This window comes from Aeromonas sp. QDB54 (assembly GCF_027707385.1).
GTDB lineage: Bacteria > Pseudomonadota > Gammaproteobacteria > Enterobacterales > Aeromonadaceae > Aeromonas > Aeromonas hydrophila.
In genome coordinates this window covers 1-57,671 of the sequence record NZ_JAPCIT010000006.1, presented here as the reverse complement: position 1 = coordinate 57,671, position 57,671 = coordinate 1, and the positions used below count along the sequence as shown (strand labels likewise).

Genomic DNA, 57,671 nt, shown 5'->3' with positions numbered 1-57,671 from the left:
CAGGTGCGGCGGCACCTCGAAATCCGGCAGATTCTTGGCATCGTGAAGCGCCGCCTTCCAGGCGGTGTAAACCGCATTGCTCTTGGGCGCGCAGGCGAGGTAGACGATCGCCTGGGCGATGGCCCGCTCCCCTTCCGCCGGTCCGATGCGGTGGAAACAGTCCCAGGCCGACAGGGCGACCTGCATGGCACGGGGGTCGGCATTGCCCACATCTTCGGAGGCAATCGCCAGCAGCCGGCGGGCAATATAGAGTGGATCGCAACCGGCGCTCACCATGCGGGCATACCAGTAGAGCGCCGCATCCGGCGCCGAGCCGCGAATGGATTTGTGCACCGCCGAGATGAGGTCGTAGAAGTGATCGCCCCCCTTGTCGAAGCGCGCCACGTGCTCCCCCACCACGGCGGCCAGCAGGGTACTGTCAATAAGCTTGTGGCCGCTGCCATCGGGCTCGGCCATGTCGGCCAGCAGCTCCAGGTAGTTGAGGGACTTGCGCCCGTCCCCATCCACCGCCTTGGCCAGCGCCTCCTTCACCCCGGGGGCGAAGGTCAGCGCCGGATCATTGAGCCCGCGAGCATCCTGCATCGCCTGATCGATCAGGGTGAGGATGTCCTCCTCCTCCAGCCGTTTGAGCAGATAGACCCGGGCCCGGGAGAGCAGCGCGTTGTTGAGTTCAAACGAGGGGTTTTCGGTGGTGGCACCGATGAAGGTGATGGTGCCGTCTTCTATGTGAGGCAGGAACACATCCTGCTGGCTCTTGTTGAAACGGTGCACCTCGTCCACGAACAGGATGGTGCGCACTCCGCGCCAGCTGTTCTCCTTGGCCTTGTCGATGGCGGCGCGGATCTCCTTGATGCCGGAGGTGACCGCCGAGAGCCGCTCGACCTCGGCCTGGCAGTAATGCGCCATCAGTTCAGCCAGCGTGGTCTTGCCGGTACCGGGAGGCCCCCACAGGATCATGGAGTGGCAGTGGCCGGCCAGGATCGCTTTGCGCAGGGGCTTGTCAGGCCCCAGAATATGTTGCTGACCTATGTACTGCTCGAGGGTTTGCGGCCGCATCCGGGCCGCCAACGGACGAAAGTCCGACGAGAAATCCAGCGACAAGTTGCTCATCTGTATTGACCGTTCAGTATCACGCATACCGCCATGGAAAAACGGGTCGACGAGACATCCAACAAGAGGTTACTCATCGGTATTGACCCCCAGCGTCACGCCCGTCGCCATTGGCAGACGGGCCGACCAGAAATCCAGCGACCGTCTGCTCATCAGCGCTGATCGTCCAGCGCGACCCCCTTGGGGATCTTGAAGACAAATTCGTTGCCCTTGAGCACCGGCTTGCGATTGAAGTTGCTCAGGGTGAACTCGCTCCACTGGCCCTGGGCCTCTTTCACGTCGAAGCGGCTGATGTTGTTCTGCCTGTCGAAGGTGATGCGGAAGGAGGCGATCAGCTCGTCCTGATTGCGACTGGTGACGGTATAGACATCCCCTTCCTGGGTCACGTCATAGTTCTTCCAGAGGCTGTTGTCGTTGCCAGCGATCAGCACGAAGGGGGTGTTGAGCACGGCATCCTTCATCTTGAGAGCGGTCACCTGCTCGACGAAGGGATCATAGACCCAGACATCCTTGCCATCGGCCACGATCAGGCTTTCGTCCGGCGAGGTGGTGTGCCAGTTGAAGCGATTAGGGCGCTGCACCAGCAGATCGCCACCGGCGCGCTGCAGCTCCTTGCCCTTGCTGTCATAGACGGTCTGGGCAAACTTGGCGGAGAAGAGGCTCACCCCCGCCAGCTTCTGCTTGAGATCGCTGGCCGCGTCGGCCCACACCTGGCTGCTGGCAACCAGCAGCACAGTGCCCATCAACAGTTGTTTTTTCATCACGCTTTTCATAACGGCTATCTCGATAAAAGGCCACGCCGCAGGGGCATGGCCAGGATGATAGAGGGGTGAGGCTTAGTCCCGTACCGGTGGCGGGGCCAGCACGTCGCGCTGACCATTGCCGCCCGGGGCGCTGACGATGCCCTGGTTTTCCATCTGCTCGATGAGACGGGCCGCCCGGTTGTAACCAATCTTGAACTTGCGCTGCACGCTGGAGGTCGAGCCGCGGCGCGACTCCACCACGAAGGCCACCGCCTCGTCGAACAGGGGGTCGAGCTCTTCGTCGTCACCACCACCGTATTCGCCGCTGCCGCCCTCGCCGCCGGATTCACCGGAGAGGATCTCCTCGATGTAGTTCGGCTCGCCGCGCAGTTTCCAGTCCGCCACCACCTTGTGCACCTCGTGGTCGTCGACAAAGGCGCCGTGCACCCGGGTCGGGTTGGAGGTACCGGCCGGCATGTAGAGCATGTCGCCCATGCCGAGCAGGGATTCGGCACCGCCCTGATCGATGATGGTACGGGAGTCGATCTTGCTCGACACCTGGAACGAGATACGGGTCGGGATGTTGGCCTTGATGAGACCGGTAATGACATCCACCGACGGACGCTGGGTCGCGAGGATCAGGTGAATACCGGCCGCCCGCGCCTTCTGGGCGATACGGGCGATCAGCTCCTCCACCTTCTTGCCGACGATCATCATCATGTCGGCAAACTCGTCCACCACCACGACTATATGGGGCAGTTTTTCCAGCTCAGGCGGCATCTGGTCCATGGAGTCGCCCGGCCGCCACAGCGGATCCAGCAGGGGTTCGCCCTCCTCGATGGCCGCCAGCACCTTGTCGTTGTAGCCCTTGAGGTTGCGCACCCCGACCGCCGACATCAGCTTGTAGCGACGCTCCATCTCGCCCACGCACCAGCGCAGGGCGTTGGCGGCGTCCTTCATGTCGGTCACCACCTCGGTCAGCAGATGGGGGATCCCCTCGTAGACCGACAGCTCCAGCATCTTGGGGTCGATCATGATGAAGCGCAGATCGTCCGGCGTCGACTTGTAGAGCATGGAGATGATCATGGTGTTCACCCCCACCGACTTACCGGAGCCGGTGGTACCGGCCACCAGCAGGTGGGGCATCTTGGCGAGGTTCACCACCACGGGTTCGCCGGCGATGTCCTGACCCAGCCCCATGGTGAGCGGGTTGCGGCTATCGCGGAAGGCGTCGCAATCGAGGGTCTCGCGCAGATAGACGGTCTGACGCACCCGGTTGGGCAGCTCGATCCCGACGAACGTCTTGCCCGGGATCACTTCCACCACCCGCACGCTGCTGGCCGACAGAGAGCGGGCCAGATCGCGGGAGAGGTTGGTGATCTTGCTCGCCTTCATACCAGGCGCCAGATCCAGTTCGAAACGGGTGATGACGGGGCCCGGATAGACGCCCACCACCTTGGCCTGCACGTTGTAGTCGGCCAGTTTCGCCTCCACCAGTCGGCCCATGCGCTCCAGCTCGTCCTTGCTCATCATCTGGGTCTTGGCGGGCGGACGGTCCAGCAGCTCGATGCTGGGCAAGGGGGGCAGCCCAGGTTGCAGGCGGCGCTTGGGCTTGCCGGGCGTGGGAGCCGCCGGCGCAGGCGCCTCTTCATCCCCTTCTGCCCAGGGCAGGTCGAGATCATCGTCCTCGTCATCGGCCGTGACCAAGGCAGGCTGACGACGAGCGCCGTTGGTGGCGGCACGCTTGGCCTTGGCCACCGGGGCCGGCTCGTCATCTTCATCGTCAAACTGCGGGTCGAACTGGAAGGTATCCTCGTCAAGCTCGGGCAGCCACTCATCGGACTTGGCCTTCTGGCTCTTGGCGCTGGCCTTCTCCTTGGGACGACGGGTCCAGCTGGAGTGCGGTTCATCTTCCTCGTCATCGAGTTCGATGGCACCCACGCCCCCTTCCAGCAAGGGATCCGGCCCCTCAACGCGAGGCTGGCGCCAGCCACCGGTCAGCCAGCGGCCGAGGGTGGTGGGAAAATGGTAAACGGCGCTGACCGAACCGGTGCAGGCAGCGCCGATCCGCTCGACGATGGTCAGCCAGGACCAGCCGGTGAACAGGGTGATGCCGGTGGCCACGAAGCAGAGCAGCATCAGGTTGGCACCGACCCCGCCAAATAGCGGCACCACGGCGGAGGAGATCACGTCCCCCACCAGGCCGCCGGCGGAAAAATTCTGCAGATCATTGAAGTTCATGCTGGCGATGGCGGACATGCCGAGCACGGTCAGCACGAAACCGACGATGCGCACCGACAGGGTGAGGTAATCCACATCGAGCAGCCGGCTTGGACGCCAGAACAGGCTCCAGCCCAGCAGCACGACCAAGGGAGGAACCAGATAGGAAAACGCCCCGAAGGTAAACATGGTGATGTCGGCGAGCCAGGCCCCCGCGCTGCCGGCGAGGTTTTTCACCTCCCCTTGCCAGGAGGTCTGGGACCAACCGGGATCGGCGGGGTGGTAGGACAACAGGGCAAGCAAGAGATAGGCAGCCATCAGAGTGATGGCGATCAAGACGGCTTCGAAGATCCGTTGTGTACCTGATAAAGGAGTAAACAGCTTTTTATCGGCCAAACTCCGGCTCCTTTCTGAAAACATGTAATGCAGGGGGATAAGGGGGCCTAGTATCCCTGAAAAGCCCACCGGTTGTCAGCCAGTGCCTGGCGTGGCGGCCATATTCACAACCGACTCGATAAGAAGAAACGAGCGGACCGGCCGCTCGTTTCTGAATGTCGTGACTTGTCGCAAGGCTGGCAAGCCACAGCATAACCCGACTCAACGGGTGCTGATCACCAGACGACTACTCTGTTTGACCTCTTCCATCACCACATAGGTGCGAGTGTCGTTGACACCGGGCAGACGCAGCAGGGTTTCCCCCAGCAGACGGCGATAGGCCGACATGTCGCTGACTCGGGTCTTGAGCAGATAGTCGAAATCGCCGGAGACCAGATGGCACTCCTGGATCTCCTCGAGCACCTGAACAGCCTTGTTGAACTGTTCAAACACATCGGGGGCACCGCGATTGAGGGTAATTTCCACGAATACCAGCAGAGACGCGTCCAGATAATGAGGGTTCAGAATGGCGGCATACCCTTCGATATACCCTTGTCGCTCGAGGCGACGAACCCGTTCCAGACACGGTGTAGGACTCAGGCCAACTCGTTTGGACAACTCAACGTTCGAAATTCTGCCATCCTTTTGCAGCTCATTCAGAATGTTGCGGTCAATCCTGTCCAAATCCTTTAGCCGACTCTTAGCTTCCATCATTTATTCCATCCTTTGGCTATTTTTTGGTAAGAATCACCAGTCATTTTATAATTATGGTCACAAATCCTGTCAATACCTGAATATGCAAGGCGCAAATGTTGCCAAACTAGCTTGCAACATAAACCACCAATCGATAGTCGAGGGATAGCATGATTATCGGTGTACCTAAAGAAATAAAAAACCATGAATACCGCGTAGGCATGGCTGTGGCCAGTGTACGTGAACTGACAGCACGAAACCATACTGTTTTCGCCCAAAGCGGCGCAGGAAGCGGCATTGATTCAGGTGGTGCAGATTATCACGCTGCCACTGTCGCTATTTTGTCCTGCATTGCAGCAATTTTCACCGCGGCCAGCGTATCCATCAGACTCAAAACATAATGACTCCCCCTTCCCTGCGTCTTCGTCGCAACTGCCCGGCAATGATTTGGCATTCGCCCTGCAGGATAACGGGGATTCGCCATCGTGAATGTGCCCATCGGGAGAGCGGCCAACACGCGCTTCCACCTCGTGTCAGTGCGCAGCCTGATAATGTGTGCCCCCCATCCTCATGGGGCGGGCTTGGCCTGAGGCTCTGTGCAGCAAAGCTGCCGACAGCGAGGGCCACTGCGCCAAAACTTGTCAATCGCGCTTATATCGCCGCCACACCAGCGGACAGGATCAGCCGAGCGGATAGCGCCCGCTGGCAAACGCGGCTGCAAGCGCCCTTCCCCACCTTATCAATAGAAATGCGCGCCACGCCCGGTAAGCGCCAGCGGATACCAAGCGCCACCTCTCACATCACCATGGCGAGAGAGCCGTTGTGCTCCTTATCAAGGCGCGCCAAGCCCGGTTGTGGAGCCTTCCGCGACAGGGCATGTTTTCAGACCTTTCTTACCCTGCCCCCCACCCCGCCAGCCGATTGATGCAATCGACTCACTGGCCTTTGACCCCTTATCACGAATTACCTACAATCGCGCAAACTCATCACGTCTCGGAAATCACATCATGAGCCAAGTCACTCATAGCAAACTGCTGATCCTGGGGTCAGGCCCGGCGGGCTACACTGCCGCCGTCTATGCCGCCCGTGCCAACCTCAATCCGCTGCTCATCACCGGCATGCAGCAAGGCGGTCAGCTGACTACCACCACCGAAGTGGAGAACTGGCCCGGTGACCCCGAGGGTCTGACCGGTCCGGCCCTGATGGAGCGCATGAAAGAGCATGCGGAGAAGTTCGATACCCGCATTCTGTTCGATCACATCAATGAAGTGCAGCTGACCCAGCGTCCGTTCCGTCTCAAGGGCGACAACGGCGAATACACCTGTGATGCGCTGATCATCGCCACCGGTGCCTCCGCCAAGTACCTGGGCCTGCCTTCCGAAGAGGCCTTCAAGGGCCGCGGCGTCTCCGCCTGCGCCACCTGTGACGGCTTCTTCTATCGCAATCAGGAAGTAGCCGTGGTCGGCGGCGGCAACACCGCCGTGGAAGAGGCGCTCTATCTGGCCAACATCGCCAAGAAGGTGCACCTCATTCACCGTCGCGATGAGTTCCGCGCCGAGAAGATCCTGATCAAGCGTCTGCACGACAAGGTGGCCAGCGGCAATATCGTACTGCACACCCACCAGACTCTGGACGAAGTGCTGGGCGACGACATGGGGGTGACCGGTGTGCGTCTGCGCAACACCCAGAACGACACCACCACCGACCTGCCACTGATGGGCGTCTTCATTGCCATCGGTCACCAGCCCAACACCCAGATCTTCGCCGACCAGCTGGATATGCAGAACGGCTATCTGAAGGTGCGTGGCGGCCTCGACGGCTTCGCCACCCAGACCAGTATCGAAGGGGTATTTGCCGCCGGTGACGTGGCTGACCACACCTACCGCCAGGCCATCACCTCGGCCGGCACCGGCTGTATGGCCGCCCTCGATGCCGAGCGCTATCTGGACGCGCAATAAGCACAAGGGATATAAAAGGCATGCCGCGAGGCATGCCTTTTTACTTTAAGGAGCCGGATGAAACAGAAAATATTGATAGTCGAGGACAGTCTGACCATTCGACGGATGCTGATCCAGGCCATTGCCCAGCAAACCGGGCTGGAGATCGATGCATTCGATACCCTGGAGGGTGCCCGCCACTGTCGGGGAGAAGAGTACGTGGTGGCACTGGTGGATCTGACCCTGCCGGATGCCCCCAGCGGGGAAGCGGTCAAGGTGTTGCTGGAGCGGGGCTTGCCGGTGGTGATCCTCACTGCCGATATCAGCGAGGAGAAGCGTGCAGCCTGGCTGGAGGCGGGAGTACTGGACTATGTGATGAAGGATTCACGCCACTCCCTGCAATACGCCGTCAGCCTGGTTCATCGCCTCTACCTCAACCAACGCATCGAAGTACTGGTGGTCGATGATTCACGCACCTCCCGCCACCGCACCATGGCCCAGTTGCGCAAGCAGCTGCTGCAGGTGCATGAGGCGAGCCACGCCCGCGAGGCCCTGGCCCAGCTCGAACAGAACCCGGCCATTCGGCTGGTGCTGGTCGACTACTACATGCCAGAAATTGACGGGATCAGCCTGGTGCGCATGCTGCGCGAGCGTTACAGCAAGCAGCAGCTCGCCATCATCGGCATCTCGGTGTCGGACAAGCGCGGCCTCTCTGCCCGCTACCTGAAGCAGGGTGCCAACGACTTCCTCAACCAGCCGTTCGAACCGGAAGAGCTGCAATGCCGGGTCAGCCATAACCTGGAAGCGCTGGAGCAGTTCAACAGCATCCAGGAGTCGGCCAATCGCGACTACCTGACCGGGCTCTACAACCGGCGCTACTGGTTCAATGAAGGACAGAAATGGTTTGAGGAGCACCAGCGTCAGGAGACGCCGCTTGCGCTGTGCGTGCTCGATGTGGATCACTTCAAGCAGGTCAACGATCACTGGGGTCATGCCATCGGCGATCAGCTGCTCTGCCACCTCACCCGGCTGCTCAACCAGTTCTTCCCCGATGCCATGATCGCCCGTTTTGGTGGCGAGGAGTTTGCCCTGATGGTGCCCCACTGCACCGTGCCGGTGCTGCTCAAACGGCTGGAGGGGCTGCGCCAGCAGATGCGCCAGCAACCGCTGTCCAGGGAGACGCCGCTGTTTGTACGCGCCAGTTTCGGCGTGATCAAGGTCGGGCGCGGTTCCATGGACGAGGCACTGAGCGAGGCGGATCGCCTGCTCTATCAGGCAAAGAACACCGGCCGTGACAAGATAGTGTCGCAGGACTCATCGGCCTGACGTTACCTCGCCAGATGTTCTCCGTGTAGTACCCGCCCGACAGCTTGCCCAGCCGGCAGCGTGTCGGGTCACTTCTCCCCCCTTGATGACCGCCTGAGCCAGCGCCTGCTTCAATAGGTCTTGTCCACCCGCACACCATCGTCGAAATAGAGGATGCGCACCTTGTCGCCGTTCATGAACACCATGGCCGGATCGTAATCCTGAATGACGTTCACTAGCCCGTTTTGCTCGTTGCGAATAAGCAGCTCCACCAGCTTGTTCTCCACCACGCTGCCGCCCGATTGATACTGCTGCGCCGCAGCCGCCCCCGCCAATGCGCCGACCGCAGTAGCGATTTCACGGCCATGACCGCCACCAAACTGGTTGCCAAGCAGCCCGCCCAGGACGGCGCCGCCCAGGGTTTTCCAGCCGGAGTGTTCTGACTCCAGAATTTGGCGCTGGGTGATGTTGCGCACCGTCTCGACCTGGCCAAACACCACCTGATTCACGGGCCTTGCCGTATTGCGCTCGTAGACCTGAGCCAAGGCGGGCGCAGTGACAAAGCAAAACAAGCTGGATACTATCAGGATAATGGCCTTCATCTATGAACCTCGTTACCTTATGTCTCGCTATCTTACCCAATTGGATGATGAGCTGTGCTGGTTTCCCGACCCCGAGCATGCCCTGGAGGAACCCAACGGCCTGCTGGCGATCGGCGGGGATCTCTCCCCTGCCCGCTTGCTGGCAGCTTACCACAAGGGGATCTTCCCGTGGAATGAACCCCACCAGCCGCTGCTGTGGTGGTCACCGGATCCCAGAGGCGTCATCCGGCCGGAACAGCTGCACATCGGTCGCACCCTGCGCAAATTTATCCGTGGTACCTCATTCGATATTTCCATCGATCGCGCCTTTAATGAGGTTATAGCGGCCTGCGCCGCGCCCCGTCGCAGTGCCAGTGGAACCTGGATTAGCACACCCATGATCGACGCCTATCGACAATTGCACCGCCTTGGCCATGCCCACTCCATCGAGATCTGGCAGGAGGGCAAGCTGCAAGCCGGCCTCTATGGTCTCTCCCTCGGCCGGGTGTTCTGCGGCGAGTCCATGTTCAGCCGTATCGACAACGGCGCCAAACTGGCCATGGTGGCCCTCTGCCGGCACTTCGCCTGCCATAATGGCGCCTTGATCGATTGCCAGATGCAGAACGATTTTTTGGCCACCCTGGGAATAGAAGAGTGGCCAAGACGCCAATTTTTGACGACGCTGGCACAACTGAGCCGACAACCGCTGGCGGCCAATTGCTGGCAAACGGGGAGCATTTTGCTATGACCGAAGAAGTGATCCTCAAGGTAGGGCTGACCCCGAAGCACCAATGCAGCTATCTGGGTCATGAGCAGGAGCAATTGCTGGTCTTGATGGATCACAGTCTGCTCAATGCCAGCGGCTACGAACGCCTGCTGACGGCCGGCTTTCGGCGCAGCGGCAACGACATTTATCGTCCCCACTGCCCGGCCTGCAATGCCTGCCAGTCCCTGCGCATCCACAGCGAGCGCTTCGTGCCGAGCCGCAGCCAGAAGCGGATCCGCCAGCTCAATCAGGATATCGAGCTGGTACTCAGCTACGACGACAAGCCAGAGTACTACCAGCTCTATGAGCGCTACATTCGCGAACGCCATCATGACGGCAGCATGTATCCCCCCAGCCGTACCCAGTACAAGGGCTTCCTGCACTGTGACTGGATGCCGCCCCTCTATCTGGAAATGCGCAAGGATAACCGGTTGATCGGGGTCGCTACCACGGATCTGCTGCCCCATTCCCTCAGCGCCATGTACACCTTTTTCGACCCGGCCCATGCCGATCGCTCCCTCGGTACCTTCGCCATTCTGAGCCAGTTGGAACTGGCTAGAAGAACCGGTCGTAGCTGGCTATATCTGGGCTATCTGGTGGAGGAGTGCCGCAAGATGAATTACAAGCGCCAGTATCTGCCCCATGAACGGTTGATACAGGGGGAATGGAAAAATATCGACAGCAAGCCCGAGTAAACTTTACACATAGCCTTAAATCCGGCATGATCCAGCGGATTTTTTGTTGTGGCTTATCAAGAGGATTCAATGGCTAAAGAAGACAGTATTGAGATGCAGGGCACTATTCTCGAAACCCTGCCCAATACCATGTTCCGTGTGGAACTGGAGAATGGTCACGTGGTTATCGCTCATATTTCCGGCAAGATGCGCAAAAACTACATCCGTATCCTGACTGGGGACAAAGTAACGGTAGCTCTGACTCCGTACGACCTCTCCAAGGGACGTATTGTTTTCCGCTCTCGCTAAGCCAGGAATTCAGCAAAAAACCCCAACCTTCCGGTTGGGGTTTTTTGTGGTTTTCCAACAGCGTTAAGCTTAGTGGGAAACAGCTTCAACATTGACCTGATAGTCAAAGCTGAGGCTGTCATTTATCAACTCAACCTTCACTACCCCCCCATCGACCAAGGATCCGAACAGGATCTCATTGGCAAGGGGTTTCTTGAGGTGTTCCTGGATGACCCGCCCCATGGGTCTCGCTCCCATGGCCCTGTCATATCCCTTCTCGGCCAACCAGTGGCGGACACCCTCGGACACTTCAAGAGACACGCCCTTGGCATCCAGTTGTACCTGCAACTCGACGATGAACTTGTCGACCACCTGATGTATCACAGTCATATCCAGATGATTGAACCAGATGGTGTGATCGAGCCGGTTGCGAAACTCCGGGCTGAACGTCTTGTTGATCACCGCCATGGCATCGTGGCTCATATCCTGTTGCTGGAAGCCGATGGATTTGCGCTGGGTCTCCTGCACGCCGGCGTTAGTGGTCATCACCAGGATCACGTTGCGAAAATCCGCCTTGCGCCCGTTGTTGTCGGTCAGGGTGCCGTTGTCCATCACCTGCAGCAGCAGGTTGAACACATCCGGGTGCGCTTTTTCGATCTCGTCCAGCAACACCACTGAGTGCGGGTGCTTGAGTACCGAATCGGTCAGGAGTCCCCCCTGCTCAAAGCCCACATAGCCGGGAGGTGCCCCGATCAGGCGGGAGACGGTGTGGCGTTCCATGTACTCCGACATGTCAAAGCGCAGCACCTCGACGCCGAGTGCCTTGCCTAACTGCTGAGTGACCTCGGTCTTGCCCACCCCGGTCGGGCCGGCGAACAGGAAGCAACCCACCGGGCGACGCTCATTACCCAAGCCCGAACGTGACAAGCGAATGGAATCGGTCAGCACCTCGATGGCCTTGTCCTGACCAAATACCACCATCTTGAGATTGCGCTCCAGATTCTTCAGCACCTCCTTGTCGGAAGACGAGACTGATTTCTCCGGGATGCGAGCAATCTTGGCCACAATGGCTTCGATCTCCTGCACATTGATCACTTTCTTACGCTTGCTCGCCGGCAGCAGCCGTTGCCCGGCACCAGCTTCGTCGATCACGTCGATCGCCTTGTCAGGCAGATGGCGATCATTGATGTACTTGGCAGAGAGCTCCACCGCTGCGCGGATGGCCTTGACGGTGTAGCGCACCCCGTGGTGAGCCTCATAGCGGCTCTTGAGCCCCATCAGGATGCGGGTAGTGTCGTCCACACTGGGCTCGACGATATCGATCTTCTGGAAGCGACGCGCCAGAGCACGGTCCTTCTCAAAGATCTGGGAGTATTCCTGATAGGTGGTGGAGCCGACACAACGCAGCAAGCCATTGGAGAGCAGCGGCTTGATGAGGTTGGCCGCATCCAGCTGACCACCGGAGGCAGCCCCTGCCCCTATGATGGTGTGGATCTCGTCGATGAACAGGATCGCCCCTTCCTGGCGCTCGATCTGCTTGAGCAGCACCTTGAGGCGCTTCTCGAAATCACCGCGATATTTGGTCCCCGCCAGCAGCGAGCCCATGTCCAGAGAATAAATAGTGCTGCCCGCAATCACCTCGGGCACATCGCCCTTGACGATACGATAGGCCAGCCCTTCGGCGATGGCCGTCTTGCCCACCCCGGCTTCACCGACCAACAAGGGGTTGTTCTTGCGACGACGGCAGAGCACCTGGATGGTACGGTTGAGCTCCTGATCCCGTCCGATGAGCGGATCGATACGCCCTTCCAGCACCAGCTGATTGAGGTTGGTGGCAAAGCTTTCTATCTGGGCGGCAGACACATCGTCGTCGGACTCGGCATTGTTGCTGCTGTTGTCCGGCTTGCTGTCTTTGCGCACGCCATGGGAGAGGAAATTGACCACGTCCAGCCGGCTGATCTCGGCCTTTTTCAGGAAGTAAGCGGCCTGGGACTCCTGCTCGCTAAAAATGGCAACCAGCACGTTGGCACCACTGACTTCCGTATTGCCCGATGATTGGACATGGAACACGGCGCGTTGCAGCACCCGCTGGAAGCCCAGCGTGGGCTGGGTTTCACGATCTTCATCGTCACGGGGAATAAGCGGGGTTGTTTGACTGATGAATGCGCTGATCTCTTTGCGCATCAGCTCCACGTCAGCACCACAAGAACTCAGCGCCTCATGGGCTGAGCTGTTATCCAGCAGGGCTAACAACAGGTGCTCGACAGTCATGAATTCGTGGCGCTCGTCACGGGCCAGTTTGAAAGCCTCGTTCAGCGTCTTTTCTAGATCTTTATTCAACATAGGCACCTCCCCTAGTACAGCAACAATGTGGTGTCGTCATCGCCATCAAGTCATCAGATTCAAGCCTTTTCCATGGTACACAGCAGTGGATGTTCGTTGTTACGTGCATAGGTGTTGACCTGGACCACTTTGGTTTCGGCAATCTCGGCGGTGAACGTGCCACAGACTCCCTTACCACTATAATGCACGCTCAGCATCACCTGAGTGGCCTTGTCCAAATCCATACCAAAGAACTTTTGCAGCACCTCCACCACGAACTCCATCGGTGTGTAGTCGTCGTTGTTCAGGACGACCTTGTACATGGGTGGCGGTTGCAGCTTGGTTTTCTCTGCTTCTGCAATCTCTTCATTAGCAAAGAGTTCTTTCTGCTTGCTCATAATCGCGCTTTGGTACCTCTAGATTACTACCGCCTAACACAAGATTGTCAATAGACTTGTTAACCAGATCACATCAGTTGTTAACAACTCCTTGACTCGCTCAAAAGTTAGACTAGATTGGTTACTTGCTAATCGGCGCCCGTCTGCTATGGGCTATGTTACTAGTTATAAAGGGCTGGCGCAGGTTACTCAACGACTTCAAGGTAATCAATAAAAGGATGTAGATGTATGGCAACCGGAACAGTCAAGTGGTTTAACAACGCAAAAGGATTTGGGTTTATCTGTCCGGAAGGAGGTGGTGAAGATATCTTCGCCCACTACTCCACGATACAAATGGAAGGCTACAAGACGTTGAAAGCAGGTCAAGCAGTCAACTTTGAACTGCAGCAGGGGCCGAAAGGCAATCACGCCTCTGTCATTGTGCCAAACGAAGCACAGAACATGTAAGAGTCGAACTGGATAAATAAAAAAACCGGCAAGCCGCAAAGTTGCCGGTTTTTTTATTGCTGCAATTTACAGGAGAAGTTCGTTCCCCCGAGCAGACTAGAAAGAGATCATTGCGCGCTGTCGTGATAGTCCTGACAGGCGCTCAGGGTATTTTCCATCAGGCTGGCAACCGTCATGGGACCCACCCCACCCGGCACAGGCGTGATGAAGGAGGCATGATTGCGCGCGGTCTCAAACTCAACGTCACCAACCAGAGAGCCGTCCGCCAACCGGTTGATACCCACGTCGATCACCAGTGCCCCCGGTTTGACCCACTCACCCGGAATGAAGTTGGGTTTCCCAACCGCCACCACCAGCAGGTCGGCACGGCGAACCTGATCTTCCAGATCCTGAGTGAAACGGTGACAGGTGGTGGTAGTACAACCTGCCAGCAGCAGCTCCAGCGTCATCGGCCGACCGACGATGTTGGATGCCCCGACTACCACCGCATGCAGACCGTGCGTTTTTACACCGGTCGCTTCAATCAGCGTCATGATGCCCTTGGGCGTACAGGGGCGCAGTGCCGGAATACGCTGTGCCAGCCGACCCACGTTGTAGGGGTGGAAACCATCCACGTCCTTGTCGGGACGAATACGCTCCAATACCTGAGTCGTATCGCAGTGAGCCGGCAAGGGGAGCTGTACCAGAATACCGTCAACGTCTGCGTCTTCATTCAGCTTATCGATCAGTGCCAGCAACTCTTCCTGGCTTGCCGTCGCGTCCAGATCGTAAGAGCGGGAGATAAAGCCCACCTCTTCACAGGCGCGCCGCTTGCTGCCGACATAGACCTGCGAGGCAGGATCCACCCCGACCAGGATCACCGCCAAGCCCGGCGCCCGTTTTCCTTGTGCCAACCGCTGTTGGACTTGCGCTGCGACCTGATTGCGAATCGTTTGCGCAACCTGTTTTCCATCAATGATTTTGGCAGACATCGTTCTTCACTCACCATGTGTTCAACTGCCGCGCATTGTCGCATTTTTTTGCCACGGGTGTTAGCGGCTCTCGCATGGAGGGCAATAAGTAGGCATTTGAATTCATTGGTGGAAAAATTCGTTGACGCTGGCTTTCCCGCTTGGGTATGATGCCGGCCCGTTGCCCAGTACAGCCGCTGTCGCTATGCTGGAGACGAGATTTTCGGTGATTAGCGCAGCCCGGTAGCGCATCTGGTTTGGGACCAGAGGGTCAAAGGTTCGAATCCTTTATCACCGACCAGGTTTTTCGACATGCCGCCAGGCTTGTCGAGGCAATGCGCCCTTAGCTCAGTCGGATAGAGCAACGGCCTTCTAAGCCGTGGGTCGCAGGTTCGAATCCTGCAGGGCGCGCCATTTAAAATGTGTTTTAAATCATTGAGTTATTGACGAAGAGTGTGATTTATCGTCCATTCGGCAGATTATCTCAAGATGACCTTGGCCAAGCCTTGGCAGACACAAAATGGCGATGATTTCAGTGGTGGCTGTAGCTCAGTTGGTAGAGTCCCGGATTGTGATTCCGGTTGTCGTGGGTTCGAGCCCCATCAGCCACCCCATTATTTCTCTGTTGTTGCTATCTGTTGCGTAAGAAATGAAAGGCTTGAATATGGCCAGCAACTCATCAGCAAGGCAGACTTCGCGCAATTTATGCGCGGCGATAAACCGGCCCCGCGCCGGTTTTTTGTTTTAGCGAATCAATTAACGCCCATGGAGGCGGCCTATGTCTCTTCGTCATCCGGGTCGCAAGCAGCCCGCTCGCCAGCCCTCCCCCGCGACGGGCAACCCCGCCCTCGATCTCTTCCACCGCAACTGGCAAGCGCTCGAAAAGCTACAGGCAAAGATCGACAAGCAAGCCCTCAACGGCCGCGATATCTATCAGCGTTTCACCAGCGAAATAGAACCCCTTGAGCGTCAACAGTGCGAGCTCATCTTTGCCCTCGCCAAGCGCCTGGTCGATTTTACGGCTCGCAAGAGCTTTACCCTGTGGCAGCGGGAGACCTTGCACCACTGGATCCACGATCTCATCAGCTATATCGAGTCCAATCCGTTTCGTGGCGAGATGGATTTGGCTCCCCTCTTTCACCAAATCCAAACCAATACCGCCCTGCACATGGATGACGAACAGCTCGACTATCAGTGTGACGTTCTTACCCAGATGCTGATGGAGACTTGTGGCCACTGCCCCGATGACATCGATACCTTGCGCGAGATGCTCAAAAACCCCGATCGGTTGAACGAGTACATGATGAATGCGGCGCGCCAGCATATGGCCGAAGAGCGCAACACCGTCGATAAAGAAGAGGATGCCCGCTTCGACGATGATGAGTTGTTTGCCGATGAGCCTCTCTTCGGCACTGAGCAGCAAGATGCTTTTGCCCACGCGCGCACCCGTCGTGAGCAAGAGGAAGAGGCGCGCATCGAACAGTTGTTCAGCAAATCCAGCCTCAAGCAGCTCTATCGCAAGCTCGCCCTGGCGCTGCACCCGGATCGGGAACCCGACCCCGTCATGCAGGCGGAAAAGACCCGCATCATGGGCCAACTCAGCCAGGCCTGGGAAAACAAAGAGATGTTCACCCTGTTGCAGCTGGCCCACACCCACCTGCCCGAGTTCGATAACCTGCTCAGTGACGAGAACCTCGCTTACCTCAACCCGATGCTGAAACGCCAGCTACGCGAGCTCGAAGTCAGCTACTACGGCGGGCAAGACGGGCTAATGGGCGCGGTGCTGCACAAATTCAAGCAATCATCCAAGAAAAAGACCGAGCAGGCCTTTGCCGAACATCGGGACTATTTGCTGCGTGATATCGACCACCTGACTGCCCAGCTGGCCGAGATCACCACCCTGCAGACCCTCAAACCCTATCTGGCGGCCCGCTGGGATCAGCAGCAAATGAGGTGGGATGAGGAAGAGGACGATATGGAATGGCTGTTTAGGTAACGGCCAGCGGTGACCGACCATCTCATCAATCAATCAAGGCGCCACTGGCGCCTTGATTGTTTTCACACTGCTGGTTTTTACACTGATCGTGCTATCGGATAGCCAGCCTTAAATCAGGGTCACCTGACGCGCTTTGGCATCAGGCGCCAGCGCCTGTTCCTCATCGCGGATAGTTGTGAAGGGCTCAGGGGAAATGGCGGCCTCCGGCGCGATTTTGCGCTGCTGATACTGGGCCAGACGCAGATCCAGCAGCTCTTGCACCATGCGATGCAGAGGATCGATATCCTCCTCACTCACCGCGAAGCGTGGGCAGAAGCGCTCCTCCCTTACCTCGAACCAGTACTCCCCCTTGGCGCCTGGATTGCCGCCACTACTGAACTTGATCGGATTGCTCTTCCAGTAACTGAGCCAGGCCGCACTGTCGGCGCTCAGGGCTTGCTGCTTGGCCGGCAGATCGAGGCGGGCCAGCTCGGGATGCCGCTCGAACAGGTAACGGGAGTGGCTGGCCAGCGCCGCCAAGGTGGGTGGCTCACGCAAACCGTCGAGTTCGAGCAAGGCCAATAGCAGGATCAGCTTGAAGCTCTTGGTGAGCGCGGTGTTCTCCACCCCCGAACGCAGAAAGTCGCCGTGCCGGTTCAGCACGCGCAGCTCCTCCTCCCCCAGATCGCCCGCTTGGGCGAGCAGCTCAAACCAGCCCCCCTGTTTTTGGGTATCGAAACGCAGTTGCTCACCCAGCCGGACTGCCCAGGTTTGCCGCGCGGTGGGGCGATAGCCGAGGTGCTCTTTGAGGGTCTGATAGGTCTCAATCAAAGTCGGTTGCTGCTGCTTTTTTAACAGCGCCAGCAGCGGAAGCAGCTTGGGATCCAGATTGATAAAACAACCTGCCGCCAGCGGCATCGCCCAGTTTGCGTGCGTTGGTGGGCGGGTCAATTGCGTTTGCAGCAGCTGGGGCTTGTAGAGACACGCCTTGTGATTGCCCACCAGATCGATCACCACCAGGCGTTCTTTGCCTTGATAGAGGCGCAAGCCCCGCCCCAACTGTTGCAGGAACACGATGCGCGACTCGGTGGGGCGCAGCATCAGCACGGTATCGATGGCGGGCAAGTCGGTGCCTTCGTTGAACAAATCTACCGAGAAGATGATATCAAGCTCGGCGGCGGCCAGTTGCTCCAGGGCGGCTTGTCGCCCCTGGCGGGAGCCCGCATAGACGGCTATCGCCCGCACACCGGCTTGCTGGAAGACGCTGGCCATAAAATCGGCATGACGGGTCGAGATGCAAAAGGCCAGCGTGCGCTGCTGGCGTAGACGTCGCCACTGGTTAAGGGCGTGCTGGGCCCGCTTCTGGCTGGCGAAGGCACTCTCCAGCGCATGGGGGTCAAACTGACCGTTGCGCCAAGGCAGCGCGGCATAGTCGACGGTGTCATCCAAAATGCCGTGATAGGTGAGCGGCACCAGCAGCTTCTGCTCGATGGCGAGTGCCAGCCCCCGTTCAAAGACGAGATTGTTGTCGCACAGCGCCAGAATATCGGCCTGATCGGTGCGGTCAGGGGTCGCGGTCAGCCCGAGCAGGAAGCGGGGCTTGAAGTGGTTCAGCAAGCGCCGGTAGGAGGGTGAGGCAGCATGATGAAACTCATCGACCACCACGTAATCGAAGTGATCCGGTGCAAAGCGCAGCAGATGCTGACTCTTACCCAGCGTCTGGATAGAGGCAAACAGCCAGTCGGCCTCATCCTGCTGCTGACCGTGATAGAGGCCCGAATTTGCCTGCGGCGCCATGTGCAAGAAGGTCTGGCGCGCCTGGGTCAGGATCTCTTCCCGGTGAGCGACAAACAGCAGGCGGGCCGCCTGCATCTGGCGCACATCAAAAGCCGCGAGCCAAGTCTTACCAAGGCCGGTCGCCATGACCACCACGCCCCGTTTATGCCCCTGTACCCGCGCGGCTTGCAGCGCCATCAGCGCCTCTTGCTGCACGCTGTTGGGGATGGGGACTTCACGCAGCTGCTCGGCGCTGCTGCGATGATCCCCGGTGAGCACCCGCAACTCCCGCAGCGCGCTCTGCCGATAGCGAGCGAGGTAGCCATCGATCCAGTCGTGGGTAAGGGGCACGACCCGCGCGTCTTGCGCCAGCCGATCGATTTGCGCCGCGAGCTGACGCAGGCTGTGATGCGGCTCGCTGGGGCCGCTCGGCTCAGCCCTGAGCGACCAGTTCCACTCCAGCGACTCGGTGAGGGCGGCGGCAGAGATATTGCTGGAGCCGAGAAACGCCTGGCCACCGAGCACCGCTGGCGCCCCTTCCTGGCCAACTTGCTCGCCTAGATACTGGGCTGCGTGCTGGACAAACAGATAGGACTTGAGGTGAAAGCCGCGATTGCCCTGACTCTGGTAGATCAGCGCGCAAGAGCGAGCGGGATCAAATTTAAGCAACTCGCGCAGCGCCACCGGCTGAGTCACCTCCAGATAGTCCGAGGTGATCACCCGAAGCCGTGCTCCTCGCGCCAACGCCTCGTGCAGGGCACCGCGCAACAGCACCAGCCCGCTTTGGCGAATAAAGGAGACACACAACTCGATGCGGCTACCCTCGCCACAACGGGCGATGGCGTCCAGCAGATGTGGCAACAGGGGATCGTTGAACTCCGGATCCCCCGCCTCTCCCCCGCTGATGAGCACGGGTGCACTCATGACCCGACCTTGCGCACGATGGCGTTAAGCCAACGCTCCTGCTCGCGGCCGGGGCGTCGATCCGCCGTCTGCCAAGTCTCGACCTCGCTCAGCGGCAACGGCGTGATCAGGGCGTGCAGCCCCGCCTCATCCAACTGGGTGAAGGCTCGGCCATCGCGCTCGGTCTCGTCTACCCCATATTTGAACGAGCAATAGAGCAGACCACCGTCGGCGAGTTGCTGGCACAGATGGGCCATTACGGCATCCAATTCGGCGCGGGGAACATGCAGCAGACTGGCACAGGCCCAGATGGCATCGACCGGCACGGGAGCCACAAACTGCTCGAAACGGCACAGTTGCACCGGCTGACCAAGCAGGCGCTCGGCACGCAGGGCCAGCTCCGCGCTGGCATCGAAGGCTGTGACCCGAAAACCTTGCTGATGGAAATACAGGCTGTCCCGCCCAGAGCCGCAGCCCGCATCGACGATATGAGCGCCGGCGGCGAGCAGAGGCAGGAAGCGCTGGTAAAGCGGTTGCATATCGACCGACAGCGTGCCTTCGACGAAGCTATCGGCGTGTTGGTTGTAGTAATCGATAGACATAGTAAGCAGGCACCTAGCAGAAAACGCCCAGATTAACAGAGAGGTAGGGGTAAAAAAATCGAGCCGGCGTCATTTCAGCCAATCCGCAGTACGGGAAGGCCAACTGGCACCTTCTTCGCTATTCATAAATGCTCTATTGACCCTAACGGCGCTCAGTTCATGCTATCAAAAAGAGTGTTATTCTAAGCCTGAGAGCACGGTAGCTCTATGAAGCCAGATCACCAAATCGATCATTTCTACTATTTGGCCAAGATGTACGCTGCGTCAGCGATTCATCATGGCGGTCTAATAGATCAGAACCACAGTCTGGGTTCACTTTGCGCCCAACACTGCTGGCGGTGTGCTCTGCCCATCACATCTAACTTGCCCCAAGGAGTTGGTGCGGCACGTAGTGCCATCGGAGGAGCGCAGATTGCCAAGGCTATCCTTGCTCCAGGTGACCGTCTCGCCGGTGCCGGGATTGCTGACCCGCACATTACCCAGACTGTCTTTGCGGTAGGTAGTGCCCTCGCTGCTACGGACATTGCCAAGGGAGTCTTTGCGCCAGGTGGTGCCACTTTCCGAGTCTCTGACGTGACCGAGACTGTCTTTGCGCAGAGTGCCGCTCTTGCCATCGTCACACTGGTAGCGGGTATTGCCAAGGCTGTCTTTGCGATAGGTACAGTCGGCGGCACCAGCACTCTCGGCCACCAGCAGTAACAGGGCGCAGGCGCACACGCCGAGCAAAGATAACGAGGGTGTCATAAGCGTGCTCCTTGATACGGGTTGGGACTCTCTTCAAGCGGGCTCAGTATATGCCGCCTGTAACCCCACGCCGATACTGGTTACATGAACATGTCGCATTTTGGAGCAGATGCGGGGGCCTGAGCACCGCGCCGACATTCATCGGTTCTTGATGTCTGTTGGATGACGGCGGTAAGTATTTGAAGCCCAGACAATCAAGGCGCCTGGGGCGCCTTGATTGTTTAACGCAAGCTGCAACTTTAACGGGCTATGCCGTCGTCGCCGCTTCCTCTATGGCGATCGTGCCGGGCTCTTCCAGTGCCTCGACGATCAATGACAGCCGATCCTGCTCGAAGTCCATATGCACGGCGTCCAGTTGCGGCAGTGTCTTGCTGGCCTTCGCCGAGAGTTTGTTGAATCTCTCCACTTTGCCATACAGCCCTTGCTTGCCCACCAGCGCCTTGACCGTGCTGTTGTAGTGATTGCTGGCGGTGTTGAGCGTGCCGCCCAAGCTGCTCAGACGTTCGGCAACAAGGCAGACCTGGTTGTAGATGTCGCCGGCTTTTTCACTGATCTCGCGAGCCTCGGTATTGCTGCGTTCGATCATCCACAGATTTGATACCGTGCGCAGGATGGGGATCAGGGTTGTATGCGAAACCAGTACGATGCCCTTGTTGTATCCATACTCGAATAAATCCTTATTGTGCTTCAACGCTTCGATATAGGCGGGTTCAATCGGCATGAACATCAGCACAAAGCTGGGGCTGTGCATGCCAATCAGGTTGATGTAATCCTTCGATGCCAGATCGTCGATATGCTTGCGCACTGCTTTGAGATGCTCTGCCATCGCCAATTGATACGCTTCCGGGCTCTCGGCCGCGACCGCCCGGTCATAAGCCACCAGCGAAACCTTGCTGTCGATGATGATGTGCTTGCCATCCGGCAGTTTGATCAGATAGTCGGTCTGCTTGTGCTTGCCTTCCGCATCCTTGAAGCTGCTCTGCACTTCGTAGTGGGCCTCTTCAATCAGGCCACTCATCTCCAGTGTGCGGCGCAGTTGCGCTTCCCCCCAGGCTCCGCGCTGCTGGGAATCGCCCTTGAGGGCCGACGTGAGGTTGTTGGCCTCCTTGCTCATATTCAGACCAATTTCCAGCACCTTCCGGATCTCGGCATTGAGCTGAGCGCTGCCTTGCACCGAGACATCGTGCACCTCGTTGATCCGTTTCTGGAATCCTTCGATCTGCTCGCGAAATGGCTTGAGCAGGCTATCGATCCCGATCTGGCTGCTCTGAGTGAACGCCTTGCCCTTCTCGTCGAAAATCTTGTTGGCGAGGTTTTCAAACTCCTGTGCCAGTGTCTTCTTGGCATCGGCAAGTTGACCCAGCTGCTCCTGGAAGTGCTCTTCCCGCTTTTGCAGCGTGGTCTTGAGCTCGGTGTGTTCGTTATCGATCTGATGCAACCGCTCCTGCAGGCCGAGAATGGCGTTCTCACGCTCTTTCAGGGTCTGTTTGGCATCCACCAGTTGTTCACGGACTTCGCGCTCCGCGCTCTGCAGGGATTGCGCATGTTTGCCTTCATTGGCCAACTTATCCTTGAGCTGGCTGATCTCATCTTGGGCTGCTCGGCTTTGCCCATCAGCCAGATTCAAGCGTTCACGCAAGTCAGCGATCTGCTCTTTCTGACCACGGTTTTCGGCCTGTGCCGTCTCCAGACGCTTCTCCGCGTCATGTTGCTGCTCCTTGGCCGCGCTCAACTGCTGCTGCAAGGCCTCGCTGGCAGCCTTACGTTCGCTCAATTGCGTCGCCAACTCTTGCAGCTGCTCTTTGGCACCCTCTAGCTGGGTCTGCACCTTGCCGGCCTCCACCTGCTGCCCATGACATTGTTGTTCCGCCGCCTTGAGCTGCTCCTGAGCCTGTGCCAATTGCTGTGTCAGCAAGCCCTGTGCCTGCTGTGCCTGCCCCAGTTGGCTAGTGAGCTGACCGAGCCGGTTGCCGTGGCGCAGCGCCGCCACAAAGTAGCCAATCACGCAGCAAGCGACTGCAATGATGACGCTGATGACAATGATCTCCGTAGTCCACTGGCTGATTTGCATGAATACTCCTTAAGCGTGCTTGAAAGGCAGGTGTAAGTTGTGCGAATAGTGCTTTTGCCCGGCGATAACCACGATAATCGCGTCAATGCCTATGCTGGCCACTACTGTGCAACAGGCTAACACGCCCGATTTCATGGAAACCGATGGTGACTCACACTCCCGCCTGCTGATGCTCAACTGAGCAGAATGTTTATTAAAAATCCCGTTGGATGGCGACGTTCACAGGCTTGTCGGCCGCACCTTTGAGCATGGCGTCGAGCTTGTCGACGGGCTGGGATGGTATGCGGTCCCCGGGGTTGGCTCATCTTCCTATTCGACGTCTTCTTCGTCCGCTCGCGCGTGGCTCATGGCGCGGCCTTGGGCCGCAAACTCATTGCGACGCGCCCAGCTGAAATCCGCCAACACCAGATCCGGGTAATAGGCGCTGTTAGTGCCCATCATGACGCTGACCACAAAGTCCTGTATCACCTTCAAATACTGAATGAGGCCGTCCAGCGTGGGAGATGGCGCATGGATAAAGGCCAGGATCACCTCGGATACCTGAATGCCGACGGCAGCCAGCCCCTCACTGAGCGTGAAGGCGAGATCTTCCCCTGCGTGCCACCCCTCATCCAACTCGAAGTAATGGATGAGGGCCTTGCCAAGTTGCTCCGCCGTGCGCCACGCCTCCAGGCCGTGCACCTCCCCGGTCTGCCCGCTGATCGCACGCGTTACCCGTTTATTTTCCTCCACAACATCGGCAACGCTTCGCGCTGGGATGCCCTCGATATGCGGCGCCACCCCCTTGCAGAGCAGACAATGGAAGAAGGGAAACAGCAATTCATGCACGACGCTGGGCGAGCCGAAATAACCCGCTTGGGACGCCGTTTGCAGCATCTGCGCAAAGCCATCGGCGGGGACTTGCCCGGCGGCATAAAAGGCAATTTCGCTTTCGATGATCGATTTGGCCTCCTCCAAAGACCAGCCGAAATGATCAGGATCCAGCGACAACCGCATTCTCGATGCCAGCCACCAACCTTCACTGTCACGAACAAAGAGCACTTCCGCCGCCTTGCTCCCCGTCCAGCTCCGGTATAGGTGGAGAGTTTCTCCTTCGAAATAGCAGAACCATTTGTACTCCATCGCCGGAGGGATAAATCCCTGTCGGATGTTGGCCATCTGCTCATCGCGAAAGCGCAGGCTCAGCGGAAGGGTGAGTGCATCTCGATGCAATGGTTGTAACCCTTGCCAATCATGCCGTGTCGCCGCCTTCATCCTTTATCTCCCAAGTCATCAGTTAAAACCCAGATGACTATATCGTTCGAGCAAAGCCGCTTCGATACTGGGGTTTTGCACATGTCGTATTTTCAAGCAGATATTTTCAAACTAATAGACAGATAAGAGGCAGGCGAGACGGACGGGGCAGTTCCTCACAACCACACGGCTTCCTGCTCCAGCGCCATCCCGCTGGCTTGCATTGACCGGATCAATTGCTTCACTTCCACGTCGAAATCGGCTGTCGCAGGGTGTGCCAGCATGGCGTTGAATTCGCGCTGGGTATCCTGCCAAAGCGTGGTACAACCGAAACGCTCGAGACGAGATGGCCACTCGGGCATCAACCACAGGGCCACGCTGTGGCCAAGACGGCTGCGAAGCCGGGCAAAGTTGAGCAGACCCACTCCGTCGTAGTCGGGAAAGAAGTGGATCGCAGGCGCCCGCTGGCGCAAGGCGAGCCAATCCAACAATGTGTTGGGCAATTGGCCACTGTAATAAGCAACACTGGCGGGCTGGGCGCAGGGTAGCCAGTCCAGCTGGTCAAACAGCGCCTGATTTTCCACAAGCCATAGCGGATGTTCGGTATACCAGGTGCTGTCGGCGTGCACAGTCAGAGCGGCGACGCCCAGTTGATCGGTGCTCAGTCGCAAGTCCAGCCGGTTGTCTTTATCGTCTCGCCACGCCACCTGACCGGGACCGGCCTTTAACAGCAGATAGCTGAACTCATGCCCATGATCTGCCCCCTTGCTACGGCGAGTGGCGGCGATGTTACGCGCTCGGCGTGGCAGACCATCGACCAATTCGGCTTGCTCTATCGGCACCAGTTGTCGCCACTGGTGTTCCACCACGGCGGGCAGCCTTATCTCAAATACGACTCCCCTGCCCTCGGGCCGCATCTGTATGCTGCCGGTAGCGCGGGCAAAGCTGCTCAGATCACGTCGTTGCCCCTCGCTCAATTGAGAGCTGGCAAGCCCTCCTCCAGGGGCTTGGCGCAATTTGCGCAAGGCGGCGATCAAACTACGGCTCATGGTCGCTCCTTGGGAGCAAGCACCAGCCAGCTCTGCCGATTGATATGGTTCTTGCCGGCATGGTGATGGATAGGTACGCAATAGCGTGCCGTGGTCAACGGAGCTGGCGAGGCGCAGATCAGGGCAAAACCGAATTCTGCCGCCACATCGATCAGATTTTTCTGGTTGCGGGTATCCAGCGCCAGCGCCTCATCCAGATAACAGATGGTGCGGATGCGCTTGTTCTTGTGATGCATCAGGTGGAGCATGGCCAGCCCGGTCACCAGCTTGGCCATCAATACGGTGCCGTTGGAGGCCGCACTGTCTATCTCGGTGAAGGACTCCTCCTGCTGATCCTGCTTACCTATCACAAACTCCAGGCGAAACAGATCGGCGACACGGAGCCCTTGCCGGGCATTGCCCTCATCAAACAAGGTCTGTTTGGCGCGATCCAATCGCACATCATCCAGCACGCTTTGCTGATTAAACAGATCGAAGCTCTCCCCCGTCTCCACCTGAGCGGACTTATCGAGCAGAGTTTCGATGGCTTCCACCAAGTGTGCTTCATCCCTGGGCTCGATTTTGAAAACCCTGAGGTCGGACAGTTGGCGCTGACTCACCAGCCGGTTGAAGCCTCGCATCTGCGCCTTGAAAGCATTCAGCCCCTGTCTGAGCTGTTTAAGGCTGGCGGTGACATTGATCACGGCACTGCGGGCCTTCTTCTCCAATGCCTCGGCTTCTTTTGGCAACATCTGATGGAAATCGAGGATCCGGCTCCACTCCTCGTCCTGATTCGGACAGTGTTCATACTTGGTGAGTCCGCCAGCGTGCAAATCCTGCAAACCGCGCTGCAACGCGCTGTTCAACGCCGACAATTGACGACTATCAGCCTGGAATTCCTGCAAACGGGTATATAGGGTATCCAGCGTGCTGGTGGCGCCCCCGAGCCAGGGATGGTAGGAAAGAGATTCCAGATAACCGAATTCTGGCCCCTGATCCTCGCGCTGGTTACGCATGGTGACGATGCCGTTATGCTCATCATTCAGTCGCATCTGCGCTTGTCGCAAAGCATTGAGTTGATCAACCAAGCTCAATTGCTGCTGGTTAATCGCTGCCAGCTCGGCCTGTAGCCTATCCAGCTCTTGTTTATGGGCTATCAATTGCTCTGCTCGCTGGTCACTCTGGGCCAATAAATGCTGCCAGGTGTCGAAGTCGGCCAGCTCCTGCCGCAGTTGTTGCTGCTCCTGCTCTAATCGTTGCTTGTGTGCCTCGGCCTGATGGCGCTGCTCGGCTGTTTGCCGCTGCTCCTCCAAACTGGCGATATGCCTGTCGGTATCCCTGATCTGCTCCTCCAGCTCGGCTTCACTGAGTTGCTGAAACTGGGGATGCAACCGATGAAGGTTAATGCGCAGGCCAGCCAGCATCAGCGTCTCGCTCGGCGCCTGTGACAACTGTTGTTTCAACCGGGGCATATCAAGTTCGAAATCTGCCGGTCCCAACTGCATCACTCCGGCCTGGAGCACCCGGTTTAGTCGCAGTAACTCCTCTTCACTCAGATGCTCAGCCATGTGTCGATAGAGATTGTCGGCCAAAGTCTCCTGCTGCCGATGCAGGCTCATCGACAACTGCTGTTGCCGACGTAAATCTCGCCTTATGTCCTCTACGCTGCGGCTCTTGACCTGCCCCAGCAGGGTGATCTGAGCCTCCAAATTCTCCTTGACCGCCGCCAGCTGTGTTTCAAGTTGCTCACGTCCCGAAAGCAGGGTAAACCGACGCTCCAGCTCCGCTTGCTGCTGATTGAGCGCCAGCAGCTGAGTATGGGACTGCTGTTTTACGAGCCGTTCGACACTCAGCTCCTGAATACGGCTCCCCGATTGCTTTTGTGCCGTCTCGCATTGCAACACCTTGGCTGCCAATTCCTCTGCTGTGGACTCATAGTAGGAGTGCCACTGCTTGAGGTCTTCTTCTATCTGTGGGCACCAGACGATGAGCTTGCCTCTGAGCGTCAAACGCTCTTGCACTTGTTTGGCCAAGCTCAGGATCCGTGCAGACTGATTGACCGCCGCCTGATACTGAGCCCGTTCACTATTGACCTCGCTAAATGCCTTTTCCCACTCTTGCCGAAAGTCGATGGCCGCATCCGACAAGTCCCGTTTGAAGATTTCCAACAGATAATTTTTGACATCGGCCGAGGTGAGCCTATCCAGCCGTAAGGTACGAGTGAGGACCTGCCGATAGGCAGCAGCATCCGATTGATGCTCCAGATGAAAGAGAGTGAAATCGGGCTCGCTGGCGGCCCGCTTGCGACGACCACCATACAGGGCATCGCGAAAATCATTGGGACTCTTGTAGACAAACACCAGCCGCTGGCGCGTGGCCAGGTGGTTTACCAGTTGGGGCTCCGCCACCAGAGCGCCGCCGTCCAACCGATAATCATCCAGATCCAACGCTCCCTTGTAGGCAAAGTACTGATAGTCATGGCTAACCCCCTTGCCGACACATCCCAGCACCACGGTCCCCGTTTCTGGCAGACAGGCTTCCAGCAGTATGTAGGCGCTGTTGTTGGGGAAGTAGAATCGTTTGGACTTCTCCAGATCGTGGGCGCCAAAGTCCATGCGTCGCTGGTCGATGATCAATAAAAACTGCAGCGCGTTGATGAGGCTGGTTTTACCTGTGTTATTGGGGGCGATGAGTGAGACGGCAGCATCCAGCGGCAACTCGGCTCTCTGATACCCGGCACTGCCCAACAATACCAGACGCTCAAACCCGTACTGGATCATGCTTCCTCCTCCTCATCCAAACCCACCTCTGCCGATTCATCTTCCTCGCCACCCTGCGGCTCATCGAATGAATCGTCTTGGCCAGATGCGCTCAACGATTCGAAGTGTTCCAGATAGCGATAGACCGCCGGCAATAACTGCCAATAACCGTTAAGTGACAACGCAAATCCGAGCTTGACCGCGCTGTCCAGCAACGCGATGAAGCCATCCAGCTCCAACCCCTCGGCCTCAAGGATCTCCTGATGATGCTCGTGAGCCTTGGCCAGCAAGGCCTTGTCTACCCGCCACTCCGTAAAGCGGGACAAGGGTCTGCCCTCATCAGCCTGGGTATCAAACAAGCACATCCATAACAACGCCAGGCGCTTGCTAGTCTTGCTGGCTTGGCTGCCGGACTCCTCGATATGAAACCAGGCATAGCCACGTGGCTCGACTTTAAGCTCAAACCCCAGGGCGGCAAAAATAGCCTGATAGCTTTCCTGACACCGCTCCAGCTCGGCCCACAGGGCAGGCTCCGCCACCCGGTTGAGGTGCTTGCCGCTGTTGAACAGGCGAAACAGCTCACTCAGGGCACCGAGCGACTCCAGATGCGAAATAGAGGTAATCATGATCTCTGGATCCTGTTGGGGTGATAACTGACCAGCACCTCTTGCAAATCCGTTGTGGTGCTATCTGGGTGAAGGCTCGCCAGCCAAAGAGGCTCACGCACCAGTTCGTGGTAGAGTCGCAACAAGGTGGCATCCGGCTGCTCGCCATAATGCTGTAGCAACCAGAGCATCAGGTTCTCCACTGGCAGGCTCTCTTGCAGGTGTTGTTTGAGGGTCTCGTCATCAATGGGCTCTACCAGTGAGGCGTCGAAGGGGACCTCCGTCGGGAAACGGATGAGTTCCGGTATGTACGCCAGGGCGCTGGCCATAAAATCCTTGACCTCGAAGCCTACACTAACGCGTCGCGGTCGCTCCTGCCGCCAGACAGGCAAGGCCCCCTTCGTATTGCGCAACGGCAGAGCTCGCGTGAGGCCACGTTTGCGCACACGCCCCAACAACTGGCTGATGGCGGCAGACAGGCCATTATGCTCGCGCAGCTCTTCACGCAGCGGCAGCAAGGTGGCGGCACATTGCTGGGCTACCAATCTTCCCAACCGCTGCAACTCCTTGGCTTGATAAGAAACCTGACGCAACTGTAACTGGTGGGTATAAAGCCCACCTTGTATGGTGATGGCCTCTACAGCCCGATCCAGAGCCCTCTCCGCCTGCTCCAGAAAGGGATAGAAGTTGCCCGCAAGCCCGGAGTCCATCATCTCGTTCATGGGCTCCACATACTGGTCATAGGCTTCAAGCACTGAGCGATAACGTTGCGCTATTGGCATGGCTGCATCCGCGGATTTAGCCTGTTCGGCCAGCTCCAATATGGCATGGCGATCCTGATCCAATTGCAAACTGATCTGCCGCAACAGGTCTGACATCTTGGCTGAGCCCTGACGCAAATAATCGGGATTGAGTGGTTCAGAACCTTCCAGTATTTGTGCTGTCGCTTGTTTGATGGCCTCGATACGCGCCTTGAGCACGGCAGAAAGCCCTAACTCATGCTCACGTAACAGCCCCCGCGCAAACTCTTGCACCAAGGGGTTGACCTGCAGGGTATCGGTTCGCTCAAGCCACTGCAGGACATCGCTGCTACATAGGCTGCGCAAGATTTCTCCACACTCAGGCTCGCTGTCACTGCCCCGGCTGGACTTGCCAATTAGCCTCAGCACCATCGCCTCATCGAAAGCAGGCCATTCCCGCGAAGCCCGAACCAATGCTTCGATGACGTCCCAATGTTTATGCAGTTGGAATATCAGACTTTTGGGATTTGCCATTCGGTATCCTTGTTCGCTCCCTTGGCCCCAGTCCAAAGAATCATACGATGGACGGCTGGCGTCATTTGACCACAAGAGCATAGAAAGCAACCCAGCTGGCAACAATACTGGATACTTCTACATGTCGTTTTTTCAAGCAGATATCTGACGACTCCGGTCTCCCTTACCGCCATTGCTGCAAATGCTCAAACGCTGAGTGTGGGCCGGACTACCGCCAGGATGTTGGCTTGGATCACGCCTCCAGCAGGCAGATCATGGATGATCGGTATGGAAAATTCTCGACGGTAGTGGTCAGTCAACTACCAACGGAAGAGTGGTACGCGAGCTTGGGGGACAACACTCTGGCAGATGCGATCCTGGACCGGCTGATGCACAACGCTCACCGGCTGTCACTGAAGGGAGAATCGATGAGAAAGAGGAGAAGTGAGTTGACCCAATCTGAACACTCGAGTTAGAAACGAGATGACATGAGCGCGTTAAGGATCAGGGTGTTCACGTTGGCCGGAATCACTGTTCAACTTCACCGGAATACGCAGGGCCAACACTCTGATTTCCACTGATAACTCCTGGGTCAACATGGGCGTGGCTCAAAAGCCACGATCTTGGCCCAGGTGGGTCATCTTTACTCCGGCGTTAGTGGGTCATTTTTACATCGGCGGTGACAGCCAGCATATGGCCGAAGAGTGCAACACCGTCGATAAAGAAGAGGATGCCCGCTTCGACGATGATGAGTTGTTTGCCGATGAGCCTCTCTTCGGCACTGAGCAGCAAGATGCTTTTGCCCACGCGCGCACCCGTCGTGAGCAAGAGGAAGAGGCGCGCATCGAACAGTTGTTCAGCAAATCCAGCCTCAAGCAGCTCTATCGCAAGCTCGCCCTGGCGCTGTACCCGGATCGGGAACCCGACCCCGTCATGCAGACGGACAAGACCCGCAGCGTGATATCGACCACCTGACTGCCCAGCTGGCCGAGATCACCACCCTACAGACCCTCAAACCCTATCTGGCGGCCCGCTGGGATCAGAAGCAAATGAGGTGGGATGAGGAAGAGGACGATATGGAATGGCTGTTTAGGTAACGGCCAGCGGTGACCGACCATCTCATCAAACAATCAAGGCGCCACTGGCGCCTTGATTGTTTTCACACTGCTGGTTTTTACACTGATCGTGCTATCGGATAGCCAGCCTTAAATCAGGGTCACCTGACGCGCTTTGCCATCAGGCGCCAGCGCCTGTTCCTCATCGTGGATAGTTGTGAAGGGCTCAGGGGAAATGGCGGCTGCCGATGCGATTTTGCGCTGCTCAGCAATACCGATAACCTTCCCGCTAAGTTTTCTCTAAAATAATGGCCAGTAACTCTGCTTAGTTACTGGCCATCGTCTAAATTAAGCGTTCACATCTGGCAACAACGAACTCGGCTTGCCGTTTGAACTAACAAACAACCCCTTTATTGCCCGAGTCGCAGCAACGTGGAGCAAAGCGCGTTCATTAAACAAGGCATCCCGTTGTTCAACAGGATCATCCGATGCAATCGCTTTGGGTTCTGGAACGACGCCATCATTGATGCCGGCGAGGAATACATATTGGAACTCAAGCCCTTTGATTCGGTGCATGGTTGCAATACGGACCCCTTCTTGCTGATCGTTATCCGAACTGTCCTGCCCTAAAACAAAGGTTGGAATTCCTTCGCTGTTCAATGCCGTTGCGTAACGCTCATAGGCATGTCTGGTACGCGCCGTGAGACAAATATCCTGAGAGCGAACCCCATCGGCTAGCAAGGCTTTGGCCTGTTTAACAATCGTATCCGCTTCCGCTTTGAAGTCTGCAGAATGGGTGATTATCGGCTTTTCACCGTGCAGTAAGGATAAGTAGTCATTGCTGGCATCCTGCTCACCATCCAGGTTATCCACATTGACTCCAGTCAAGAGCGCAACTGCAAACTGCCGAGTCTCCTCGGTGGTTCGATAGTTTATTTTCAGCTTCTTACTACGGCGACCGCGCACGTTAATACCGCACTGCCCAAGAACCACCTTGTTACGATAAATACGTTGATGACCATCCCCGACGATAAACAGATCATTGGCTGAATCAGGTACCAAGCTACGGATCAGGGTAAATGCTGGGGAGCCAATATCTTGGGCCTCATCCACCACAATGTTGCTATAAGGCAATTGGAGCTGCTTTTCCTTGAACAGCACAATGGCCTCGTGCATGGCATCGCCCATTTCTCGCAACTTCGCACGATCCATCTGGGAGCGAAACTCTTCGAACACTGGCCATATCTTGGCTCGCTGAATACGGGACAGAGCCGTCCCTCGACCTAAGCGACTGACCTTTAGATACTCATCCCGGGTGTAGACTGCATTAGGTTGAACCACTCGCTGCCATTCTTCGGCGTAAAAGCCATCCGGCAAACCTAACTCTGATGGCGCCAGTTGCAGGGCATATTTCCAGCAGCGGCGACGCCCCTCATCACTGTCGTAAACGACTTTAAAGTCGTAACCATGGCGTTTGAGTTGCTCTGTCATCCAGGCATCAATATTGACCACCTCAATGCGGGCCATCTCCTCACGACTGCAAAGACGCTGCAGGTTGGCACGAATATCCGCGGCCAGATTTCGGGTAAAGGTGGTAAAGAGTACCTTCTTGCCCGGCTGATCCGTCAGTCGTTGCGCTAACCAGCGAGCTCGATGCATAGCCACCACCGTCTTACCCGTCCCTGCCCCACCAAGCACTCGTACCGGCCCTGTCGCCGGAGACTCCACCAATTTGCGTTGACTGGGGTGTAAGAAGACGCGCCATTTCTCCAATGGCGCATTGAGCATCTGAATTAGCTCCTGCTCATTTTCCACGACATGGAAGCGGCGTTTGCTGCGAGCGATGGCCTCAGCAAAGTCATTGGTATCAACGGGCTCTTCAGGGTGGTCATTAAACTCCGCCAGCACCTCGGGATAGTCAATGCCTTCGGTCAACCAGTGCAACGGCTCCCACGCCTCTGCTGGCATCACTTTCTGTAGCTGGTTAAAGTCGGCTAGATCGGTGAGTTCCATCACCTGGGCAATAAAGACCGGAGGAACCCCCAGCGCCAATATCTGCTCAGAGGTATAAGCGGAAAATAGCTTTGGTTTTCTAATTTCAGTCGGTGAGACAGGTGCGATTTCAGGTACGGCTCGGATATAGCTGGTATCAACAACCTGAATGGCCCCTGTCAACGGGTGAATGGCGCAATCATGCCGACGAGCCCAGTCATAGGCCTCATCATGTTTGTCGACCCACATCAGCATATAAACTGAACCCTGCTCAGGCTTGAGCACAATCCCACGATAGGTCTGGTCAATACGCACCGAATGCACATTCGGGCTTCGAGCATCATGGATCTTTTCGTAGTTCAGGCCATTACTGGTAGGGTCCTGTCGAAATTTAGAAATGAACTCCTGCACCTTTTTTTGTTGTGCCTTGGGGATCCGAGCAAATGCACCCAAAAAACCATCAGAAAGTGCCACTTTAGGCGACTGGACCGTCATTCCTTACCTCCAGACAAAGACTGTAGTGTTTCCTGGCTGATCGGGCCCACGACGACCGTCCAACCACAGTTAGTAAATGGTGCAGCAGAAGCCTCATCTTCAAAGATGAGCGCACGTTTTTGTTCAGGCCATGCGAGATCTGCTTCGGCAACAATTTCGCCAAACTCGTTTTGCAACGGATAACCCAGGACCGGAACCGGCCAGGCTAATGTTTGCAGCAGGCTGATCTCCTGAGCCGTTAGCAAACTTAACTCGATGATTTCATTCCAATCACCATTATCTGAAATCTCTGGGGCGGGTTCTGTCGGTTCAACCACTATTTGAACTTGCGGATTGTGCACAGCCTTACGGCTGCTGAATGACATATCCGGCAAGAACTGCAGCAAATTCACCAGTCGCCAGAAACCATTGAGTCCGCGCTCATACCCCTCATCCTCGGTATAGCGATCATCAAAGCTCACATGCAGTCGCAATGCGGCACGCATCTGGTCAGCGGTGGTAGCTGGCTTGATATAACGCTGCGGCAACACCGAAGCCAGCTCAATAAACTGTTGGGATGAGCCACAGCTATCCAGCAGACCGCCAAAGACAAATGGCTCATCCGGCAGCAATTGCGCCTGTCGATAACCAGGTGCATTTTCATGCATTTCATAGGCAAACTTGTGCCTTATGCCGGCATCTTGGGATTTTTTCACATCGAGCCATACCCAGGCATGGGCTGCCGCCAGCTTTTGCCAGAGCAGATCTTTCATCGCCGGCTCTGCAATATAGTCGAGCAACAGATCAAAACTGTTGCGTTCACGAACTGCCCCTTCCAGGGTGGCAAATGTCATGTCATGGAAAGGGGAATAGAATTTTGGCTGTTTCATATCCGGGTTGTGACGTAATCCCAGTACATCCTGAATATGCTTGCAGCCAGTTTCATTCAGATCGCGCCAGGTAATAGTCCAAAGCCGATAATTGCCACTCTCTTTGATGGCTTGACGCTTTTGTACATCATCTTCGACGGTCTTCTTATGGAAGACAAAGCCATCGAGGAAAATGGCCACCGGCTTAACCGCCGCTGGTTGCGATACCGGATAAAGAACAAAATCAGGGCGGCATGGAATACCGACACCCTCTTTACTCCCCAGATCGACTTGCGCTTTGAGATGCCAGCTCGTGGAGGGTTCAGCACGAGTATTGATCATCCAGCCAGCCCCAGGATGGGCATAGCTGCGCGTCACTGCGAGCGCCTTGTTCTCCTGCAAGCAGCTGATGAAGCGTTTTTCCAACTCAGAGCCCATCATCACATCCAGCGGGATGGTATTGATGGTTTTCACCGAATGAAGTTTGTCGCTCGCCTCGATGATTTTTGCCAGCAGCTGACGCGCCTGATTGCGTGAAACATACTTCATCCGCCCCCGGTCACGGTAGGCATAGACGCAGCGATAGCAGCCATCCTTGGTGACATCATGGTTACAGCTGCACTCCACCAACGCCTGGTAAGCCAGTTGTAAGAGTTTCAACAGATTGTCAGGCGTACGCATCAGCTCCTTGAGAGAGCCAGTTCCGCCGGGTACTGAGTCATAGATCACCAGATACTGCCGCCAGGACTCCCCTTCGTTTTCCGGCTCGCGATAAACCACGCCCTTGAGGTGATCCACGTTGCCCTTGAAGTAATGTTTCAGCCCGAGCTGAATAGCTGCCCCCAGCGACGCCTCCACGATGCGATCCGCGCTGTAACTAGAGACCGGCAACAGGATGCGCAGCGCCTCGGACTCCAACTGCCGGTAGAGATAGAGATAATCCTCGAACTTCGCGCTTTCCGGCTCAGCCCGATGCTTACAACTCAGATCATGGCGCGCCTCATGATCCCGAGGGCGTTGCACCATGCCGCAGCCCAGACAGACCCGAAAGCCGGTGCGCCGCTTCTTATCACCGGCGATAGTCAACTCGGCCGCATCGTCCATCTGCTTGCCGAAGTTAATATCCCGAAGGGTGACTTTGCTCAAAAACTCGAAACCAAACGGCACTTCCCCTTCGTCAATGGCATAGGCGGCCGCAACGTCGTCTGGTTCGTAGCTCACCAACAGCTGACGCTGGAAAAAAGTCAGTTCGCGGCTATCGCTCTCATCGCCAATCAGACTGTCCCGGGTATTGGCCCGTGCATACACCTGACGCAGTTTCAGCAGTGTCGTCTTCTGGCCCGCATCCGCCCAGCCGGGCGAGCCGCACTTAGGGCAATACTTATGTGGATCGCCGGACTGGTCGATGTTCTCGCTGTAATTACAATGACAACAGATCCGCCAGTTTTCCGGCTCGGAGAGCTTCAGATCGATCTGTTCAATCTCGACTTTATGCCCACCGGCATAGAAATTGTTGAGCGGTGCCAGCTCGGCCAAGGCGGTAGAGGCTGGACGCTCATATTCGTACGTAGTGTTCTGGTACTCCTTGACCTCACTCGTCTCCTTATCCTTACGCCGCCAGAGCACGGAGCGCAGCGTGATCCCGGCTTCCGGGAAGGCATAGTTGGGCAATAGCCCCTCATCGGTGAAAAAGTTTAGCGTCTGCTTGTTGTTGATTTGATTGACCAACGCCATCAGCGCGTGCCGCTCGGAGACCAGGTCGCCCATGTCTTTTTCAAAATTCTGATCATGGGGTGAGCTCTCGAGCTTCTCGATGCTGCGTTTGAGCTTGTCGATACGGGCTCGCAGCGACTTGCGATCCTCAAGCAGCAAGGCCAAAGCCGTATCTACACGCTGAACCAAAGAGCGGGTGCCAGACTCCCCGATCAGGTATTGCTGCAAGTGCAGAAGGGTGTCCAGAGCTAAATCAGGGAAAATCGAGGCAAAACGATTGTGCAGCTCAACCCGATGATCCTCCACGAAGCGCAGGAAGTTATAGGGGAAACCAGTTTTGCGACCAGACTCCACCTCATCGAGCATCTGTTTGACGTTCTTACTGATAGCCGACGCTGGCACACCGGTTTTTACCCAGTTATCCATACAAAAAGCCGCCAACTGACGCTCAAGGATCGCCACGGCATTCAAAAATACCCCTGGAGCCTGCACCTGGCCTTGCATCATCTCCAACGGCTCTTGGAAGAAGAACTGATCGTGCGGGTTACCCTCGGCAACCGTGATATTCAGGGCGTTACCATCCTTACGACCTGCCCGACCGATGCGCTGCAGGTAGTTGGCCTGAGCAGGCGGCACCGAACAGAGCAAGACCGTGGACAAGTCGCCCACATCAATCCCCATCTCCAGGGTTGGTGTGGCCGAGAGCAGATTGATATGCCAAGGCTGATGGCCTTTGTAGAACGACTGCTCGGTGGCCTCGCGCACCTCTCGCGTTAACAGGCCGGTATGCTCGGCCCCGACAACGCGCGCCACATCCAGATGATCCCACTGCCAGCTGACCTGATTAGCCACCGGCTGATAGTGGCCTTCACAACGCAGCGACATGCAAGGTGCACCTTGCCATTGCCAAGCCTGATCGGCGGGAGCATGGATCACTTCCCGACAGCATGAGCAATGGAGGCGAGCCACATCACGACTCACGAGCAGAGCCGAGGGCACCAGCCCCCAGGCCTCACGTCCCGAGGTCTCAAAGCTAGCCAGGATACCGGCACGCTGCAGCCCCTTGAGCAGTGAGCGCAACAGGTTCTCATGAACACTGCTGATGAAGACGTTGTTGCCGTTATCCAGGGTACGATTGAGCCAATGCTGGTACCAGCTAGGGTTGGATTTGGCGCCGATCAGTCGCTGAAAACCATTGATCTTCTCAAAGCTGACATACGCAGGTTTGCGAGTTTTCGGCCCGATAGAGGGCATATAACGCGAAGTGCGTTCCTTCTGCGTCATCATGAAGGTCTTGCCATCACGGCGATAGCTCTCGAACGCAGGGTGCATCACGGCACCGGCTTGACGCATACGCCACAGCACACCGAGCGCCAGATGGGCGACTTGCTCGGCAGAGACTCCGCTCATCAGATCGCCAAACTCCTCGCCCAGCTGCTGATGCAAGGCGGCGATAGCCGGGTTGAAGCGCTGCATATCGATACCAGCACTGGCAAAACCGGTCACCTCCAAGGTGCGACCAATGCCAGCCCGCAAGGTAAACTCGCTATACACCTCCCAATCCAGCCGCAAGCTTACCAGCTCCGGCAGATCCGTTTTTTCTGGTAACTGGCCTTGCTGCTTGAGCTCTTGATAGTCATGGAGCCACAGCATATTGGGCGCAATAAAATTGGCCGCAAAGTGGGCATCATCCATGGAGCGAGCCCGAGTCTGCTCACACACCCGCTTGGCAAAGGCGTCCAGCGGCATGGCCTCATCCGTTGGCAGCAAGCCGCCAATCTGACCGCGCACCATCAACGGCCAGGTGCGAGCGGTGAAGAAGCTGGCGCGGTGTGCAGCATCCTGCACCGAGTCCGAGAAGGTGATGAGTTTCTTATGTTCGTTGAAACGGCTGCCATAGAGCTGATGGATCATCACCGCCGACAGGCTGGCGGCGCGAGACCCGAGGATCGAGATACCCTGCTTGCTGTGGCAGAAGGGACACTCGTTGGCAAATTCCAGCTCATCCTTGCGCTCCTTGAGCATATCCGGGATCAGCACGGGCAACAGCCCATCATGGCCACAGTGGCTGCACTGCGCGTTGCTCTGCTTGTTCAAGGAGAGACAAGCCGGGCAGAGCTTCTGATGCTGACCACTGTCAGGCTTTTCGGGGAACACCAGCACCACAGAGCGGCCATGATCGAAGAACTGGCGATAGATCTCGTCCAGCTCGGTTTCCAGCTTGGCACTCTGACCATGGCGCATGCTGGCCCAACCGGTGGCATGACAATCCCGGCAATGCACTACCGGCAGATAGTGGGTCCGATCCTCAATGCCGAGATCATTAGCAAAATGCAGTGTCGGACTCTTTGCCACACTGGCAACCAGACGGGTCAACTCCCGCAACCAAAGCTGGGAACGCAACTGCACAAAGGGCCGCATCGGTCGAGGCTTACCCTCGGCCAGCCGTTTTTGTTGATCGGCTGGTGCTTCGACAACGTCAAGGCGAGCCTGAGCAAGCAGCGCGACAAAGCTTTGCAACACCAGCGTTGCATGCTCAGGGCTGGAAGCCAGCATCACTTGCAAACTGTCGCAGCACTGCTGCTCGGAGAGAATGCCCTGTTGTTGCAGATCCTGTAGCAGGACATGCAGCATGCTGTGGCCACGCAACAGCTCACCGAGCTCGATGCGCACACGTCGTCCGTCATCACTTTCCAGATCCGCCGGCAAAACCAGATCACTTTCCGGGAACCAGAGCGGGATCTGAGCGTTCAGATACGCCACAGGGTTGGCATAATGTTGAGGCGATAGGAGTGCCATCTCATCGGCTTGAGGAAAGCGCGTATGGCGTAGCTCAACCCCCTGCAGAAACTCAGCGCTGCTGTAGCGATCCTCCCGGATCACCGAGCTGTCATCGAAGGGCTGATCAAAGATGGAGGTGGCATACTCCAGCAGTTGTCCCAGCTCGTCACCTACGGTCGCCGAGGTGCCGACACAGGCAAAGCGACTGCTATCCACGCTGATATGATGTTTCAAGCGACGCACCAGACAGGCCAGATCCGACCCCTGAGCCCCATCAAAGGTATGCAGCTCATCCACCACCAGATAACGCAGGGTGCCGGGCTGATTGTAACGCCACAACGGCTGATCAATCGGCCGCATCAGCAGATAATCCAGCATCTTGTAGTTAGTCAGCAGGATATCGGGGGGGCTCTCCCTGAGCGTGTGCTTACAGGTAATGACCGAGTCTGCCCCCATCCGCTTGCTGGGGAACTCCTCGCTATCACCAACGAACAAGCCGACGGTCAGCTTGCCATGCAGTTGAGGATCGCTGGCAATCGACTTGGTAAAACGGCTGGCCTGATCGGTGGCCAACGCATTCATCGGATAGATAACAATGGCCTTGACCCCACCCCCTGGCGTGCCTGCGCAGTAGTTGAGCAAGGGGTACATAAAACACTCGGTTTTCCCCGAGCCAGTGCCGGTGGCTACCAGCGTCGGCTTTGGCTCGGCTGCCCCTAATCGTTCAAAGGCCCTCGCCTGATGCGCATGGGGAGGAAACGGCAAGCTCAGATGGGCAAAGAAGTCCAGCGCCAGCGTACTCTGCCGAAACGGCAACTGCGCCGAGAGATAGGGCCCTTTGAGCAGCGCATCCGGATCGGCCAGAAACTTTTCCAGCATCTGATGCCCTTCCGGATTGAATTCACTGCCCACCTGCTCGCTAAATAGCGGGCTGTTCATCGGGAAAGCGGCCCGTAAAAACGCGGCAACACTGTCGGCCACCTGCCGACTGACAACGGAAGGTAGCATCAATCACACTCCTGCTGATCGGCAAAAAAATCCCAGGCGACGCGGTAGTCATCTTCGCGGTCGGGTTTGATAAAGGGGGCCTGCCAGGTGATGGTGCGGCGCTGCACGCCACCCGGGCGGGTGTCGTCGTCGAAGGTGACGCTGACGGTGCCGGTAGTCAGGTGCTTGATATCATCCCAGCCGATGGCCAGATCCGGCCCGCTGCCGCCGGTCCACTGCGGGCTATTCACCGCGTAGACGATGCCAGCCTTGAGATCGGCCTTGCGTGCAGTACGTGGCAGGCCGACGCCCACCAGCCCCTTGCTCGGGGTAAAGACGATGCGGCCAACTTGGTCATACCAGGTGTCTGCCTCGTACTGGCGCATCACCGGGAACTGGACGCGATAGATGGTGAGCAGCTCATCGAGCGTCAGTCCCAGCGCCTGGGCGACCAGCACATCGATTTCGACCAGTGCCTGACGGCGGCTATAGTCGGTGCGTAGCGCGCAATCGCGTTGCCAGTGCGGTGTCAGGTTGGCGAAGAAGGTCTGCGGCAATTGCGGTAGATCACGGCTCCAGCGTTGGTGGTTAAATTTTGTTTGGTAACAAGAAGACCAAAGTTCTGAATAATCCGCAGATATACAGTTCAATATCAAAGCTCTTTCTTTGACTAGATCATTATCGAAGTAAACAAACCCGCCGAGTTGAGCACCATAGAGGTCTGACTTACCTGTCGACTTAAGAATAAAGTCATAAACAACAGAGTGGGACAATCCAGCAAAACTCACCAAAACATCCTTCGACAAAAAGGCGGTAGCAACACAGGTGTTAATGTTCGCAAAACCTTTAGGAAGTATTGCTGAAATAAAAGATCGCTCTGACGAAGCACCAAACATCCTTCGATTAACAAACCGATAATACTCCGTCACCTTCTTGGGCCCATCTTCGCCTGGTTCGGTCCAGCTCACCCGCGCGGTGCGGCGGGCATACTCCTCGGCATCACAGGCCGGAATATAGTTGGTGCGCGGCAGGTAGTCGTCCGGCAGGGTCAGTAGATCGAGGCAGTCGTAATCGCTATTTAGTGTGCAGTTGGCGCGGGGTGTTTTATAAAATGGTGTACCAACAAAAAAATGCGGACCGGAAAGAATCCACTGCGTGGCATTATCAGGAAACTGAGTCTGGCGCTCGATTGTGCCGTCTTTTTGCTGATTAGTTTCATGCCACATCTCTAGCGACAGATATTCACCCTGCAGATCCCCCAATCGCTGGGGCTGGTCGGCAAACTTTTCCAATACCATAACCAATTGCTCCGCATGCAAAGCAGGGAGTCGCGCCTGACTAGCAGGCGTACCTTCCGCATCATAAAGGCGGGCAAACAGGCCGAGCTCTCGTTCACTAATTCTTAATAACCTTGAATTATGGCCTGTATTGTTCCATAGAACATTTGAGCCCGCCTCTTCAGAGCTATCATATTTAATGCCGGGAACTTGCTCCGTTTTATCCACATGAGAAAAGGATGAATCAATCGTTGATGGAACAAAAATATTAGCCATAGAGATAAAGCTAATATTGTCACTTTCCGGACCATAAACGTTTATACCGAAACGAGTTTGATCATGGACCTCATTGAATAACAAATAGGCGTTAGCAAATTGAAAATGCGCCCGCAAGCGTGGATAAACTGCAGCCCGCAATAACCCTCCCTTGGGATCATCATAGATCCCTTCGGGATGCAGAAAGCCGGAGACCCCTTGCTCTGCACCCAAGCGCCAGGCCTGCGGCAGGAAACATTTATAGAGGTTGGTCTGAGTCCCCTTGAGCACCGGATAGTTCTGCAAGGCATTGAGGAAATTTTGCGTCCCTTCACAGCCCTCATATTCACTGCGCCAAGCCGCTTCCAGTGCCGGATATTGCGCGAAGGCCTCATCGCGCAGCGTAGTCAGCTTGGTGGCACTGAGCTTGCGCAGCACAAATTCCGGCTCAAAATCGCCGAGCACCCCGGCTTCCTGCCACTCCACCTTGAGCCAGGGCGGGTTCCCCAGCATCAGATCGAAGCCGCCGCGCTCGGCGAACAGATCGCTAAACTCCAGATCCCAGTGGAAGAAGCGCTGGGCGCGGGTGATTTTATCTACCAGCTGCAGGCGGGGCAGCACGGCAAAGAGTTTATTGCGCTGCAGCACACCGCTGCCGCTAAACAGCGACATCTGCTCACCGGCAGCCGGATCGAGACCCAGATCCAGCTGGCCGCTGGCCGCCGGTTCGGATTGGGCTTCGGCGCTGGTCTGCACCACGCCATCGAGCAGGGTCTCCACTTCAAACAACCAGTCGGCACGATCGGGCAGCTCAGCGGCCTGGTCAATCGGCCAGAACCAGAGGGCACACCAGTAGTCCATCACCCAGCGCAGTTTCTGGTAGGCACTGCTCTCCTGCTGACGGCTGCTGAGGGTGGCATCCTTGCTGCTGAGGCTGGCATGCACCTGTGCCGTGCTAGGGTTCGGCCAGACCGGATAGCTGTCGGCGGTCTGACGGCGTTCGGCGTTGAGCTGCTGACGATACGCCTGCCACAGCGCCTCGACCTTGGCGCTGATGCGCTGCAGATCGGTGATCTCGCTCGGGCTCAAGCTGGCGGTAAAGGCCTTGCGCCAGGTATCCAACGCCTTGAACGCCGCGGGATAGCGCGCCTTGACGGTCTTGTCGCTGTAGCTGGCCATACCGGCATCCGGCAGCAGGAAGTGGAACACCTGTTTGTCGGCCCGGGGCGTCTTCATCGCCAGCGGGTGCGGCTCGCTGTTAAGCCAGCTCGGGTCTTTGGCCTTCTTGTAACTGAGCTCACTGACGTTAAATAGCTGGCGGCGGGCACCAATCAGCGAGTTACCGCAATGCAGCTGATAACCGAACCAGGGCACAAAGGCATCGCCACTGATGGCATTGAGCCAGAGCGAGACTTCGGCCAGCTCGACCGCCACCGGGTTCAAGTCGACGCCGAACACGTTGTTATCGGCGATATACATCTTCACCCGTTGCAGCTCGCGGGTGTAGCTATCTTGCGGAATGCGTTTGCCCTCGGCCTGCTGCTTGTGGTGCAGATAGGCTTCGGCCAACTGGTTGATGGCTTCGTTCAAGAAGGCCGCGCTGCCCATCGCCGGCTCACAGACGGTGAGATGCAAGATGGCATCGGCCCGGGCATGAAGGTCATCAATCGGCTCGATCTGCTCCTTGAACAGCTCTTTTAAGGCATATTTGACCAGGGAGCGGGTCAGCACTTCCGGCGTGTAGTAGGAGGCGGATTTTTCGCGGTCACGCCCGGCCATGCGGTAGATAAAGCTGCCCTTGCGATGGATGCGAAGTGTTCCTTTCCGCTTACCAAGGCTGTCTTCTGTCTCAAATACCTTTTCATCATCGTGATATTTGCCAATCTCGGCGGCGGTGACGAAGTAGCCGGTATCCAGCTCGTTGAACTCGCTGTCGGCCTTTTTCACCTCGTACAGATCTTCACTGGCAAAGAAGCCTCGGTAAGAGAGCAGCGCCTCGTACACGGCACCCAACTGGTTGATGCCCAGCTGGCGGTAGGAGATGCGACCACGACGACTGAAGCGCCCCTTGCCTGGACGGCTGAGGGACATGGCGTGGATGACCTGTTGCAGGGTTTCGTTACGAAACACCACGCGGTTGAGATGGCGGGTTTTATCGCTGGCGAACAGGTGGCTTTCCAGTTGCGGAATGAAGAACTGATGATCGTTGATGCTGAGGTGCGCTTCATGCTCCTCGCCGGCCGCGATACCCAAATCGCCCTGAGCCTGGATGCCACCGCCATAGCCTTCACGCACCAGCTTGAACAACATCTCCAGGCTGTCGTGCAGGTAGTGACCATTGCGATCCTCTTCGGTGGTCAAGGGGATCATCTCCAGATCGCGCAGCGTCTCCAGGCTGTAGCCCTGCAGATAGGTCTTGGCGGTCATGGGGGCATAACCCAGCTCCGGGCGCGCCTCGATATAGAAGAGGAACAGCAGACGGTACATGTAGCGCAGGCACTCACGGCTCAGGTCATCTGGACTGACGGCTTTCTGCCCTGTGTAGGTGGCCAGCCCGCGCTCGATGAGGTAGCTCATCGCCTCGTTGCCCAGCAGCTCTATGCTCTCGCGCAGGGCGTATTTGAGATCTTCGGAGACGCCAGAGGCATGCTTATGGGAGTTGTCATCCAGCGAGTCGAGATAAGGCGCACCGCTGCCGGGCAGCAGCGAATCCTTATGCAGCAACGCCGCGACGGCCTTGAGAGTATCGCCCTCGCGACGGCTCAATATCTCTTCAAAATCAAAACGCAACAGGCGGTTCTGCGCCCACTTGGTTCGGTCGAGCAGCAGCAGTTGGCGGTTGCCCAGCAGCAGCACAAAGCGGGGCGGCTCGGCCTGAGTAAAGACGCTGGAGGAAAGCAGATCCTGCCAGCTACGCGGCTCCCCGCGGCTGTTCTTGCACAGATTGTCACGCAGTTTTGGGTCAACATCGGCCGGGAATTGTGCCTTGAGCAGTGGCAGCGAGAGCGGATCGCTACTGCCCTCCTCTGCATCGTGGGCTTCGGCAATCCACAGCCAAGGGCTGCCATCGGCACTGTTGTAACGGGCCACCAGCGGCAGCGGCGCGTTGTCATCCAGCGTCTGGAGCTGTGGAGTCAGCTCATAACCGAGTGCCTGCAACAGCGGCTGCCAGCGGCTGCGCTGATCAGCTAGACGTTGCGCGACCTGGCGCTGCTTTTCATGCTCGGCCAATTGACGGAAAAACACAGAGGCCAGGGTGCTGAGTTGATTCCACGGGGCGCGATACCCGGCGGCAACCTCTTTGCCCTGCTCGCGGGCAGCCCGCTCGATCTCCCGGGCCGCGTTTTCCTGTTCCGTCCAGGGCTCCAGTACATCGCGAATGTCGTTGCTGAAGACCTCGCCCAGGTAGTGGTTGGAGTAGAATTCGTTTTCGTTGTTGATGCCGACCAGTGCCATAAATTAACCCTCCGCCCCGGTAATGACTGCAATGAGCTGGATATACGGCTCTTTTTCTGTGGTCATGGTGTCCTGGATCCACTCCAGATAGCTTTCGAAGTTGTGCTCTATCTCGCGCTGGCGCTGCTCTTTGCGGTTTTGTTTGACCGACTCGAGCTGCTTGTTATCGGCAAAGTCCAGATCCAGCTGCTTGAGCTGACGCCCCTTTAGCACATCGAGCTTCTCCAACTGTTCGGTCAGCCGCTGGTTGATCTGCTCCTCAAAGGCATTGCGCTCATGCACAAAAACCTCTTTGGCGTGGTTGATGGCCGCTTCAAGTAACTGCTGTTGACGCTCATGGTTACGCTGCAGGCCACCGGCATTGGAGAGCTTGCCTGCCAGTTGCGGATGGTCGGCCACAAATTGCGCGAACGGTACACTGCCGGTGAAAGCCTCGCGGTTGAAGCTGACCACCAGCCAGGGGTTGACCATGGGGTGCGATTTGCGGTTCGGGAACAGACCGGAGAGGATGAAGTGATCTTCGTCCGGCGACAGGGTATGCGACAGGCGGATCACCGGTGCCTGATGGCGACCGAATGCGGCCTGCATCTTGTCATCCAGCCACTGCACCATCGGGTTGATCTGCCACAGGTAGTGCACCGATGGCCAGGCATGCTGCTCACCACGTGAACGGGTAATGGCCTCGGTGATAACCTGTTTGTCCTGACTGAGGTAGAGCTCCCAATTCTCCGGGGTGATTTCCGGCGGCAGTTGCGCAAAACGACGGCGCAGCTCCTCTGGTGCCACCAGTGAGAGCGTGCCATCCGGCAAGGTATCGTACTGGATGGTCTGGCCGCTGGTTTTCCCAATGGTCTTGAGAAAGCCCAGCGCCTTCTCGCAGTAGGCCTGCTCGCTGGCAAACAGCGAGGTGTCGCTGGCCGTTGCCGTTGTGCTATCGCTACTCACACCACTCGCCAGAGCCCCAAGTAGATCATGCTCAGGGCTCTGAGTCACATTGCTGTTGAGCAAGGCTTCGAACAGGCTGGCGCCATCATCATCCCGCATCATAAAGTCGGTGACTTGCTGCTCTTCCTCTTCCTGGGTGTATTTGCCGGTGAACTCCGAGCTGTCACCGATGTTTATCTGCGCCTGCTCGTCCTTATTGATCAACACCTCGAGTACGCGCATATCACCGTTGATCTGCGCCTCGGCCGCTTCGGTCAACAGATAACGGATCTGCGGTACCTGTTTCTGGCCGTAACGATCGATACGACCGTTGCGCTGCTGGAAGACCATCAGCGACCAGGGAATATCAAAGTGGATCATCTTGTGGCTGAGGTGGTGCAGGTTGATACCTTCGGAGGCGACATCCGAGCAGATCAGCAAGCGCAGTTGGGACTGCTCTTTACCAAAGGCCTCGACGGTATCCATCAGCACAGTGTCACCCTGATCACCACGCAGCGTAGCCAGTTGATCGTCCTTGAGTTTCAAGTCGGCTTGCAACTGATTGGCAAGAAACTCCAGGGTCTTGATGCTTTCGGTGAAGATCACCAGACGGTCATCGCTCTTATTGGCCTTCCACTGCAAATCGGCGCGGATCGTCTCCAGTAGCAACTGGTACTTGCTGAACTGGCTGGCATCGACATTATTGAGCGCGGCAAGCAGCGACTGCAGTTCGTTGATCTGGCTTTGGCTGTTGATCTCCTTGCGGCTTTCCAACCGTTTGAGCCGATTGGCCACCACGCTGGCACATGCCATCGGGCTGGAGAACAGAGCCTTTTCCAGGGTGACCTTGAACAGCCGCCCCTTGGTCGCGGGAGTATCGTCGTCATCATCATCGCGTAGCTTGCTCTCTACCAGTCGCCGATAAACCTCCTCCTCGGCCGCACTGGCTTTACGCTTGAGGGCACTGATCTGGCGCTCCGGGAACTCACCGACCATCTGATCCTTGACGTCTTTTTTGAAGCGGCGCACCACCAGATTCTTATCCGCAAAATCGCTGTACTCATACTCTTGCGGGTTGGCGATGGCAGTTGGATCCAGCATGTTCATCAGGCTGGCAAAGCTCTCCGGCTTGCCGTCATGGGGCGTGGCCGAGAGCATGATCAGGGTATCGCTGCGCCCTGCCAGCAGCTTGGCCAGTTTGCTGCGCAACGAGCTGGTGCCGCGCTCGGCGACGTTGTGTGCCTCGTCGATGACGATGATGTCCCACCAGGCATTTTCCAGATGATGGCGGTACTCGATGTCCTGCTTGAGGGTATCAATCGAGATGATGGTCTTGTCGAAATAGTGGAACGGGTTGTGATTGGTTGGGATACGATTACGCACCCGTTGCAGTCCGGCAGAGTCCAGACGGGTCAGCGGGATGGCAAAACGACTCCAGAACTCTTTTTGGAACTGGGTCAGCATCGACTTGACCGCCAGTACCAAGATTCGTTTGCCGCGACCACGCCGGATCAACTCCGACACCAATATGCCTGCTTCGAGTGTCTTTCCCAGGCCCACCGCATCGGCAATCAAGATCCGCTGCCGGGGTTGCGCCAGCGCCATGCTGGTCGGGTCAAGCTGGAACGGCATGGAGTCCATCGCCGCCCGGTGGCCGAAGTGCACCAGATTATCGGTCGGTACGCGCTGACGCAGTTGGCTCTCGATATAGAGCTGCGCAGCCTGGTAGTTCGCCGAGTCGTCCTCCACCAGTTTGGTTTTGGCCGGATCGAGGATCTCAATTTTCTGCTCCAGTTTGGTCAGGAACAGCCCTTCTTTACCGCGTACCAGCTCGGAGATGCCATCACAGGTCAGCAGGTGGCCACCATCACCACTGTTGTCCGCACGGCGAATACGCCACTCCGCATCCCGAATCACCACCCGCATACCGGGTGCAAAATTGTGCTCGTTCATTTGTCTTATCTTTCTGTCTGAGCAGTGTGACCAAACGTTCGCCCATCCAATACCGATGGGCGCTAACCACTGGGCACTGCGATAAAAAGGGAACAAAAGAGTACCATGAGGTCAAGCCTGTTGTAATGACAAAGGCCATGATTCATAAGATATTCTTTCGTTTTTCAGCTAGATAAAAAACTCATCGTGAAACAATGAAGGCCTCGTAGACACGAGGCCTTCTTCTCAGCCAGCGATGATGTAACTCTCGAGCCCACTCTCGGGAGAAACCAGCTTCGCAGTATGGGCAGCAATAAGCTCTACCTGACGCGCAACAGGCTGGTCAAAGTCGAAATAGCTCGCCCCCTGACAACGCCAGTAGCCCAATCCCATATCCAACAGCAGATAAGCTTCCGAGCCGTCCTCGAAGGTCACCACCAGTTCCCGACCGTGGCCGGTCGCCGACTTGTCGCCAGAGTTCAGATCTATGCTTCCCTGCCAAGAGGGGCCAACATAGCCCTCCTCAAGCAACATGGTAATAGCCGCCTGGCGATCCGCCTCACTCTGCCAACTGTTGTAAAGGGCATCATGTTGAGGGGTATTGAAATCAAGCTTCTTCACGTTGATCTGTAATGCCGCCTGATCGGCTATGCCCTGTTCCACCAGCTCCGTTAATAGCTCTCCAAGCAATCGCGCTGTAAATGGGCTGTGTAGATAGCGATCACTGTACTGAACACGCACGATCTGCCTCTTTTTGGTAAACGCCTTTTTCCACACCGAGCTATGCCGGGTAATTAAGGTCCAGAAGCGGCTACCGAATCCAGCCAGAGGGCCATCCAACTGATCCGCCAGATTGATGCGCACCGCTCCAGCCGGTATGGCCGGTAACAGTTCATCAGCAGTCATCCGAGTACCTTCATGTCCTGCAGGAATACTCTTGCTTGTTGTCACCACTGGCGTCAGAGCACTGAAGCCCCACTGTTTACCCGGTTCACACACCACATCCTTGCTGGCAGCCCACTGCATGGTTTGCTCACCCACCAGTTGGGCGAGCCAGTAGCCTTGCTGCGATGTGCGCGGCGCTGCCGACAGAGATTGAATAACAATCCGCGCACCCGGCATCGCGGCCAATGCGGCCAGCTGATGCCGAATTCGATCGGGTAATTTACTGCTTGGCACGGTCAGCATGATTTCGACCATTCCACCGACCGAGACAAAGTGCATCAGGTCATTTAGCAACGGCCAACTAGCGAAATCCCAGACTTCAGGATCGCCACCCAATACCAGAGAACAGGAATGGAACACCCCAGATGAGAGACGCTGAGACAGACGCGACATCAGCGGAAAGGTCTCAACACGGCTCTGCGGCCCAAAATGATGGAATTCCGGAGCCAATTTCAGGCGCTGAATACGACCTGGCGTCATTAATGGCAGAGCACTCAATCTATCAAGCTTGCTGACATAGTGCTGGCTGTCATACCCCAGTAAGCAGTGGTGGCAGCACTTGTCGCACTCGCAGTCGAGCAACTTGGCGGCATAATCAAAGACATCCCCCCAGAGGTCAATCAGCTGGACGGCATAGCCTGCACCACCCGCGTTGTTGTCATAAATAAAGATCGAGTAGCCAGTAGCATTATTTGCATCCGTTGTCTGCTGAGTGGTCACACCAAGCTCAGTGTTCTCGATCCCCAGAACATGGGCCAAGCCTTCGCGCAGCGCAACAGCCAGCGAGCGGGCTGCGACCTCGCTGCGGATGAGTAGGCCGTTCTCATCATTCAGTTGCAGCTCGACCATATCGGTACGATTGCTATAACCAAGCCACAGGTCTTTATGAACATGTCCATAACAGAGCTTGTTGGTGTGATTGTTACTGCCACCTCGCAACAATAGATGGGTATTCTCTAGCGCCGGATTGCTAAGACTCTCTGGTGTACGCCCAGCTTCAGTCTGAGAGTCAGTGCGGCCACAAGAGAGACAAATGGCATATCCAGCACCATGCTCTCCATTACTGAAATGGAACAGTTCACCACTGTTACTAAAGCGATAACGACCAAGCGAGGCATCCGGTAGCGCCACCCAGGTGGAGGAAGGCACCAATACACGAGGATCCTGATATGGCAACTGAGCAGGTGAACTCACATCATTGTGCGGCTTATAGCGAATGTCGGTAGCAAAGCCAATCGGTTGCAGATAGCGCACGATTCGTAACTGAGCCGATTCGGCACCGCAATGCGAACAACCCGTCGGATAAGTCGCGCTGGTTGCGCCAGCACCGCAGTGTGTGCAGTGCCAAAACCAAGGGATCTGATGGTCACCAGATATCTCTTGTCCACTTGCCAACACCTTGCCAAGCATGATTCCTGCCGAACGGTAGACCTTACCTCCTAGCACCACATCAGCCCCTGGCGCATATTCCCGTAGCGCAGTAGGCAGATCCCGGCTTGGCAGCTTTTCAATATTGCGGGCGAAATTCTCCTTTCCCTCTTGCTGATCACGTTGACTGGCTCTTAGCGCCTTACGCTTTTCCAGCTCATCCATGGTCAAGTAATTGAAATTCACCACACCTACCGGGAATCCATGCCCGGGCAAGAAGGTTTCACTCATCAACTTGGAAAATAGATAAGCACTGCGGTAGTCCCGCAGTTGGTAGGTGACGGCCTTACCGGCTGGGGTTGATTCCCAATCATTGTTGTCAGCCCTCAAGGATGCAGCGTTTTGCAGCAAGGTGGAAAGCTGGGCGCGCCAGCCATTATCGACCTTCTGCATCATAATACCGGTCTGCTCGAGCAGTTGATCAATACTCAAGGCAGCAAGTGATGTGCCTTTGACCAATCGGGTCAGACTATCAGTCATTTCGCTATGACTATTTTCCAACCAATGCAAAAATCGCTGGCACTGGCTACTGCTGCCATCTTCCTCGAAAAACCATTTGCAACTCAACTTAGTAGCGTCCGGTACCTCAGCACGCAAAAAGCGGCCTAACAACAAGGCATTCACATGTCGCTGGACAATACTAGCGCTCTCGAGCCGCACCTGAGGTGCCTTGGCGCGCACACTGAACGGCCAGAGAGGATTTTTGAATACCTCCATACCGTGCGCCGTACTCTTGCACAAGGTGATCGCAGCTGAAGCAGTCTCACCACGTCGTCCGGCGCGGCCTGCACGCTGTAGATAATTGGCGGGTGCCGGTGGCACGTTATTCATTGCGACCAGGCTCATACCTCCAATATCCACCCCCATCTCCATGGTGGTTGAACAGTTGAGAACATTAACCTTGCCATCCTTGAATAACTTTTCGTTGTACTGGTTCTGTGCCGGCGTGCGCTGCGCAGAATGCTCTTCCAGTCGATACCAGCCATCCTTGAGGGCCAAGCGGTCACTGCGAGTTGACCAAAGCCCCTCCGCTCTTGCTTGCTTAACCTGCGGTTCGGTTTCCAGCCAGTTCAATCGCTCCTCACGCGCCATGTCACTACCGCCCGGCAAATGCCAGTGGCGCAGAGGCAGGGTTGGCATTTCCACCTTCTGAGCGAGCTCCGGAGCGATTTCGTTGCTACCGGGCAAATAGGGAGAATATCCCATTAAGGTCACATCCAGAGCCCTGCGGGTATAGGGGCAACGCCACACCGTCTTCGGGCTGTAAAAATGAGCCTGTTGCTTGACATCAAATTGATAGCCCGACTCGAACTGCCGGAAATATGGTCGTAACACATCCCACACATCCTTCATCAAGTTATTAACCAGGTCACGCCAATAGGTTTGTTCAGGTTGAATCGCTGGAAACACAGCCACCAGCAGTTTTATCACCCGATTGAAGTAACGATCATGAATTCGTGGCCACAACAGCTCACGATTTAAACTTTTTTGTTTTTTATCTGGGCCTTGTAACCACTTAACCGGAAATCGCGTCCCCATCCAGCGTGGATATTCTTCATTTTCATAAAAAACGGCACTGCGTTCGCGAACAAAAAAGTCCAATGTAATCTTAAGAAGGTTACGCCATTCGGGTAACTGTCTGGCTGGATCCGAGAGCAAAATACGCCAGTCTGCGGGACAACGAGTAACATCTTCAAGGAAGGGATAATGGATTGAAACCAGCCCGAGACTTTCCAGGGTCCAGCTATTTTTGGGGCGGCGGCCAAACTCGCTATAAAGACAGAAATCAGCAAATTGCTGCTTGGTGAGATCGAGGTCAGTCAAGTCTTTGAAGGCGCTACGCATCCTGTCAGCCAAATCGACACTACCGGCCAGCTGTTCAGCCAGCATCTGCCAGGAAACTGGCTTAATTTGTTGACCTGCACAACCGGAAAACAGCACATCAACCGCCTGGGCATGAGTGTCACTACTCGAGATGATCATACGACGAACCGGATCAACCGTCTGCAACTCATCTGCACTCAGCGTTTCCCCCGCCATCGCCTTGCGCAGCACGGCGATTGGAGCATCGAACATCATCGGCACCAAAGCAATCTGCGCAATAAACTGTTCCAGTAATGTGTGTTGTTCGACGCTTAAACCCTGCTGCTGCGTCACAATATTAGCCAGCTCGTGGTAGCACAAAGTTCGCAACGCAGCTTTGTCGGCATCCTGTTGCAAACGCGCCGAGATGCGTGCAGTGCCCTGACGGGAATCAGTAAATGTCAGCAAGCGGCGACCATTGAACGGCCCTCGAAGTTCCTCTTGTCTTTGCGGGAGTGGTGAGAAATCCAACAGGGTAGGAATCATATCGCTCAGGAAAAACGGGGCTCCCAATCGCAAGGAACGGAACAGGGGGTTATTACGCTGCTGAGTGTCGCCACAACAAATGCAACTGAAAACCCGCTGCTTTCTCTCACCACTTTGTTTAGGCGAAAGCAGATGAACACTGAAATGCTGATTACCCTGCGGGTCGATGCGCCCCACGCTCTCTTTTTCTGATGAGATAAGTGTTAACTCTCCTTGGCTGGCCAGCAAACGATCAAGGTAGCTGCTGCTTTCATCCTCTGCAGTCTCGTCGTCATCAGCATAAATGTCGTTTTCCAACGCAAAATCGTCGTCATCCTCAACGGCCGGTTGTGGACTTAACCAAACCGAGTTGTCCGACTTAATTTCTTCTTTTGCTGATAAATAGGCAGTCCCGCATCCATCGCAGCGCAAGACCTCAAATACTGGGGCACCACAGTCACACTGCATCCGCAAATCAAAATAAACTTGTCCAAATACCCAATCCGCCCCCTCTAACGCCAGGTCTTTACAAGCGCATTGCGAATTTGAACACGCCCACAAACCGGGAAGAGTGCGAATAAATCCATGCATACGCAGCGGCGTAAATGCGACAGCATTATCTCCTTCCTCCGAGCGAGACTTGGCCATGAGGTCTAGCAGCCTGAGCAACAGATCAACTGTTATCGACGGCCAATATTTCTTGGCCACCAATAGCAAGTCTCCCAGTTTGCAGGCCTGGCTCGTCCCATCACTGAGCGATCTACGTAGCTCGCGGGTTACACGATAACTGCCCAACTGTTGATACAGAGCTACCGGCGTGAGCTCGTTTAAGTCGTCTAAAGATTGGGGGTAAGGCTGCAACTCACAAGCCTCGGGCAGAGCAGGAATGTCTCGATACCCACGAACCACCACGACCTGATCTTTTGTCACGCCTGCCAAGTCGGCAACAAATTTGGCCAGCTCTCGGTTGCCTTGTTCAGAGTCTTCACCAATGGTCGCCGAAGTGGCAATAATCTGGACCGGGTGATCAGTTCCAGGTCCAACGTTAAAAGCCTGCATGACACGGCGCAGTAACAGCGCCAGCTCAGCCGCCTGAGAACCGACATAGCTATGAGCCTCGTCCAACACTATGTACTTCAACATGCCTTGGGACTTATCAGTAATCGGCGCATCTTTATGCCGGATGAGCATATATTCCAGCATGGTGGTATTTGTCACCATAATTGACGGCGGTGTTTCGTAAATGCTTTCACGACTGAGCAACTGTTCAGGATTTTCCTCCTGCTCCTCTGCTACCTCATAGCGGGTATGCTTAGTCTCACCGTTGTATAGTGCAAAACGGATTTTACCTTTATAACCTTTGGTCCAGGCTCGCAAACGCTCTTGCTGGCTGTTGATCAAGGCATTAAGGGGATACAAAAAGATGGCCTGAGTCCCTACCAACGGTTGGCGACTCAACTTTGCTTGCCTGATCAAATCCTCGAGTACAGGCACCATGAAGCATTCCGTCTTGCCTGAGCCCGTGCCACTACTAACCAGCATGGACTTCTTCTGTTCAAGAATAACGCGCCATGCTGTCAATTGATGAGCAAATGGTGCTGGAACATTCACTGCATTGACTAATTGACTGGAAATCAACTTGTCACGCAAATCATCCATAGATTCAGTTGCAAATTTCCAACTAAATGTACTTTCGAATACCGGATCCGCTAACAATGCACCATTTGTTCCGGGTTCTTGAAAATACTGATTTTCCAAGTAAGTCGATAAGGCCTTACTACGTAAAGCCAACTGACTGATCACCGAACGTACCGCACGTTGATGCAATTGCTTTAATAACGGCGCGTAATGAAGCTGTCGAATAGTCATTAGATTAACTTCCTAGCCATTTCAAAATAATACTGATAAATAACACCTAACTGCTGTGGTGCCTGTTGATAGTGAATCTCGAACAAGACTGATAATTCACTTAGATGTTTTGTCTCTGTCTGACATAGCAGTGATGCTACTAACATAAGGTTAAACAGTTTTTCAAAACGTTTGTGATATCGGTTTTCCAACCAATACCTATTCAGAGCGGCATGCATCGAGGATGGAATAACCTTCAACCAAACGTGTTTTGGGAAGGTTCCGATACGTCCAAAGTTATCTGGATAACGTACCAGTTCCTGTTGGGCCATACGGAAAAGGTCATCGTCAACTACTGGAATATCATGAGATGGCACCAGCGAAGCGGGCACCTTACGGACAAGACTTCGAACCACCACGGCTAACCGTCTATCTATCATGGACGTCTTAATCAGTTGGTTCAAAAATGGCAGCATGACCTGTTGTGCCAGCATTGGGTTGCCCATTTTCTCGGCCAATGCGTCCATCGCCTGGTCAAAGGCAGTACACCAAACTGGCTCGGGGATCCAGCCCCATGAGAATGGCAACTCATCCTGATAGGTGTAGACAGATTCAAAGTCACTTGCAAAGGATGCAGCGATCAGCAACTGTACCAACACGACCGGGTAATTACGCAGCTCACGGAATAAACCTATTAGCAAAAGTGGCAAATCATGATTGGCTTTATATGCTTTCATCAGTTGAGCTAACTCATAAAAATCAGCGTGGAACGGGTTAGACTCGATACTAGATAACACGCCATGGATTACACGGTGATACTCTTTTGTCCCCATAGAACATAATGCGTTCAACAACGGGCTTGCCTCTTCATATTGTATAGAAGAACCGAGCAGTATGGGCTGAATACGAATAGCATCATCCAAGATACCAAATACCAACCACGGTGCATCGGAATCATGCAAAGAGTCAAGATTATATCCCAATACATCTTGACTCAATGAAATTGGGACGTTGCTTATGTTTTTAAGTGAAACTGCTTTAACGATCACCTCATTGCGACGCGTTAATGGGAATGTAATAGCACCCTCGATATCAATTTGAAGATGATCATTTTTATTGATAAAACAGCCATCATAGCGTTGAATTTTTATTGTCGATGGATCACGACCATGATTATCAGAGTACATCTCAACTTGAATATAATCGTCGATAGAACAAGAACTGGCTAGAATAGATCTCAGCAAGCCCATACGTTCATACAGAGAAAGCTGTTTGTGCGATGAAACACTTCCACCTACCAGTGGAACATCAACGTATAGCATTTGATGTTTAGTAGATAGAGGACTAGAAGATCTTAACACCAGATTAATAAATGCGTTTCCATTACTATCAATTGCCGACTGATCGGCCACAACACCATGCATTGCATTGACAGATGCCAACCCTTGAAAATAAACATCACCAGTGGCATTAACAAACCGCCCTCCAGCTACTGGCAATGGCAACAACAATTTCAAGTAGCAACCATCAGTCCAATGAACTCTAAGGTCAACATTGCCGTTATTTGATAAATTGGTGTCGCATTGCACTTCAATAGAATTTAACAACAAATCTGACTTTACAGTTTCATTTGAGTTATTCTGATAACGTTCAACTTTAGCTTGTTGAACACCAGTCAGAATAATACTGCCTTGCTGAGCGTTTAGAGGAACAAATTGAATATCAAAATCCGCAGGCAAAATGACCACTCGCCCACTAAAACACACCTGTTCTCCCACAACATGCCGAACCTCTACTTGTCCCTTGGGCATAGCATTTTTCATGCTATTCCAAGAGGTGCTACCTAACTTAATTGGACGCCAAATAATTTCCTGCTCAGGAACCAGACCGATGCCTAACTCATTCTTCCATGCAATTTTAGGATAAGAACGATGGATAGGATAATTTGATTTAATATTAAGAACTTCCGTAGGCTTAATATAATATTCGGTAACTGCATCAACTTCCTGTCCCGAGCTAATATTACATACAGCACCATCCTGCAGTACAATGTTAAATGAGCCTGTTATTTTTGTCAGGTATCGGCCGCTATTATTTATCTGTTGTGGCACGTCAAAATCACCATCACCAGAAAGGTCAAGATGGCTATTTTCTGGCAATGAAACAAACAAAGCACTTTTGGTAGAGTTGACAGACCCACACCCGATCAAGCGCAGTGAAGTATTACTATCATTGATTGACTCAAATACCCATGGCATATCTTCGTTCAAGGCCACACCACCTTTAGGTGTACCCTGCCCTAACAAACACGGCCCCTCATGAAGGGTCACTATGATGTTTTGTAGTGCTGCTGAACCGGTTAATGGTTTTCCCGCTGCTGGCAATGTCTCAACTCGCCAGAGTTGATCTTCTGTTTTTGTTAGCAGTGCTAAACGTGCACATCCACTCTGCCACTGTGCAGATAGTATTAATCGTGATTGATTGGAATTTATTTTACACTCAAACAGATCAGTAATCTGCTCTGTACGTAACGTTCTAGGAATGCGAAATTTTGCATCACAATACCAGCTGCCGTCACTTGCTACCCAATGACGTTCCACTCTAAAGAACTGGGTGCCCGCGACACCACTTTCATCGACAGATAGAATTTTCTTGACAATATCTAAGGCACTTTCTTCTGGTAGAACCAATGGTAGCTTTTTATACCATTCAGGAATATTTTTACGTAGTAAATTCAATGATGTCATACCAGATCCGCCTTGCTGACTTAACAAGGTGTGTAAGGTATGACAAAACTCTCCAGCCACTTCATATACTAGATCATTCTGCATGGTTGCAGGAATGTTACAACCTAGAACCTTGGCAATATCAAGTGCTGGCCGATTACCATGCTGACCTTTTATTTCAGAATATATACCCCGGAAGTAGTTTATTAAATATCCACTTTCGTTCTCAATCATTCTTATCGGCAAACCACCTTCGCATGCAAGTGTATGTAAGTAACCTAAAGCGTGCCCAATACTTCTAATATCTCGCTTCCAGAATCGGATACCATCAGTGGTCTTTTTGTACAAAAGTGGTGTGGGTACCTGCCCCCAACTGATTGAATCAACGATCCCATCCCATTTAGGATGGCCTTCAACATGATTACGGCGGATGTACTCTGATGCATAAAGAACGAACAAAACATCAGTGTAATTCATGAATATGAATTTTGTTGTTTTCCTCGGCGCATGTGTACGCAAAAGAATACCAAGTTGAGAAAATTCAGTATCACTACACCGATATGCATAGATGGCTCGCCCATCAGGTGCTGATAAACCCCGTTCAGAAATAAAATCATTCAAAAAACTAAACAATGGATTTATCAACATTCACACACCCCAAGAACATAAAATTAACATAAACCAGCCCCAGAGCGACTTACTTCACATTGAGATAGCAATGTCACTTCAAATCGGCGTTGTTGATCAATTCATCCACCAAGCAGCAGTTCCCCAGCGGCTTTTCCTGGATTAGTTCAGTGCCTGTCGAACAGGCATTCCTAGGGAAGGTGCGAATAAGCGGGGAATTTCTTCTCGGCTGACTCAGTCATTTCATTTCTTCATGTTTGAGCCGATTTTTTCTCCCGTAAATGCCTTGAATCAGC

At 55.6% G+C, this 57,671-nt stretch carries 32 protein-coding genes, 3 tRNA genes and 1 pseudogene (1 of these 36 running past the window's edge); 13 read left to right on the top strand and 23 right to left on the bottom strand.

From position 1 onward, the window contains the following. The 4 genes from PG881_RS07535 to lrp form a co-directional block, all read right to left on the bottom strand. Positions 1–1,110: the 5' portion of a replication-associated recombination protein A gene (locus PG881_RS07535; RefSeq protein WP_167825126.1), read on the bottom strand. The gene continues 228 nt to the left of window position 1, outside the view; only the first 1,110 of its 1,338 coding nucleotides appear in the window; its start codon is at positions 1,108–1,110; its stop codon lies off the left edge, out of view. A gap of 152 nt (positions 1,111–1,262) precedes the next feature. Continuing rightward, on the bottom strand, positions 1,263–1,871 hold the full coding sequence (gene lolA / locus PG881_RS07530) for an outer membrane lipoprotein chaperone LolA (protein ID WP_011705742.1): 609 nt from the start codon (positions 1,869–1,871) through the stop codon (positions 1,263–1,265). 75 nt (positions 1,872–1,946) lie between these two features. After that, on the bottom strand, positions 1,947–4,469 hold the full coding sequence (locus PG881_RS07525; RefSeq protein WP_024944039.1) for a DNA translocase FtsK: 2,523 nt from the start codon (positions 4,467–4,469) through the stop codon (positions 1,947–1,949). A 201-nt stretch (positions 4,470–4,670) separates the two neighbouring features. Then, on the bottom strand, positions 4,671–5,162 hold the full coding sequence (gene lrp, locus PG881_RS07520) for a leucine-responsive transcriptional regulator Lrp (protein WP_005300047.1): 492 nt from the start codon (positions 5,160–5,162) through the stop codon (positions 4,671–4,673). A gap of 149 nt (positions 5,163–5,311) precedes the next feature. Here lrp and PG881_RS07515 point away from each other — a divergent pair, with 149 nt between their 5' ends. From PG881_RS07515 to PG881_RS07505, 3 genes are all read left to right on the top strand, one after another. Further along, positions 5,312–5,542 carry an alanine dehydrogenase gene (locus tag PG881_RS07515; protein ID WP_135354313.1) on the top strand — a complete coding sequence of 77 codons (231 nt, stop codon included), beginning with the start codon at positions 5,312–5,314 and terminating at the stop codon, positions 5,540–5,542. 606 nt (positions 5,543–6,148) lie between these two features. Further along, entirely contained in the window at positions 6,149–7,099 is a 951-nt protein-coding gene (gene trxB, locus PG881_RS07510) for a thioredoxin-disulfide reductase (RefSeq protein WP_017409663.1), read from the top strand. A 57-nt stretch (positions 7,100–7,156) separates the two neighbouring features. Further along, complete coding sequence (locus tag PG881_RS07505; RefSeq protein WP_270799015.1) at positions 7,157–8,404, top strand: response regulator; 1,248 nt, start codon at positions 7,157–7,159, stop codon at positions 8,402–8,404. A gap of 110 nt (positions 8,405–8,514) precedes the next feature. Here PG881_RS07505 and PG881_RS07500 read toward each other — a convergent pair whose 3' ends face one another. Beyond that, on the bottom strand, positions 8,515–8,985 hold the full coding sequence (locus PG881_RS07500) for a glycine zipper 2TM domain-containing protein (protein ID WP_270799013.1): 471 nt from the start codon (positions 8,983–8,985) through the stop codon (positions 8,515–8,517). Between the two features lie 19 nt (positions 8,986–9,004). Here PG881_RS07500 and aat point away from each other — a divergent pair, with 19 nt between their 5' ends. The 3 genes from aat to infA all read left to right on the top strand — a co-directional run bounded on the left by aat (position 9,005) and on the right by infA (position 10,713). After that, positions 9,005–9,712 carry a leucyl/phenylalanyl-tRNA--protein transferase gene (gene aat, locus PG881_RS07495; RefSeq protein ID WP_270799011.1) on the top strand — a complete coding sequence of 236 codons (708 nt, stop codon included), beginning with the start codon at positions 9,005–9,007 and terminating at the stop codon, positions 9,710–9,712. After that, a complete protein-coding gene (locus PG881_RS07490; RefSeq protein ID WP_011705735.1) occupies positions 9,709–10,425 on the top strand; it encodes an arginyltransferase in 717 nt (238 codons plus the stop codon). The genes aat and PG881_RS07490 overlap by 4 nt, the downstream gene beginning before the upstream one ends. A 69-nt stretch (positions 10,426–10,494) precedes the next feature. Then, the gene (infA, locus tag PG881_RS07485; protein ID WP_005300033.1) at positions 10,495–10,713 is read left to right on the top strand and encodes a translation initiation factor IF-1; all 219 of its coding nucleotides are present in this window, start codon (positions 10,495–10,497) and stop codon (positions 10,711–10,713) included. 69 nt (positions 10,714–10,782) lie between these two features. Here infA and clpA read toward each other — a convergent pair whose 3' ends face one another. Both clpA and clpS read right to left on the bottom strand, forming a co-directional pair. After that, positions 10,783–13,035, bottom strand: coding sequence for an ATP-dependent Clp protease ATP-binding subunit ClpA (clpA, locus tag PG881_RS07480; protein WP_118881399.1), 2,253 nt, complete (start codon positions 13,033–13,035; stop codon positions 10,783–10,785). A 59-nt stretch (positions 13,036–13,094) separates the two neighbouring features. Then, a complete protein-coding gene (gene clpS, locus PG881_RS07475; protein WP_005300028.1) occupies positions 13,095–13,412 on the bottom strand; it encodes an ATP-dependent Clp protease adapter ClpS in 318 nt (105 codons plus the stop codon). Between the two features lie 228 nt (positions 13,413–13,640). Between clpS and cspD the strand changes: the two genes are divergently transcribed. Further along, positions 13,641–13,859, top strand: a complete 219-nt coding sequence (gene cspD / locus PG881_RS07470) for a cold shock-like protein CspD (protein WP_005300025.1) — start codon at positions 13,641–13,643, stop codon at positions 13,857–13,859. A gap of 107 nt (positions 13,860–13,966) precedes the next feature. Here cspD and folD read toward each other — a convergent pair whose 3' ends face one another. Continuing rightward, positions 13,967–14,830 (bottom strand): bifunctional methylenetetrahydrofolate dehydrogenase/methenyltetrahydrofolate cyclohydrolase FolD, encoded by an 864-nt coding sequence (gene folD / locus PG881_RS07465; RefSeq protein WP_043168397.1) that lies wholly within the window; start codon positions 14,828–14,830, stop codon positions 13,967–13,969. Between the two features lie 203 nt (positions 14,831–15,033). Here folD and PG881_RS07460 point away from each other — a divergent pair. From PG881_RS07460 to PG881_RS07445, 4 genes are all read left to right on the top strand, one after another. Beyond that, positions 15,034–15,110, top strand: a tRNA-Pro gene (locus PG881_RS07460). A gap of 36 nt (positions 15,111–15,146) precedes the next feature. Continuing rightward, a tRNA-Arg gene (locus PG881_RS07455) sits at positions 15,147–15,223 on the top strand. A 124-nt stretch (positions 15,224–15,347) separates the two neighbouring features. After that, positions 15,348–15,423: transfer RNA gene (locus tag PG881_RS07450), tRNA-His, on the top strand. 164 nt (positions 15,424–15,587) lie between these two features. After that, complete coding sequence (locus PG881_RS07445; RefSeq protein ID WP_270703543.1) at positions 15,588–16,805, top strand: J domain-containing protein; 1,218 nt, start codon at positions 15,588–15,590, stop codon at positions 16,803–16,805. Between the two features lie 108 nt (positions 16,806–16,913). On the opposite strand, the gene PG881_RS07440 is transcribed toward PG881_RS07445, so the two are convergent. From PG881_RS07440 to PG881_RS07400, 9 genes are all read right to left on the bottom strand, one after another. Then, positions 16,914–19,484, bottom strand: coding sequence for a DEAD/DEAH box helicase family protein (locus PG881_RS07440; protein ID WP_270799006.1), 2,571 nt, complete (start codon positions 19,482–19,484; stop codon positions 16,914–16,916). Then, complete coding sequence (locus PG881_RS07435; RefSeq protein WP_270703544.1) at positions 19,481–20,065, bottom strand: class I SAM-dependent methyltransferase; 585 nt, start codon at positions 20,063–20,065, stop codon at positions 19,481–19,483. Before PG881_RS07435 ends, PG881_RS07440 begins: the two co-directional genes overlap by 4 nt. Before the next feature lie 312 nt (positions 20,066–20,377). Then, positions 20,378–20,809 carry a hypothetical protein gene (locus PG881_RS07430; protein ID WP_270703545.1) on the bottom strand — a complete coding sequence of 144 codons (432 nt, stop codon included), beginning with the start codon at positions 20,807–20,809 and terminating at the stop codon, positions 20,378–20,380. A 247-nt stretch (positions 20,810–21,056) separates the two neighbouring features. Continuing rightward, entirely contained in the window at positions 21,057–22,880 is a 1,824-nt protein-coding gene (gene rmuC / locus PG881_RS07425; RefSeq protein WP_270703546.1) for a DNA recombination protein RmuC, read from the bottom strand. Between the two features lie 309 nt (positions 22,881–23,189). After that, positions 23,190–24,134: a hypothetical protein gene (locus PG881_RS07420; protein ID WP_270703547.1), complete on the bottom strand. Its 945-nt coding sequence runs from the start codon at positions 24,132–24,134 to the stop codon at positions 23,190–23,192. Between the two features lie 155 nt (positions 24,135–24,289). Next, positions 24,290–25,162, bottom strand: coding sequence for a hypothetical protein (locus PG881_RS07415; protein ID WP_254231531.1), 873 nt, complete (start codon positions 25,160–25,162; stop codon positions 24,290–24,292). Further along, positions 25,159–27,921: a hypothetical protein gene (locus tag PG881_RS07410; protein WP_197971467.1), complete on the bottom strand. Its 2,763-nt coding sequence runs from the start codon at positions 27,919–27,921 to the stop codon at positions 25,159–25,161. The genes PG881_RS07415 and PG881_RS07410 overlap by 4 nt, the downstream gene beginning before the upstream one ends. Further along, positions 27,918–28,526 (bottom strand): condensin complex protein MksE, encoded by a 609-nt coding sequence (locus PG881_RS07405; protein WP_005330555.1) that lies wholly within the window; start codon positions 28,524–28,526, stop codon positions 27,918–27,920. The genes PG881_RS07410 and PG881_RS07405 overlap by 4 nt, the downstream gene beginning before the upstream one ends. Beyond that, positions 28,523–29,779 carry a hypothetical protein gene (locus PG881_RS07400; RefSeq protein ID WP_103858836.1) on the bottom strand — a complete coding sequence of 419 codons (1,257 nt, stop codon included), beginning with the start codon at positions 29,777–29,779 and terminating at the stop codon, positions 28,523–28,525. The genes PG881_RS07405 and PG881_RS07400 overlap by 4 nt, the downstream gene beginning before the upstream one ends. Positions 29,780–30,030: 251 nt before the next feature. Here PG881_RS07400 and PG881_RS07395 point away from each other — a divergent pair. Both PG881_RS07395 and PG881_RS07390 read left to right on the top strand, forming a co-directional pair. Beyond that, a pseudogene (locus tag PG881_RS07395) lies at positions 30,031–30,234 on the top strand (ATP-binding protein); the annotation flags it as partial. Between the two features lie 181 nt (positions 30,235–30,415). Beyond that, on the top strand, positions 30,416–30,733 hold the full coding sequence (locus tag PG881_RS07390) for a hypothetical protein (protein WP_270799002.1): 318 nt from the start codon (positions 30,416–30,418) through the stop codon (positions 30,731–30,733). A gap of 428 nt (positions 30,734–31,161) precedes the next feature. Here the strand turns inward: PG881_RS07390 and PG881_RS07385 are convergent, their stop codons facing one another. The 6 genes from PG881_RS07385 to PG881_RS07360 all read right to left on the bottom strand — a co-directional run bounded on the left by PG881_RS07385 (position 31,162) and on the right by PG881_RS07360 (position 57,396). Continuing rightward, positions 31,162–33,300, bottom strand: a complete 2,139-nt coding sequence (locus tag PG881_RS07385) for a UvrD-helicase domain-containing protein (protein WP_254231534.1) — start codon at positions 33,298–33,300, stop codon at positions 31,162–31,164. Next, positions 33,297–39,650, bottom strand: a complete 6,354-nt coding sequence (locus PG881_RS07380) for a DEAD/DEAH box helicase (RefSeq protein WP_270799001.1) — start codon at positions 39,648–39,650, stop codon at positions 33,297–33,299. The genes PG881_RS07385 and PG881_RS07380 overlap by 4 nt, the downstream gene beginning before the upstream one ends. Next, positions 39,650–44,617, bottom strand: a complete 4,968-nt coding sequence (locus PG881_RS07375; protein WP_270703510.1) for a class I SAM-dependent DNA methyltransferase — start codon at positions 44,615–44,617, stop codon at positions 39,650–39,652. The genes PG881_RS07380 and PG881_RS07375 overlap by 1 nt, the downstream gene beginning before the upstream one ends. A 3-nt stretch (positions 44,618–44,620) precedes the next feature. Further along, the gene (locus tag PG881_RS07370; RefSeq protein WP_254231538.1) at positions 44,621–47,494 is read right to left on the bottom strand and encodes a DEAD/DEAH box helicase; all 2,874 of its coding nucleotides are present in this window, start codon (positions 47,492–47,494) and stop codon (positions 44,621–44,623) included. A gap of 225 nt (positions 47,495–47,719) precedes the next feature. Further along, positions 47,720–54,043 (bottom strand): DEAD/DEAH box helicase, encoded by a 6,324-nt coding sequence (locus tag PG881_RS07365; protein ID WP_270798998.1) that lies wholly within the window; start codon positions 54,041–54,043, stop codon positions 47,720–47,722. Beyond that, positions 54,043–57,396, bottom strand: a complete 3,354-nt coding sequence (locus PG881_RS07360) for an STY4851/ECs_5259 family protein (protein WP_270798996.1) — start codon at positions 57,394–57,396, stop codon at positions 54,043–54,045. The genes PG881_RS07365 and PG881_RS07360 overlap by 1 nt, the downstream gene beginning before the upstream one ends. Positions 57,397–57,671 lie beyond the last annotated feature (275 nt).

Bases quoted from the DNA above. Each gene is read 5' to 3' on its own strand.
- lolA (WP_011705742.1), bottom strand. From the start codon at position 1,871: ATGAAAAAACAACTGTTGATGGGCACTGTGCTGCTGGTTGCCAGCAGC.
- lrp (WP_005300047.1), bottom strand. From the start codon at position 5,162: ATGATGGAAGCTAAGAGTCGGCTAAAGGATTTGGACAGGATTGACCGC.
- PG881_RS07515 (WP_135354313.1), top strand. From the start codon at position 5,312: ATGATTATCGGTGTACCTAAAGAAATAAAAAACCATGAATACCGCGTA.
- trxB (WP_017409663.1), top strand. From the start codon at position 6,149: ATGAGCCAAGTCACTCATAGCAAACTGCTGATCCTGGGGTCAGGCCCG.
- PG881_RS07505 (WP_270799015.1), top strand. From the start codon at position 7,157: ATGAAACAGAAAATATTGATAGTCGAGGACAGTCTGACCATTCGACGG.
- PG881_RS07500 (WP_270799013.1), bottom strand. From the start codon at position 8,985: ATGAAGGCCATTATCCTGATAGTATCCAGCTTGTTTTGCTTTGTCACT.
- aat (WP_270799011.1), top strand. From the start codon at position 9,005: ATGTCTCGCTATCTTACCCAATTGGATGATGAGCTGTGCTGGTTTCCC.
- PG881_RS07490 (WP_011705735.1), top strand. From the start codon at position 9,709: ATGACCGAAGAAGTGATCCTCAAGGTAGGGCTGACCCCGAAGCACCAA.
- infA (WP_005300033.1), top strand. From the start codon at position 10,495: ATGGCTAAAGAAGACAGTATTGAGATGCAGGGCACTATTCTCGAAACC.
- clpA (WP_118881399.1), bottom strand. From the start codon at position 13,035: ATGTTGAATAAAGATCTAGAAAAGACGCTGAACGAGGCTTTCAAACTG.
- clpS (WP_005300028.1), bottom strand. From the start codon at position 13,412: ATGAGCAAGCAGAAAGAACTCTTTGCTAATGAAGAGATTGCAGAAGCA.
- cspD (WP_005300025.1), top strand. From the start codon at position 13,641: ATGGCAACCGGAACAGTCAAGTGGTTTAACAACGCAAAAGGATTTGGG.
- folD (WP_043168397.1), bottom strand. From the start codon at position 14,830: ATGTCTGCCAAAATCATTGATGGAAAACAGGTTGCGCAAACGATTCGC.
- PG881_RS07445 (WP_270703543.1), top strand. From the start codon at position 15,588: ATGTCTCTTCGTCATCCGGGTCGCAAGCAGCCCGCTCGCCAGCCCTCC.
- PG881_RS07440 (WP_270799006.1), bottom strand. From the start codon at position 19,484: ATGAGTGCACCCGTGCTCATCAGCGGGGGAGAGGCGGGGGATCCGGAG.
- PG881_RS07435 (WP_270703544.1), bottom strand. From the start codon at position 20,065: ATGTCTATCGATTACTACAACCAACACGCCGATAGCTTCGTCGAAGGC.
- PG881_RS07430 (WP_270703545.1), bottom strand. From the start codon at position 20,809: ATGACACCCTCGTTATCTTTGCTCGGCGTGTGCGCCTGCGCCCTGTTA.
- rmuC (WP_270703546.1), bottom strand. From the start codon at position 22,880: ATGCAAATCAGCCAGTGGACTACGGAGATCATTGTCATCAGCGTCATC.
- PG881_RS07420 (WP_270703547.1), bottom strand. From the start codon at position 24,134: ATGAAGGCGGCGACACGGCATGATTGGCAAGGGTTACAACCATTGCAT.
- PG881_RS07415 (WP_254231531.1), bottom strand. From the start codon at position 25,162: ATGAGCCGTAGTTTGATCGCCGCCTTGCGCAAATTGCGCCAAGCCCCT.
- PG881_RS07410 (WP_197971467.1), bottom strand. From the start codon at position 27,921: ATGATCCAGTACGGGTTTGAGCGTCTGGTATTGTTGGGCAGTGCCGGG.
- PG881_RS07405 (WP_005330555.1), bottom strand. From the start codon at position 28,526: ATGATTACCTCTATTTCGCATCTGGAGTCGCTCGGTGCCCTGAGTGAG.
- PG881_RS07400 (WP_103858836.1), bottom strand. From the start codon at position 29,779: ATGGCAAATCCCAAAAGTCTGATATTCCAACTGCATAAACATTGGGAC.
- PG881_RS07385 (WP_254231534.1), bottom strand. From the start codon at position 33,300: ATGACGGTCCAGTCGCCTAAAGTGGCACTTTCTGATGGTTTTTTGGGT.
- PG881_RS07380 (WP_270799001.1), bottom strand. From the start codon at position 39,650: ATGCTACCTTCCGTTGTCAGTCGGCAGGTGGCCGACAGTGTTGCCGCG.
- PG881_RS07375 (WP_270703510.1), bottom strand. From the start codon at position 44,617: ATGGCACTGGTCGGCATCAACAACGAAAACGAATTCTACTCCAACCAC.
- PG881_RS07370 (WP_254231538.1), bottom strand. From the start codon at position 47,494: ATGAACGAGCACAATTTTGCACCCGGTATGCGGGTGGTGATTCGGGAT.
- PG881_RS07365 (WP_270798998.1), bottom strand. From the start codon at position 54,043: ATGACTATTCGACAGCTTCATTACGCGCCGTTATTAAAGCAATTGCAT.
- PG881_RS07360 (WP_270798996.1), bottom strand. From the start codon at position 57,396: ATGTTGATAAATCCATTGTTTAGTTTTTTGAATGATTTTATTTCTGAA.